Here is a 40,588-nt window from a genome sequence, read left to right as displayed (position 1 = left end):
TAGGCTTTCAACGAACCCGGTCGTCTGCCGGAGCGCCATGCCGAAAAGGACTTTCATCGTCAGGCATGCCTGGATCGCGGCGTCGCTATAGAGCGGCTGCCGGCCTCGCTTGCCGGTCGGCGGTGGCACCCAGACCATGTCCGGGTCGAACCAGATCGTCAGGGAGCCGCGCTGCTTCAGCGCTTCGTTGTAGGCCGGCCAGTTCTTGGTCTTGTAGCTCGGCGGGATCGGTCTGCTCATGCAGGACAGCTACCACGCTGGATTCACGAGATGAATCCCTCAACCAGCCTTTGCGCAACAAAGCCTCCTGGAAGCGAGGATACTAACTTTGACGACACCGATGACCTGTACCGCAGAAGCGAAGAACCCGCCGTACAGGACATCTGGGGTCTCGACCTTTTCATACTGCATGCCCCAAAAGACGGAATCTCGGATCAGTTCAACAGTCTGGGGGACTGGACATCGTCAGTGACGGTTTTTGGACGGATGCAGGATGCCTTTAGAATTGCTGCGCGCGCAGATGTCGAGAATTCCGCATTTATCGTTAACATCGATGTTTTCGGTCCGCTGGAGAACGCCGTTGAAGAGCTGTTGGCCCTGCGGCAGACAAATTCGGGTCTGACAGTTGTTATCCTCTCCGCCGACTTCAAGAGGGACGAAGCCTCAATTGAGCGGGCGGCGATCGCCGACGCATCTATTCGACTGCCATGCAACCGGGAAAGACTAGAACGAGGTTTGGCAGCCGCGACCGAAAATGCCAAACAAAGGCGCCGTAGCGCATCGGAGTGAAGCCTGATAGCGGCGTTGATTTGCGTTCCGCAGAGACCCAGATTGGTGCGGCGTCGTTGAATTTCGTAAGATTCCGGCCTGGTTTTTTAGGTGGGCGGAGGCGTTTTTTCTTTTTTGTTTTCAGTGTCGTGAGTTGAGCCGTCAACAGAGTTCCTGTTGCGTGCTGCCTGAAAAATAGGCATGAGTTAACAAAACGTTAAATTTGTCGATTGTTTGGGGGGTGCTATGCGACGTTTCATTCTTTTGTTTGTTTTGTTGTTGACGGGAAGTGGGTTGGCAGACACAGCGACCCTAGAGATCCCTAAAACGTCGACGGAGAGGTTAGAACACTTCCGTATGGCGCAAGCATTCGATTGCCGGAATGTCAGCTGCAAACGTCTGAGATCCTGCGAAGAGGCCTGCTTCAAGCTGGTTCAGTGCGGCCAACGGGTAAGGGATCGCGACAACGACGGGATTCCTTGCGAAAACCTCTGTTCGCGTCGCTGCTAAGCAATAGGCCCGACCGTCTGGCCGGGCCTTTGTCATGGGGGCTTAGGCCCGCCGACGTCGTCCGCCGGTACGGCCCGCGCGGCCGCGGCCCTCATGCCCGGCCTTGGGCGGCTGGCGGTTGAACTCGATCCAGGCGGCACCGCCGTCGTCCTGGTTCATCAGAAAGTTGGCGGCGCGGATCGCCTCCATTTCCTTGCCCGGACGGGCGTTGGTGCTGCCCAACCCGAAGAGCGTCACAAAGGTCTCATCGTCGAGATCGTCGGGAAGGATAATCCCTGCGGCGGCGATTTCGGCCTTTTTCTCGGCAATCTTGGCGGCGTTGATCGGCAGGGCGACCGGATTCATGATGGCCGATGTCATGCCTGCGCCCATCGCCATCGGCAAAAAGGCGTTGTTGATGCCGTGCCGGTTGGGCAGGCCAAAGCTGATGTTCGACGCGCCGCAAGTGGTGTTTACACCCAGCTCATCCCGCAGCCGGCGTACAAGGGTAAACACCTGATGACCGGCTGTTGCCATGGCCCCGATGGGCATGACCAGCGGATCAACCACGATGTCATGGGCGGGAATGCCGAAATCGGCCGCCCGCTCGACGATCTTTTTCGCCACGGCAAAGCGGACATCGGGATCTTCAGAAATGCCGGTGTCATCGTTCGAGATGGCCACAACCGGAACATTGTACTTTTTGACCAGCGGCAGCACCAGTTCAAGACGTTCTTCTTCGCCGGTGACAGAGTTCAACAGCGGGCGGCCCTCGGCGGCGGCCAGACCGTTTTCCAGCGCACCAGGCACCGAACTGTCGATGCACAGCGGCGTGTCCACGACCCTTTGCACCACTTCGATCAGCTGTTTCATCAGCGTCGGCTCGACAAAGTTGTTGTCGGCGTAGCGCGGATCTTCGGCCATCTTGTTCGAGAACACGGCACCCGAGTTGATGTCCAGAATGCTGGCGCCGGCGGCGGCCTGTGCGATGGCGTCCGCCTCGACGCGGCTGAAATCGCCTGCTTCCAGCTCGACGTTCAGGATCTTGCGGCCGGTGGGGTTGATCCGCTCACCGATCACGCAGAACGGTTCGTCAAAGCCGATCACGGCGGTTTTGGTTTTCGATTCGACGATGGTGCGGGTCATGTCACGTCTTCTCCTGTCAGGCGGTCAAGCGCGTGCTCAAGCGCGGGGTCGTTGAAATCTGCTAGCGTCAACTGCGCGCCATGCTGGCGCAAATCTGCGTCCGAAAGGCCCGACCGCAAACCAACGGCATACGCCCCCGAAGCTGCGGCGGCCCGCATCCCCGAGGGGCTGTCTTCAAACGCGATGGCCCGATGCGCCGGTACGTTCAAGGTGCGCAACGCGGCCAGATAGGGTTCCGGGTCCGGTTTGCCACGCACGCATTCCTCACCGATTATCATGGTGTCGAACGCGTCGCGCATCCCGATGGCCCGCAACATGGCCTCGGCATTGTTGCGGTTTGCGTTGGTGACAATGGCCACCGCCCAACCGGCGTCCTTCGCGCGCGCCACCAGCTGTTCGACACCCGGCATGGCGGGGTAGGGGGTTGGCAGTCGTTCCCGAAACAGCGCCTCTTTGTGATCGGACAGCCCTTGTGGATCCTCCAGGTCGGGCAGGAACTCTGCAAAGAAGTCCACGTTCAGCCTTCCGTGGACATGCTGCATGTAGAACTCTTCAGTGATCTCGATGCCGTAAGGCGCCATGAGATCGACGTAGACCTCACGGTGAAGGTCATCGGTCATCAACATGGTGCCGTCCAGGTCGAACAGCAAAGCGGGCCTGGTCATGCGTCAGCCGTGCGCCGCTGCGGGGCGGGCCGCGTTGCCACCGTTGGCGATGGCCCATTCCGCGTTGGACTTGATCCCGCCCAACGGGAAGAAATGCACCTGCTCGATGTTGAAATCCGGGTTGGCGGCTTTGTGTGCCGCAAGCTGTTCCAGCACCTCGGTCGGCTCATAGGGCAGCAGCAGTTTCGTCACGTCCATGGCGCGCTTTTGCAGAACCTTCAGCGACGGGCCCACACCGCAGGCGATGGCGAACTTGATCAGCGTTTGCAGCTTGGCGGGACCGGCGATGCCGATGTGGATGGGCAGGTGGATGCCCTCGGCTGTCAGGCGATTCGCCCATTTGATGATCGGACCGGCGTCAAAGGCGAACTGGGTGGCCAGCGCCATTTGCGCGTCGGTCCGGTCAGAGAACGCCTGTTTCCAGCGCAGCGCCTGCATCACCATCGCATCCCCGCCATCGGCGTCGATGTCGCGGTTGCCTTCGGGATGGCCGGCGACGTGCAGGCGTGCAAAGCCAGCCTTGTCGAACAACCCGGTTTCCATCAACTGCATGGAACTGTCGAAGTCGCCGTGCGGGTTGGTCACACCACCGGCCAGCAGCAGCGCCTGATCGACACCGGCCTCACCCTGATACATGGCGATCCAGTTTTCCAGCGTGGCGGCATCCTTGATGATGCGGGCGGGAAAATGCGGCATGACCTTGTAGCCATCTGCGGAGAGACGCTTGGCGGTGCTGACCATCTCCTCGATCGGGGTGCCCTCGATATGGGCGATGTAGACGCGGGTGCCGGTCGGCAGCAGGGCGCGGAAATCCTCGACCTTGGACGCGGTGCGCGGCATCACCTCGATCGAGTATCCGTCCATGAATGCCTCAAGATCGGGGTTCCCGGTGCGCGGGGCCGCGTCGCGTTTGCGGAAATTCAACAGCGCCATCAGCGTCTCCTTCAGGGTCATTGCGGTGGCGGGCCTCAGGCCCAACCGTCGTTGGCGATCAGCGCCTTGATGCGCTCATGGTCGAATTCGGCGTCCAGCCGGGCGGCGGCGGCATTGGCGGCCTCCTGCATGTCGCCCTCAACGGTGCCCGAGGCCACCTTGTGCCACTCGGCAAGATAGGCGTCGGTCTCTGCGGCCCCCGTCTTCATGGCGGCGCGGTCGATGGCCTGCTCGAACCGTTCGGGCAACTGGACCTTCGCGCCGCGACGGCCCTTGCCCACAATGACCTGGGCGGGAATGTCGCGCCAGTAGACGATGGTCAGCTCTGCCATGGGTCCGATTCCCTTGTTTCTTTGCAACTCTTTACGCGCGGCACGACGCGGCGACGGGTCGGTTTTCGACGTGTCCCGCGTCATGCGCGACAGCTTATGCGTTCGGACGGCGGGTTCCAACCGTCCACAGCTTCAGAAGTTCTCACGAAAGATATGAGGAAGATTAACGTATCCTTTGAACGGCGGCCCATCCGGCGCCGCATCCCCCCCCACCAGACCCGGATTCATGGTGCTTGCGCGTTGCCGGAACGGCGCGTATCGTTGTGGGTAACTTAATCTCGGAAAAGGCGCAAAACCATGGCGCCCAAGCGTCCCAAGGCTGCGGGCGCTTTCCCGAAACCGGTCGAGAGCCCCGCGCCGTCACGACCCGATCCCAACGCGCTGTATGCCGCGCTGGATCTGGGAACAAACAGTTGCCGCATGCTGATTGCCCAGCCAAAGGGCAGCCAGTTTCATGTGGTCGACAGCTTCTCCAAGTCAGTCCAACTCGGGCATGGCCTTGAGAAATCTGGCCGCCTGAGCCGGTCGTCCATGGGGCGGACCGTGTCGGCGCTGCATGTCTGTCGCCAAAAGATCGAGCGCCACAAGGTGACACGCATGCGTCTGGTGGCGACAGAGGCGTGCCGTCGCGCCCGCAACGCGCGGGATTTCATCCACCACGTCAGCCGTGAAACCGGCCTCAAGCTGGAGATCATCCAGCCGGAGGAAGAGGCGCGCCTGGCGGTGATTTCCTGCGCGCCGCTGGTCTCGACCAAGACGGAACAGTTGCTGGTGGTGGATATCGGCGGCGGGTCGACCGAACTTGTCTGGATTGACCTGTCCAAGGTCGCGCCGCGTGAAAGACCGCGCGCCATCATGCGCCTGCACGCCGGATTTCACCCCCCTGACAGCCCGTTTCCGTCGGCCAAGGTTGTGGACTGGATCAGCGTCCCGCTGGGGGTCGCAACCCTGCGCGATCAGTTTTCCGATGTGCATGACGATGCGGCGCGCTATGCGCTGATGAGCTGGTACTTTGAGGAAAACCTTGCCGAGTTCGCCCCTTATCAGGACGAACAGGCGCGCGAGGGGTTTCAGATTGTCGGCACCTCCGGCACCGTCACAACCGTGGCCGCGTCCCATCTGGGTCTGCGCCGCTATGACCGGACCAAAGTGGACGGGCTGCGCATGTCGTCGGACCAGATCGATACCGTGGTCAACCGTTATCTGGAATTGGGCCCCGCCGGGCGGCGGCGCGATCCGCGCATCGGGCCGGACCGGCATGCCCTGATCATGTCAGGCTCTGCGATCTTGCAGGCGCTGTTGCGGTTGTGGCCGACGGACCGGCTGTCGGTTGCGGACCGGGGCCTGCGTGAAGGGCTGCTGTACGCCCAGATGTCGGCGGACGGGGTATTGGAGGACGGGCCGCTCTGACGGCCCGCCCCGCTTGCGATCAGGCGGTTGTATGCTTCAAAAGGGTAAAGCCGCCAAAGACCATGCGTTTACCGTCAAAGGGCATCTCGAACGGGCTGTCGTCCGACATCATCTTGGCCCAGCCCGCATCGCGCGCCTCTTTCGACGGCCAGAGGACATAACCTGAGGCCACGCTTTCACCGTCTTCCAGCTTGACCGCCATCGGCAGCGAGGTCACCTCGCCATCGGGCACGTCTTCGGCCCAGAGATCGACAGCCTCGATCGCGCCAAGGTCGAGAAACATCTTGTGCATGGGGACGAGAAACGCCTCATACTCGGCGCGTCTGGTGTCCTTCACGGGCGCAAGAAACAGGTCATAATACGGCATCGGTCCCTCCTGGATAAATCTGTGTCCAAAGGTGCGCGGGGCGGGGGCAATATGCAACGGCAATGTCGTGCCACCTTATCCGGGTTCCGGCGGGTTCGAGTTTGGCGTATGGCGGTAGGATCAAGAAAAGGCACCTGTGGCATGGCAAAGAAACCCACAAAGACGCCCTCCGGCAAGAACACGTCGGGGCGCGGACAACGCGACCTCAAGGTCAAGGTTAAGACGGCGCGCGGGCGCAAGCTGTCCTCGACCCTGTGGCTGCAGCGGCAGTTGAACGATCCTTATGTCAAACGCGCCAAGGAAGAGGGCTATCGCGGGCGCGCCGCCTTCAAGATCCTTGAGACCGATGACAAATACCGCTTTCTCGTGCCCGGCGCCCGGGTGGTGGATCTGGGCTGTGCCCCGGGTGGGTGGTGTCAGGTGGCTGTGCCGCGCGTGAACGCGCTTGGCGAAAAGCAGGGCAAGGCGCAGGGCTTTGTCCTTGGGATCGATCTGCAGGTGGTGGACCAGATCCCCGGCGCGGAACTGCATGTGTTGGATTTCATGGAGGACGGTGCAGACGACAAGGTCAAGGCATGGCTGGGCGGCAAGGCCGATGTGGTCATGTCGGACATGGCGGCGGCCTCTTCGGGGCACAAGCAGACCGACCACATTCGCATCATCGCGCTGTGCGAGGCGGCGGCCCATCTGGCGTTTGACGTCCTCGAAGAGGGCGGCACCTTTGTGGCCAAAGTCTTGCAGGGCGGGGCCGAAGGTACGCTTCAGGCGGAACTGAAACGGCGCTTTGAAAAAGTGTCGAATTTCAAACCGGGTGCGAGCCGCGCCGATTCAAGCGAAAAATTCGTTGTCGCCACGGGGTTCCGCGGCTGAGAGAGGTGATGGCCACGCCTTGCAGGCGGGCGGCCTCTCCCTCTGTCAGCGGGACATCGGTTGGGTTCGGTCTGTGCGGATCTTCGGACGGCATGGCCTCTTGCCGGTACAGATCGAACAACCGCGCGCGCCGCGACGTGCGCAATTGCGCAGGGGTCTGGTCAGTGTCTTGCATGGTGGCCTTTCGCCTGGCAGCGGCCCTGACCGGGCAGACACCCCGATCAACATAATAGTTGTTGCAGCGTTTGGTGCGCAAAAACAAGGGGAACGACGGCATTTGAGGGATTGACCCGCGCCGCCGTTGCCGTCTGGATAGGCGTGAAACGGGGAGGGCAAGATGACGGTGATCCTGTGTTACGGCGACAGCAATACCCACGGGACTTGTCCCTTGCCTGCGCCCGGCGTCGATCTGCGGCACCCGCCGGGGGATCGCTGGCCCGATGTGATGGCAGCCGCGCTGGGTCCGGACCATCGCGTCATTGATGAGGGCCTTCCGGGGCGCACTACGGTGCATGACGATATGGTCGAGGGCGGTATGCGCAATGGGGCGACGGTGCTGCCGGCGGTGCTGCACAGCCACAAACCGATCGACCTGATGATCCTGATGCTGGGTACAAATGACCTCAAGACGCGGTTTTCCGTTTCTGCGTGGGAGATTGCGCGGTCGGTCGAACGGCTGGCGCTGATGGCGCGCGCCGAGGGCGTGGTGCGCGACATTCTGTTGGTCGCACCCGCGCCTGTACGTGAGACGGGCAGTCTGGCCGAGGTTTTTGCCGGGGCAGAGGCACGCCAGTGCGGGCTGGACGGGTTCCTTTCGGCGGCTGCCGAAAAACAGGGGTTCGGTTTTATGCGCGCCGGGGATCACGTTACGGTGTCCGACATGGACGGGGTGCACTGGGCGCCAGAGGATCATCACCGGTTTGGCTCGGAAATGGCAAGGTACGTGGCGGAGCGGTTGGCGTGATGCGCCTGATCGCTGTTCTGCTGCTGGCGGGGTGCGCAGCTGCGCCCGACACGACCAAACTGCCCTTGCGCAACCCCACTGCGCCTGTCGCCTCGCAGACCGATGCCGCGCTGGGACGGCTGGCCGGGGACTGGCGTGTTGTGCAGGCAGCGGGGATTGCGCCGGGGGCGCAGCTGCGTTTTGGCGCGGATCAGGCGGTTCTGGCGGGGCAGGCGGTGGCGCTGTCGGATCAGGGGCGCGGGCGGCTGCTGCTGGGGGACAGGCCCGTCTGGATCTACTGGATTGACGCCGACAACCGCACTGTCGCCATGGGCGACCCGGACGGGCAGCGCGTCTGGATCATGGACCGGACAGGCCGCCCGGGTGAGCGTCTGCGCATCGCGCGTGAAATCCTGCAATGGTATGGCTATGATCTGACCCGACTGGAGGCGACATGACCCGTGTACTGATCACCGCCGGGGCCGCCGGTCTGGGGCGCGCCATGGCCGAAGGCTTTCTGGATCGCGGTGACCGGGTGGCGGTCTGCGATATCGACGCGCAGGCGGTGGCCGAGTTTGCCAAGGCGAACCCGGATGCCATCGCGCAGGTTGTCGATGTCACGGACGAGGTCGGCATGGCGCGTTTTCTGGCGCATGTAGAACAGATATTTGGCGGAATCGACGTTGTCTGCGCCAATGCGGGTACGGGTGGTCCCGCGGGACGGATCGAAACGCTGGATCTGGATGCCTGGCGCGCCTGCATCGACGTGAACCTGACCGGGGCCTTTCTGACCTGTCGCTGGGCGGCGCGCCTGATGCGGGCACAGAAAAGCGGCGCGATTGTGCTGACCAGCTCAACCGCCGGTTTGTTCGGCTATCCGCTGCGTGCGCCTTATGCCGCCGCGAAATGGGCCATCGTCGGGCTGACAAAGACACTGGCCATGGAGCTGGGGCCAGAGGGCGTGCGGGTCAACGCCATCTGCCCCGGCGCGGTCGAGGGCGACCGGATGGACCGGGTTGTGGCCATGGAAAGCGCGGCCTCGGGCCTGTCAGCGGACGCAGTGCGGGCGCAATACGTCAAGGGCGTTTCCCTGCGCAGTTGGTTCACGGCAGAGGAGGTGACAGAAACCGTCCTGTGGCTGACCTCATCCGCGGCGCGCAAGATTTCCGGGCAGATCATCTCTATCGACGGGCATACCGAAACACTGGTGCCGTGACGGGTTCTGCATGGTCATTCGCGCTTTCTGCCGGGTGTGCAGGCGCGTAGCCTGCAATCTGGGCGCACAGTCATCGCGATAAGGGAGAGGCAAGTGGCAAGACGGGCAGCGATCATTGGTGGCGGCGTCATCGGCGGCGGCTGGGTGGCACGCTTTGCGCTCATGGGCTGGGAGGTGCGGGTGTTTGACCCGGACCCAGAGGCAGAGCGCAAGATTGGTGAGGTCATGGCAGGCGCCGCGCGGGCATTGCCGATGCTCTATGAGACGCCGATGCCGCCGCTGGGGCCGATCAGCTTTCACGCCACCATGGCTGAGGCGGTTGCAGGTGCGGAGTACATTCAGGAAAGCGTGCCAGAGCGGCTGGACCTGAAACACAAGGTCTACGCAGAGATCCAGAAAACCGCCTCTGACAGCGCGGTTTTGGCCTCTTCCACCAGCGGGTTCAAACCCTCGGAGCTGCAAGAGGGGGCCGCGCGGCCCGGTCAGATCGTAGTCGCGCATCCGTTCAACCCGGTCTATTTGCTGCCGCTTGTTGAACTGGTGCCGGGGCCGCAGGGCGCGCCGGACATCGTCGCCGCTGCGCGCGACATCCTGACAGAGATCGGGATGTACCCCCTGCATGTCCGGGCCGAGATCGACGCCCATATTGCCGACCGGTTCCTGGAGGCGGTCTGGCGGGAGGCGCTGTGGCTGGTCAAGGACGGCATCGCCACGACTGAGGAAATCGATAATGCGATCCGCTATGGCTTTGGTCTTCGCTGGGCGCAGATGGGCCTGTTCGAGACCTACCGCGTGGCGGGCGGCGAGGCGGGGATGCGGCATTTCATGGCGCAGTTCGGCCCGGCGCTGGAATGGCCTTGGACCAAGCTGATGGATGTGCCTGAATTCACCGACGAACTGGTGGACCTGATCGCAGGGCAGTCCGACGCACAATCCGGCCACTTGTCGATCCGCTCGCTGGAACGGTTGCGCGATGACAACCTTGTGGCGATTTTGCGTGCGCTCAAGGGACAAGAGGCGGGCGCCGGCAAGCTGATCCGCGATCACGACGACGCAATGCGCGTCCCGCTGGAAGAGACTGTCCCGATGGTCACGGTGCGCCGTATCGTGCCGGTGGACTGGACCGACGTGAACGGCCACATGAACGAAGGCCGCTACGGACAGGTGTTTTCCGACGCCAGTGAGGAGTTGATGACATTTGTGGGTGCGGATCGCGCCTATATTGATGCAGGCAACAGTTATTTTACCGCTGAAACCAACGTGAAGTACATCTCGGAAACCCTTGCAGGTGAAGCGATTATTGTCGAAACGAAGGTGGTACAGGGCGAGGGCAAGAAACTGCGCCTCTGGCATGAGATGAAGCGCGCTCAGGATGGTGAAATGCTGGCCACTTGCGATCAGTTCCTGTTACACGTCTCGTTGGAAACACGCCGCAGTTGCCCGCCGTTGGACACCGTCCGTGCCCGGGTCGAGCGGCTTGCAAAGGCGCATGCGGACGCGTGAGGCGAAAGGCGCTGACGTGCCCAGATCTGATAGGCAAAAACGTGGCAAGGGAACTCATGGAACCGCGCAGATTTCTGACCGACTTGTTCGAAGTGGCCGTCGCCGCAGCTGATCCGTTGAAGGCGCTTGAGGGCATTCTGCCCGACAAACCCAAGGGGCGGACCATTGTCGTGGCTCTGGGCAAAGGGGCAGCGCACTTGGCGGCGGCATTTGAAACGCTCTGGGACGCGCCGGTCGAGGGCGTGGTCGTGACGCGCTATGGCTACAGCGCGCCCTGTCGGCACCTGCCGGTGCTGGAGGCGGCGCATCCGGTGCCGGATGAGGCCGGTGTGGATGCTGCTTCAGCGGTGATGCGGGCGGTCAGTGGTCTGACGGCGGATGATCTGGTCGTCGCGCTGGTGTGCGGCGGCGGGTCGGCGTTGTTGCCCGCGCCTCCGCAGGGCCTGACGCTGGAAGACGAACAGGCGCTCAACCGCGCGCTGTTGGCTTCTGGCGCGCCTATCGGCGTGATGAACGCCATTCGCAAACATGTGAGCACGATCAAGGGCGGACGTCTGGCGGCGGCCGCCCACCCGGCGCGGGTGGTTTCGCTGGTTGTGTCGGATGTGCCGGGGGACGATCCGGCGCAGGTGGCCTCTGGTCCGACGGTGCCTGACCGGGTGACACGCAGCGATGCCCTTGCGATGATTGAGGCGCGAAATATCAAGCTACCTGAAAGGATTATGGCGCATCTTTCAAGTGAAGGTTGCGCCGCCCCCAGCCCCACGGATCGGGTATTTTCCCGCAATGAGGTCCGGGTCATCGCTTCGGCTCGTCTGTCGCTGGAGGCGGCGGCGGCACGGGCCGAAGCGCAGGGGATCAGCGCGGCGATCCTGTCAGACGCCATCGAGGGCGAGGCCTATGACGTGGGCCGTGTCCACGCGGCTCTGGCACGCGAGGTTGCGCTGCGCGGGCGTCCTTTCACCGCCCCTGTGGTGATCCTGTCAGGAGGCGAGACGACGGTCACTCTGGGCGCGTCCCCCGGGCGTGGCGGGCGCAACACGGCTTTTCTGATGGGATTGGCCGAAGGGGTCGAGGGCGTATGCGGCCTCACCGCTCTGGCCGCCGACACCGATGGGATCGACGGCACCGAAGACAACGCAGGTGCCTTTGTCGACGGCAGCAGTTTTGACCGGCTGCGCGGTCTTGGGCATGATCCGAGGGGGTTTGTGCAACGACAAGACCCCTATAGCGCCTTTGAGGCCTTGGGGGACATTTACGCGCCCGGTCCAACCGGTACAAACGTAAATGATTTCAGGGCGATATTGATCAATTCTCAGCCATAGTCGTAGCCAAGACGGGCCTCTGTCTCCAGGTCCAGGGTTTCTCGCAGAAGGGCCATATCGGGATCTGACAGCGCCTTGGGCGTGTCGGGCCGCGTCTCTATCGCCGGCTGAAACTTGGACCCAAGCCGCTTGTGGACAGGGCGCAAGGCACCGTCACGGGGCGGCAGGTCCAGCCCCGCGTGGACCGAATCCAGAAACGCCTCAGGCGCGGCCTGTACCGTTTCCAGACGGCACAGGACAACGGTACATCCCCGGCGATGGTAGGATAGCAACCCCTGCAATTTCGCGCGCCGCAGGGTGAAAAGATTGCGAAAGACCTGCCCGGTGATCGGGTGGCGGTCGTGTTGCAGTGGTTGGCCCAGTCCACCATGTTCAGCGACCTGCGGAAAATACCGTTTTCGGTCCGCCACGGTGCGCCACGGCGCTCGGATGAAGTCCGCAAATTCCATGGCTTGCATCGCTGGTGGACAGTGCCAAGGTTTGGCATGCATCGACAGTGCCCAACTGCGGGCGTCGCGCAGGGTGCATATGATCGCTGAATCCTGGGGGATCGCGGTCATCAAGGGAAACCCATGTTTCCAGCCGAAATCCTCAACCGGCTTCAGAGGCGTGTTGCGACCCAGCAGGCGTTTGATGAAGTTGGTCCCCGAAGACCGCTCTCCAAAAACTTGAAAGCGAGTTGGCGGGCCATGGGGGCGAGTGATTTGCCAGCCGATGTCGCGAAATTCGGGATCGATCATGGGTTTGACTGCCTGTTTTTCCACAAGGTAGCGACAAGACTTTCAGAATGCGATTCCCCAGATGCACGGGCTGGGCTAGTCTGGCGTCAAAACAACAGGCGAAGAGGCCAGAGCAGATGCAATCGGTTGCGGCGGCGCTGACCATGGTGCGCGGAGATGCGTTCTTTTTGAAGGCATGGCTGCGTCACTACGGCGAAACCCTGGGGCGCGAGAATTGCTATATCGTCAACCACGGCCATGGCGAGGATGTATGTGATCTGGCAAAGGGGTGTAATATCATTGGGATACCCGGTGATCCTCATCCAAATTTTGATATGAAACGGTGGCGTATGCTGAACAACCTCGTTCAGGGACTGCGTTGTTACTATACCCATGTGGTTGTCGGCGACGTGGATGAACTGGTGGTGGTGGACCCAGCGCATGGCGGCTCATTGCTGGAGTACCTGGGGAACACCCGCCCCAAACGTGTTCTGACACCTCTGGGTCTGGAGGTGATCCACCGCACCGACATCGAAGACGCCCCGATCGGTGGTCAGATCCTGGGGCCGCGTCGGCACGTCCGGCTGGCACCGCATTACTCCAAACCCTGCGTGATCAGCCATGGGGCCAAAATTGCGCGTGGCGGTCATTTTACCCAGTATGAACACCTGATTGCCCCGGAGGAACTGTATCTATTCCACCTGAAATTCTGTGATTTCACCAACTACGCGACCACCATGAACGCACGCAACAAGGTGACAGCAGAGGTGGGCACCGGCATTCAGGACACGGCCATCGGGCGGCATTGGTTCGCCGAGGCGCGCGGCGAGGACCGCGAGGTGTTTGATGCCTTCGCGCGGTTGCCGATGCAGGACGGGTTTGACCTGTCGTGGGTTCGAAAACGCATGAAACGCAGTTGGGCACCGCGCGGCGAAACCGGCTTTTATGCCTTCAAGCGACCGGATTACGACGGACAATACCTGTTGCCCGATCGTTTTGTCGGGGTGATCTGAGCAGCGTTATCCGCGTGACGACGTGAACCGGATCTGGTCGATGTCGAGGCCGGGAAACACATCGCCGACTAGGTCGCCCGCTTTTGCCAGAAAACCTTGTGAATGGCCGTCCAGCAGATCGTAGCCCAGCAGGTAGATCGCGTCGGGTGTGTAGAACATGGCAAAGGCCAGCGCCGCGCCCAAGACATAGGCGCGCCCGTTCTTGCGGCCGACGCCTGCGGTCAGGGCGGTGCGAATGACCTGAAGCGTCAACATGACCAGTGTCGCGGCCAGAGCGGCGGTCAGGGCAGACAGGACCAGCTGTTGGGTGTCTGAGGTCAGCCCCTGTTGGCGCAGGGTTGCTTCGATCGTGGCGCGATTGGTGCCGATTGCTGCAGCCGTATAGGCGGCGCCGAACCCCAGCAGGGCCGCAGTCACGACCTTGGGTTGGGTCCGGTTCCGGCCGCGCGGGCCACCGACCTGTCCCATTGGATCGATCTGCTTGACCCTGCGGCTGAAATCACCGTGGTCTTGCTTGCGAAAGGCGGAGGGGCGATAGGGCATTGTCATGCCCCATTGGGTAACGCGCGATTGCGGCGGGATTTCCGGCGAAATGTGGCGGAAAGCCGTTTTTTGTCCTCAAGTCATGCGGGTTTTTCATCAAACCCGTGACTAACTCCGCCACGTCGGGCACTGGCAGAGCGTTCCAGGCGGGAATGGCACGGGACCCAAAAGCCCCGCGCACACCGCGTTAGCGGATCGCGTCAAGGATACGCGCCCAGCTGCGGATGCCCTTGTGAAAACTCTCGACGTCGTATTTCTCATTCGGGGAGTGGATCTGGTCATCGTCCTTGCCCCAACCCACCAGCATCGAATCCATGCCGAGGATCTTTTTGAAATAGCCCGCCACCGGGATCGACCCGCCGCAGCCGGTAAAGGCGGCCTCATGTCCCCATTCCGCGCCCAGCACGCTGCGCGCCGACTCAAACGCCGGGTGCGTCGTCTGCATCTGACTGGCAGGAGAGGCGCCGTGGCCGTGAAAATCGACCGTCACGTCCTCGGGCAGCTGCGCGCGGACCCAGTCGCGGAAATGCTCCCGCAGCTTGTGCGGATCCTGCTGGCCGACAAGGCGAAAGCTGACCTTGGCCGAGGCCTTGGAGGGCAGCACCGTCTTGAACCCGTCGCCGGTGTAGCCGCCGATGATGCCGTTGACCTCGGCGGTGGGGCGCGACCAGATCATTTCCAGCGCCGAACGGTCCTGTTCCCCGGCGGGCTTCGCAAGACCCACGTCACCAAGGAACGTGGCGTGGTCGAAATTCAACGCGTCCCACTGCGCCTTGATCTCATCCGACAGTTCGGGGACGTCATCGTAGAAATGCGGCACTTGAATGCGTCCGGTGACGTCATGCAGATTGCCAAGAATGCGGCAAAGGTGGGTGATCGGGTTGGCCGCCGCACCACCGTACATGCCCGAATGCAAATCCTTGGCGGGGCCGGTCAGAGTGATTTCCTCACCCAGCAGCCCGCGCAATTGGGTGATGATCGACGGCACGCGACTTTCAAACAGGCCGGTGTCGCAGATCAGGGCCAGATCGGCTTTCAGTTCATCCTTGTTGGCCTCTAGGAAGGGGATCAGGGACGGAGAGCCGCTTTCCTCTTCGCCCTCGAAGAAAAAGGTGATGCGGCAGGGCATGGTGCCGTGGACGGATTTCCACGCCCGGCACGCCTCGACAAAGCTCATCAGCTGGCCCTTGTCGTCAGACGCGCCGCGCCCGCGGATCACCTTGCCCTTGGGCGTGTCCTCGATCTGCGGGTCAAACGGATCGCGGTCCCACAGGTTCAGCGGGTCGACCGGCTGCACATCGTAGTGTCCGTAGAACAGCACATGCGGGCCGTCGCCCTCGACGTGGCCAACAACCATCGGATGGCCGGGCGTCTCGCGCGTCTCTGCCGCGATGCCAAGACCCTTCAGGTCGGCGACCAGCCAGTCGGCGGCCTGCTGGCATTTGTCGGCGTAGGCCGGATCGGTCGAGATCGACGGGATGCGCAGCAGCGCCATCAGCCGGTCAAGCGCTGCGGGCAGGTCGGAATCGATCTGGGAAAGGGTGGCGTCAAGGGACATGAGACTCTCCTGCTGGTTTTGACGCGGACCCTAGCAGAGGGCAGGGCACTGTCCAGCAGGTCGGCTCAGAGGGCTATCAGCGCCGCCGCTGCCAGAACCTCACCCGTGGGGGCCCCGGTGGGCGAGCCGCCCGGCGGCTCATCCGACACGGCCAGCGCCGCGCCGGTCAATTGCGCGACAAGATCCGGCGACAGGGCGATCCGGGCACTGTCCGTCTCGGGCAAAACCCCCAGCGACACCGGGGCGGGTGCGCCATCGGCGATCAGCCACAGTTCCAGAGCACGGCCCGGACGCGGACCGCCTTCGAGCCGGGCAAGCACCAGTTCGTCGCCTGTGACCGTCGCATCGAACCGCAATGTCCCGTCCGTCGAGGCGATCTGTGCCCCGAACTCTGGACCCTGCAGCAGCGATGGAATGGGCGAGATGACCACAAGAGCCGCCAGCGTCGCCAGTCCCAGCCCGGTTCCCAGCCACCAGCGCCGGGTCGTTGACGCGGGCGCGCCGCCCAGCGTGGTCAGCAAGGCGCGCCGGGTTTGGGCGGCGGGCGGAATGTCTTCCAGCTCATCGGCCATCGGCGCCAACCGCGCCTCCCAGTCGCGGACGCGGGCGGCAAAAACCGGGTCGTCAATGACGCGGCGGTCCATGGCGCGCTCGATATCCGGCGACAGCAGGCGCAGCACATATTCGCCGGCCATCAGGTCGTCGTCGTCATCGGGCATCTCTGGCAGGTCGGCGCTCATCGGGACATGCACTCCCTGAGACTTTGCAGGCTGCGGCGCAGCCAAGTGCGCATGGTATTCAACGGCACATCGAACCGCGCGGCAAGGTCTGAATAGCTTTTTCCTTCAAGGTAGGCGCCGCGCACCGCATTGGCCCGGTCACCGGGCAGTTCGCGCAGACAGGCCACGATCCGGCGGCTTTCCGAGGCGGCGATCGTCGCGGCCTCGGGTCCGGGGCGGGTGTCGGGCAGGACATCGGTTTCAGACCCGACCTTGCCGGTTTGCGCCTTTTGACGGGCCCGCAAGCGGTCTATGGCAATGTTGCGCGCCACGGTAATCAGCCAAGTCATCGGGCTGTGGCCCGTGACCGCATAGCGGTCGGCCTTGTTCCAGACCCGCAGGAACACCTCTTGCAAGGTGTCCTCGGCCTCTTGCCGGTCTTTCAGGACGGAGTGACAGACGGCCAGCAGTTTGCCGCTGGTTGCATCGTAAAGCGCGGCAAACGCGGTCCGGTCACGCAAGGCGGTGCGCGCGATCAGTGTCTCAATGTCGCCACGGGTTGTCATGCGCGCTCCGGTCTGCAAGGACAAAGATATTAGTGCCACCGGATGCCGAGGCAATGCAATCATGTTTCCGATATGCGTCATTTCGTTTCGCCAAGGGGTGGGTTGCGGGTTATCTTTTGATTCAGATCAAGGATGCGACGCTTGGTCCGGACCTAAACGGTAGACAGAATTGTCCGTGGGCTTTAGGTATTCATGAACTTGAATAAGCTGTGCCTGCAGTACCGGCCCGAAAAGGGGCCGTAAGTAGAAGGAGGATCCCGGTGGACTACACCGCGAAACTGGATGACGCCCTGAATCGTCTTCATGAGGAAGGCCGTTACCGCACCTTCATCGACATCGAACGCAAGAATGGTCAGTTCCCGCACGCCACCTGGCGCAGGCCCGACGGCAGCGAGGCGCCGATCACCGTCTGGTGCGGCAATGACTATCTGGGCATGGGGCAACACCCGGCTGTCCTGGCGGCCATGCATGAGGCGATTGACGCCACGGGCGCGGGCTCGGGCGGGACGCGCAATATTTCGGGCACCACGGTCTATCACAAACAGCTGGAGGCAGAACTGGCCGATCTGCATGGCAAGGAAGCCGCGCTGCTGTTCACCTCTGCCTATATCGCCAACGACGCGACGCTGAGCACGCTGCCCAAGCTGTTTCCGGGGCTGATCATCTATTCGGATGAGCTGAACCACGCCTCGATGATCGAGGGCATCCGCCGCAATGGTGGGGCCAAGCGTATCTTCAAGCACAACGATCTGGACGATCTGCGCGCCAAGCTGGAGGCGGATGATCCTGCCGCGCCCAAGCTGATTGCCTTTGAATCGATCTATTCGATGGACGGCGATTTTGGCCCGATCAAGGAACTGTGCGATCTGGCGGATGAATTTGGCGCGCTGACCTATATCGATGAGGTCCACGCCGTCGGCATGTACGGGCCGCGCGGGGCAGGGGTGGCGGAACGTGACCGCCTGATGCACCGCATCGACATCATCAACGGCACGCTGGCCAAGGCCTATGGCGTGATGGGCGGCTATATCGCGGCCTCGGAAAAGATGTGTGACGCTGTACGCTCTTACGCGCCCGGTTTCATCTTTTCGACATCTCTGGCCCCGACGCTGGCCGCTGGGGCAACTGCCTCTGTCGCGCATCTCAAGCGCGACCAGTCGCTGCGCGAGCAGCACCAGACACAGGCAAAAATCCTCAAGACCCGGCTCAAGGGTCTGGGGATGCCGATCATTGATCACGGGACTCATATCGTGCCGGTGATCGTCGGTGATCCGGTCCACACCAAGCAATTGTCCGACATGTTGCTTGAGGGCTATGGCATCTATGTTCAGCCGATCAACTTTCCCACTGTCCCGCGTGGGACAGAGCGGCTGCGGTTTACGCCCTCTCCGGTGCATGGTCCCAAGGAAATGGACCGGCTTGTTCACGCAATGGATGAATTGTGGAGCCACTGTGCGCTGAATCGCGCTGAAATGGCAGGCTAAACCCCGCGTATTCCTGTCAAACGCCTTGAGATGTGTTAGGCTTGCAGCAATAACCGGGTTGCGCGAATCGTGCAGCCTGGACCGGGCAGGCACATAATGATGGGTAAGATGGGGCAGTCTCGCTATGATTGGGCGAAAATCCCAGCACCGTGACGACAGTGGCGATGGGGCATCGCCACAAAGCTTTGACGACTTCAAGTTGAAGTTGGGCGATGTCATGCGGGGCGAACGAGCGACTATGGGCAAGTCGCTGCTTGACGTTCAGCGTGAGCTGAGGATCAAAGCCAGCTATATTGCGGCAATTGAAAACTGTGACCCGTCGGCATTCGACACGCCCGGCTTTATCGCAGGCTATGTCCGCTCTTATGCGCGTTATCTGGGTATGGACCCGGATGAGGCGTTTGCGCATTTCTGTGCCGAAAGCGGGTTCTCCGTGGCGCATGGCATGTCGCAAGAAGCATCGGTTGTCCGCAAACCGCGCAAGGATGAACCGCGTCCGCGCAGCCGCGATTCCATCGCCGAACCTCGGATGCCGTTTGCCCCGGCGGGCGACAGCCTGTTGTCCCGGATCGAACCGGGTGCGATCGGTTCTTCGCTGGTCTTGCTGGCCCTGATCGGTGGCATCGGCTACGGCGGTTACCGCGTCCTGCAAGAAGTGCAGCGCGTTCAGGTGACGCCGGTCGATCAGACCCCGATTGTTCTCAGCGAACTTGACCCGCTGCAGGCGGCCATCGCCCCCAGCGCGCGAACACAGACGGATGACCTGCAACAACAGGCTGGCGTCTTTACCCCACCCACGACAGAGGCGTTTGACCGGCTCTATCGCCCGCAGGCGCTGGATGTGCCGGTTCTGGTCGCGCGCGATGCGCCGATCTCGACTCTGGACCCAGAGCGTGTTGGCGTTTTTGCGGGCAGTGGCCGTCGCGGTCTGCCAGCAGTGCAGGACAGTTCCTTGGCCGCGGCCGCGCTGGCGCAACGCCTTGTGGCAGAGGGCGTTATCCCCGATTCCGCACCCGCCGCCACACCGCTCTCTGCGCCTCAGGGCGTCACCGTCGTTGCCGTGCGTCCCGCCTGGGTCGAGGTGCGCGACGAGGCAAGTGGCGTGCTGATCTCACGCGTGTTGAACGCTGGCGATACCTTTGCGGTGCCGCGCGGCGCGGTGAACCCGCGTATTCGTGTCGGCGAATCCGGGGCGGTCTATTTCTCGGTCAACGGGCAGGCCTTTGGGCCGGCTGGCACGCCAGGGCGTGTGACCAGCAAGATTTCACTAGCCGCCGCTGATGTTGTGGACCGCTACAGTGTGGCGAACACCGCCAAGGACGGCGATCTCATGGCGGTGTTGACGAAATTGAACATGGCCGCGCCGCAGGTGGCTCCGTCGCAACTTGCCAGTGCCGCGCCCGCCAGTGTCGAGCCTGTCAATGTAGAGCCGGTCCAGCGCGCGGCGCAGACGCCGATCCTGACAGAACTGGCCCGCAACATTCCTTCGGTGCCGCCGGTGGCCCGTCCAGACAGCATCGCCCTTGCGGCGGTTCTGGCGGCAGCACCTTCGCCGACACCGCCGCCCGCTCCCGTTGCACCCGCACCTGAGGCGCCGGTTGCGGCCACTGCTCCTGTTGACCCGGTCGTGACCCCAGACCCGGCGCCTGCGCCGCAAATAGCCCTGCCGCGCGTCACGGCGGAACCCACGCCTGGCATTACCGTGGTGGCCGTGGCCGAAACATGGGTTGAGGTCACCTCGCCCTCGGGCAAGAAACTGCTGGCCCGGTTGCTGAAACCCGGCGACAGCTATGAGGTGCCGCAGACCGAACAGGCCGCGACAATCTTTTCCGGCAATGCCGGTGGCGTGTTCTTTGCGGTCAATGGCCAGACGTATGGTCCCTACGGCCAGAGCGGGCAGTTCGGTCGCAACCTCGCGCTGTCGGCAGAAACGATCCAGCAGGAATTGCAAGTGGCTGACCTGACCCAGAACCAAACTCTTGCCAAGGTCGTGGCAGAGCTGAACCTTCAGGGGCAGTGATCGCGCGGATTGGGACGGGTTGGCGGGTGGTCTGACCGCGCGTGAATGACTATGTTCCCCACGAACCCAGACTAACACAGGACAGAGCGCATGAGCCTCAACCACGTCCGCCCGTGGCGCAACATCTATCGTCGCAAATCGCGTCAGATCATGGTCGGCAACGTGCCGGTCGGCGGCGATGCACCGATCACCGTGCAGACCATGACCAACACGGTCACCACGGACATTCCCGGCACCATCGCTCAGGTGCAAGCCGCAGCCGAGGCGGGGGCCGATATCGTCCGTATTTCTGTACCTGATCAGGACTCGTCCCGCGCGCTCAAGGAAATCGTGCGTGAAAGTCCGGTGCCGATCGTCGCAGACATCCATTTCCACTACAAACGCGGGATCGAGGCCGCCGAGGCCGGTGCTGCTTGTCTGCGGATCAATCCCGGCAACATCGGCAGCCAGGACCGCGTGCGTGAGGTCATCAAGGCCGCGCGCGACCACAACTGTTCCATCCGGATCGGGGTGAATGCCGGGTCGCTCGAAAAGCACCTGCTGGAAAAATACGCAGAGCCGTGCCCCGACGCCATGGTCGAGAGCGGTCTGGATCACATCAAGATCCTGCAAGATAACGATTTTCACGAATTCAAGATCAGCTGTAAGGCGTCCGACGTCTTTATGGCCGCCGCTGCCTATCAGCAATTGGCCGACCAGACCGATGCGCCCATCCATCTTGGCATCACTGAGGCGGGCGGGCTGATGTCCGGTACGATCAAATCCGCCATCGGGTTGGGCAACCTGCTGTGGATGGGGATTGGCGACACGATCCGCGTGTCGCTGTCAGCGGACCCTGTCGAAGAGGTCAAGGTTGGTTATGAGATCCTGAAAAGTCTCGGCCTGCGCCATCGCGGCGTCAATATTATCTCCTGCCCGTCCTGTGCGCGGCAGGGGTTTGACGTGATCAAGACCGTCGAGACGCTGGAAAAGCGGCTGGAACACATCAAGACGCCAATGAGCCTGTCGATCATCGGCTGTGTGGTGAACGGCCCCGGTGAGGCGCTGATGACGGATGTCGGGTTCACTGGTGGCGGCGCGGGCAGCGGTATGGTCTACTTGGCAGGCAAGGCCAGCCACAAGATGTCGAACGACCAGATGGTCGAGCACATCGTGGAAGAAGTGGAAAAACGCGCCGCAGTGATTGACGCCGAAGAGGCCGCAGCGTCTGAGGCCGCAGAGTAACGCCTAGCCGCCCGCGTCTGTCAGATAGCGGTGCAGTACAAAGGCGGGCATGTGCCCCCGGATCATCCTGTCATGCATGACGTAGGACGGCAGTATGTCCAGACCCAGCGCCGCCATCGTTGCGGCGTGGTCTGGATTGGCCGTATCCAGCACGGCGACTCTGATCCCCAGATCCTTAGAAATTTGCCACAGATCTGTTAGCGCGGTTGCGCAATCGGGGCAGTCCGGACCAATCAACAGCGCAATGGCCGGAGTCCCTTTGGGGCCGAAACCGGGGCTTTTGGGATCGAACAGGGACTCCTGACGGGCAATTCCGGTGAGATCGGCCTGTCTTTCATCGGTGTAGAGATCAATCGGCGCCGCCGGTGCTTCCAGCGCGCGGAGGCGCCCAAGGAACTCGGCCTGCAATCCGCCGTCACCTGCGGGCAAGGGACCATCGTCCGCGCCCAGCGGTCCGGAAAAACAGGAAAACGCGGCGACCAGGAGCAGCCGCCGCGCGTGGTAAGGGTTCATTGGCTGTCGCGGACCTCGTCGACGATCTGGCGCATGGTCGGCAGCGGCGCGTAGCCGCGCACCATCTGGTCGCCAAAGACAAAGCTGGGGGTGCCATTGATGTTCATGGCCAGCGCCAGTTCCCGGGTTTCGGTGATCCGGCGGGTGACTTCGTCGCTGTCCATCTCGGCCATGATTGCCTCGGCATCGAGGCCCAGTGTTTCAGCGATGCGGCGTAGCGGGCCGTTGCCGGGGTTGCCTTCCAGCGTGATCAGCGCATCATGCACGGACTTGTACGCCTCGTCGCCCGCGACGATCAGGGTGGCGATGGCAAAGCGCGACGACACCAGCGATGCCTCGCCCAGGATGGGGAATTCCTTGACGATGAACCGGATGTTGCCATCGGATTCGATCAGTTCGGACACTTCGGGGTGGGCGCGACGGCAGAAACCGCAGCGATAATCCGAAAACTCGATCACGGTCACGTCGCCGTCTGGATTGCCGCCAACCCAGGAAAACCCGTCATCCATCAGGCGGGCCATGTTGTCAGCGACAAGCGTGTCGTCCTGCGCGAGCTGCGCGGCCTTTTCGCGCTCTTCCAGAACGGCGACCGCCTCCATGATGACCTGCGGGTTTTCCAGCAGGTAGGCGCGCACTTCGGCGCCAAACACGTTCTTCTGTTCCGGTGTCATGTTGGCGAAATCGAACGCATCAGCATCCTGCGCCATGGCGACAGGCGCGGCCAGAAGACACAGAGCGGCCACAGAGGCGTGCAGGGCAGGTTTGGAAAGGAACATGGGAACTCCCGAAAAAGGTGATGTTTGGGTTACTTGGCTCGTTTCGCCGCATCTAGCACATCTTGCGCCCGTTGCCACGGGGCAGAGCCGCGCGGCAGCGTGGCAATGGCGCGTTCAGCATGCAGTTTGGCGTCTTTCATGCGGCCTTGCAGGGCATAGCGTTCGGCCGTCGAGATCGAGGCCATGCCATTCTGGCCGGTCTTGGCATAGGCCACGGCCAGATCACGCAACAACCGCGCGTCGGTGAAGTCGCGCCCGCGTGCGGCCTCCAGCGCCTTCAGGGCCTGTTTCGGCTGACCTGCTGCCAGCAACGCGCGGCCCAGACCGCCGAGGATCAGAGGCTCGCGCGGGGCGCGGTTGGCGGCGGCCTGATAGACCTGCACCGCAGCGCCAAACTGGCGCGATTCCAGCAGGATCTGGCCTTTGAGTTCCATCAGGTAGGGGTCCGTAGGGCGCAGAGCCAATGCACGGTCGATGGCACTCAGGGATTTCTTGAGGTTGGATTGGCGATGATAGGCCACCGCCTCACGCATATAAGCGATGTCCTGGCTTCCGCTGTCCTTGAGCCGCCGCAGCGTCCACGACGGCGCGCGCTTGAAAGCGGTCAGCTTGCCCTGCGCGCGTTTGAACCAGTATTGCGCCGTGGCGTTCCGTTCAACGCTTTTGGTGCCGGCCACAAGCCCTTCGAGGGCGCGCAGACGGTCGCGGGTCAGCGGGTGGGTGCGCATGTAGGGGTCTTGCCGTCCGACCGACAGCGCCTCTTGGCCGCGAAACAGTTTCTGCACCTCCAGCGCGCCGCGCGGATCGATCCCGGCGCGGGCCATGAAGCGGACAGAAGAGATGTCGGCGGCGGATTCCTCGGCCCGGGTGTGAGAAAAGAACAGCCGCATGGCAGAGCCTTGCGCGCCAAGGGCCACACCGGCAGCCGCCTGACTGTTGGCGCCCGCAGCGGCGGCAGCGGCGGCGAGCGCCATGCCGATCCCGGCGGCGGTGCGCGCGGCGCGCAGGTTGCCCAGACGGCGGGTGATGTGCCCGTTCGAGATATGCGCCGCCTCATGCGCAATGACCGCTTGCAGCGCCTCGGCACTGTCCAGTTTCATGATCAGGCCAGAGTGCAAAAAGATATGCTGCGTGTCGGTCACAAAGGCATTCAGCGATCCGTCGTCGATCACGATAATGTCCACCTGCTGCGGGCTGAGACCGGCGGCGCTGAGGATCGGCGCGCCCAGCTGACGCAGCGCATATTCGATATCGGCATCGCGCAGCAGCGTGGTCGCCGCCTGTACCGGAGCGGCGGCCATCAGGCTGAAGGCTGTCACCAGTGCGATCAACCGGGGCAGGATCGGTGTGCGGATCATTGACGGGCGGCTCCTTACACTCATAAGCGGTGTTGGCGACACAGTAGAGAGGCAGACATGCGGAGTTCAAGGCGCGGAGCGGTCGATCCCTTTATCGTGATGGACGTGATGGAGGCCGCAAGGCAGGCCGAAGAGGCCGGTCGGCGGATCATCCACATGGAAGTGGGACAGCCCAGCACACCGGCACCCGCCGCGGCACGGGCGGCCTTGGCACAGGCGATGGAGCGGGACTCGCTGGGGTATACCGTGGCGCTAGGCCTGCCTGCGCTGCGGGCGCGGATCGCGAAACTCTATGCCCAGTGGTACGGCATTGATCTGGACCCGGCGCGTGTGGTGGTCACGCCCGGCTCTTCGGGCGGGTTCATCCTCGCTTTCACGGCGCTGTTTGATGCGGGCGAACGGGTGGCGCTGGGGGCGCCGGGCTATCCGTCATATCGCCAGATCCTCAAGGCGCTGGATCTGGTGCCGGTCGAGGTGCAAACCTCGGCGGAAAATCGCCTGCAACCGACGCTCGAGGATCTGGCCGGGATCGACTATGAGGGCCTGATGGTCGCCAGCCCGGCGAATCCCACCGGGACGATGCTGGACAAACCGGCGCTGTCCGCGCTGATCGGGGCGGCGCAGGCGCGCGGCGCGGCGTTTCTGTCGGACGAGATCTATCACGGCATCGAATACGACAAGCGCGCGGTGACGGCGCTGGAAATCAGCGACGACGTCGTTGTGATCAACTCCTTTTCCAAGTTCTTTTCCATGACCGGCTGGCGCGTTGGCTGGCTGGTGGTGCCAGAGGGGATGGTGCGACAGGTGGAACGGCTGGCGCAGAACCTTTTCATTTGTCCGCCCCATGCGGCGCAGATCGCGGCCTTGGCGGCGCTGGATGCGCAGGACGAGTTGAAGGGCAATATGGCCGTCTACGCCCGCAACCGCGCGCTGATGATGGAGGGCCTGCCAAAGGCCGGCTTTGACCGCATCGCACCGCCGGATGGGGCGTTTTATGTCTACGCCGACGTCAGCCACCTGACTGACGACAGCCGCGCCTTTGCGCGTCAAATTCTGGATCAAGCCGGGGTGGCGGTGACGCCGGGGCTGGATTTTGACCCGGTGCGCGGCGGCGGCACGCTGCGATTTTCCTACGCGCGGGCAACGGCGGACATCGAAGAAGGACTTGAGCGGTTAAAGGCCTTTATGGCGGCGCGCGGGTAACTGGCGCGTGCGTCGCCAATCGGCGGCTGATAGACTGCGGGCAAACCACCGGAACCGGGGCTCATGAGCAGATTTTTTTCTTTCCTGTTGGCGTTGTGCTTGTGGAGCGGAGCGCTGACCGCACAGGACGCGGGCCTGGCCCGTCTGACCGGCGGCGTGATCGAGGATCGCCGCCAGGGCGCAACTGAGCTGGAACTGACCCTGTCTCAGGGCGTGCCATGGCGGTTGTTCACCCTGGCCGATCCTGACCGGCTGGTACTGGACTTTGCCGAGGTCGACTGGCAGGGAGCCGACCCGGAAGAGATGGACCAGAGCGACCGGATCACTGCCCTGCGCATGGGACTGTTCCGGCCCGGCTGGTCGCGGCTGGTGGCGGAACTGGCCAGTCCGATGGCGGTGGAGCGGGCCGAGATGCGTGTCGCCCCCGATGGTGCAGACGCGACACTGGCCTTGCGGCTGATTTCGACCGATGCGGACAGTTTTGCCGCCGCTGCAGGACAACCCGCCGATCCGACATGGGTGCAGACCCGGCCCAAGGCGCGCCGCGTGGTTGCCGATCCTGATCGCCCGCTGACCATTGTGCTGGACCCGGGTCATGGCGGTATTGATCCGGGCGCCCAGCGTGACGGCGTCACCGAGGCGGATTTGATGCTGCTTTTTGCGCAGGAACTGCGCGAGGTGTTGTTGCGCGCGGGCGACTACCGCGTCGTGCTGACCCGGCAAGAGGATCGGTTCGTCTCGCTGGAGGCGCGGGTCAAGCTGGCTCATGACGCGGGCGCGGACCTGTTCATCTCGCTGCATGCCGATGCCTTGTCCGAAGGTGTGGCGCACGGCGCGGCGGTCTACACGCTGGCCGAAGAGGCCTCGGATGCCGCCTCAGCGGCGCTGGCGGAACGGCATGACCGCGATGACCTGCTGGCCGGGCTGGACCTGTCGGGCACCGATGATCGCGTGGCGCAGATCCTGATGGACCTTGCACGACTGGACAATACGCCGCGCAGTCAGGCACTGGCAGGGTATATCATCGAGGGGATCGGAACCTCGCTGGGCCACGTCCACAAGGACCCGCTGCGGCAGGCCGCCTTTTCGGTGCTGAAATCCGCTGACATCCCCTCTGTCCTGCTGGAACTGGGGTTCCTGTCGACAGAGGCCGACCTGCGCAACCTGCAGGACCCGGCGTGGCGGGCGGGCATGGCGGCGGGCATCCGCGACGGGCTGGCTGCATGGGTTCTTGAGGACGCTGCGCTGTCGGGGTTGCGGCGTCAGTAAGCAAACCCTTGCTCCATCGGCCAAACCCCGCGCGGTTGTGTTTTGACGCGGCGCGCCTGGGCCTGTAGTGAAGGGTTTGATCCGGCAATGGGGGCCGCAGGTGCTGCGTTTCATCTTTTCTTTCTTCGGGGCGATTTTCGCCGTTGTGACCATGGGCACCATGATGGTGGCGCTGACCATCGGGGCGGTGTTCTGGATGTACGGACGCGATCTGCCCAGCCATGACCACTTGGCGCAATATACACCGCCGACCATCAGCCGCATCTATTCCACCGAAGGGGCGGTGATCGACGAATTCGCCCAGGAACGACGGTTGTTCACGCCCGCCGCCCAGATCCCAGATCTGGTCAAGGACGCGTTCATCTCTGCCGAGGACAAGAACTTTTACACCCATCAGGGCTATGACCTGCGCGGCATCGCCGCTGCCGGCGTGCAGGCGGTGCAGACCCGCGGGCGCGACGTGCGCGGCGCGTCCACAATCACTCAACAGGTGATGAAGAACTTTCTGCTGTCCGGCGATCGTCAGGCAGAACGCAAGATCAAGGAAATCATCCTTGCCAGCCGGGTCGAGAACGCGCTGTCCAAGGAGAAGATCCTTGAACTGTATCTCAACGAGATTTTTCTGGGCCAGAACGCTTATGGCGTGACCGCCGCCGCGCAGGTCTATTTCAACAAGAGCCTGTCGGAACTGGCCCCGCATGAGGCGGCGATGCTGGCCTCGCTGCCCAAGGCTCCGTCCGATTATCACCCGGTCCGCCGCAAGGAACGCTTGCAGTCGCGCCGTGATTTCGTGCTGAAAGAAATGCGCGAAAACGGCGTCATCGACGACGCCACCTATGAGATCGAGGTCGCGCAGCCGCTGCGGTCGGTCCAGAACGGCGATTTTGAACCCTACCAGCAGTCATTGCCGCCGCGTGACTACTTTACCGATGAGATCCGCCGCCAGTTGAGCCGCGATTTCGGTGAGGATCAGTTCTTTTCCGGCGGCTACGCCGTCCGCGCGACGCTGGACGCCGAGATGCAGGAAAAGGCCGCGGCCTCACTGCGCCGGGCGCTGGAACAGTTCGACCGCGGGCAGGGCAAATGGCGCGGCACCGGGAAAAAACTGGACACGGCCCTGCTGGCGGATGAACCCGCATGGCGTGAGGCGCTGTCGCAGGTCCGCGTGGCGCGCGACGTTGTTCTGGGCAACCCCTGGCATGTCGCAGTGGTGCGTGAGGTCCGCGACAACAGCCTGTTGCTGGGCATCGAGGATGTGGCGCTTGACGATCCGCGCGGGGCAGAGGTGCCGCGTTCGGATACGGACTGGTTCTCTGGCAGCCTGAAAGAGAATTTCGAGGTCGGTGACGTCGTGCATGTGCGCGCCATCACTCAGGACAGCGATGGCGCGTTCATGCGCTGGTCGCTGCGCCAGGTGCCAGAGGTGCAGGGCGGCTTTATGGCGATGGACGCCCATACCGGGCGGGTGATTGCCATGCAGGGCGGCTTTTCCTACCAGCATTCGGTGTTCAACCGCGCGACGCAGGCCATGCGGCAGCCCGGCTCCAGCTTCAAACCGTTTGTCTATGCCTCGGCGCTGGATTCTGGCTATTCACCGGCCACCATCGTCGTGGACGCCCCGATCGAGATCAACACCGGCGGTAGCATCTGGCGGCCGCAGAACGCCTCTCACAAGTTCTACGGGCCGACACCGCTGCGCACCGGAATCGAACAGTCGCGCAACCTGATGACCATTCGCCTTGCGCAAGAGGTGGGCATGGACATCGTGGCCAGCTATGCCGAGAAATTCGGCGTCTATGACCGCATGGGTCAGGTGCTGGCCAATGCGCTGGGGGCGGATGAGACAACGCTGTTCAAGATGGTTGCGGCCTACGCGATGTTCGCAAATGGCGGGCAACGGGTCGAGCCGACCTTGGTGGACCGGGTGCAGGACCGCCATGGCACGACCGTGTATTCCCACGAACAGGCCTTGGGCAACAAACGGGTTTGCGTCGATTGCGACAACCCGGAACTGGCCCCCGGTCAGGCACCACGGATCGCTGATGAACGTGAACGGGTGATGAACGCGGTCACCGCGTATCAGCTGACCTCGATGATGCGCGGCGTGGTCGAACGCGGCACCGCCAGCCGCACGGTCAACCTCAGCGTGCCGACAGCGGGCAAGACAGGGACGACAAATGACGCCAAGGACGTGTGGTTTGTCGGCTTTACCTCCAACATCGTGGCGGGCTGTTATATCGGTTACGATACGCCGCGCTCGATGGGCCGGGGCGCGTCGGGCGGCGGCATGTGCGGGCCGGTCTTTACCGAGTTCATGCGTGAGGCGGTCAAGAAATACGGCGGCGGGTCGTTCAAGGTGCCCGACGAATGCCAATTCATCAAGATCGACCGCTTTTCCGGCGCGCGCCTGCCGAATGAGGCCAGCGGACCGAACGTGGTATCCGAATGTTTCCGCCTTGGCGAAGAGCCGATCTTTGGCATCATGTTCGACGGTGGCTTTGCGATCTCCGGAAATTTCGACATGATTCAGCCGGACGGCTCGACCGTGGCGCAGGAGGTCACGACCTCGACCGGGGACAAGGCCATCGTCGGTCCCAAGGCGGGCTTTGGCACGCTGTCGTCGGGCGGTCTGTACTGAGGACGGCGTTGTCGTGGCCGACCCCCGGGGGTCGGCCACGGATGTTTCGGGTGCCGCACGGTTTCCCCCGCTTGCGAGCCTTCATGCCCCTTGGTATCACGCAGCATTCGTAAGGACCGGGACAGGACCAGATAAGATGCGCGCAGAAATCCAGAACCATGTCGACAAGATCGAAAAATCGCTCGACCTGCTGGCGCAGCGCCTTGATTGGAACACCGCCCAGCACCGGTTGGAGGAATTCAACGCGCGGGTGGAGGACCCCAACCTGTGGGATGATCCGGCCGCAGCGCAAAAGCTGATGCGCGAGCGTCAGCAACTGGTCGACGCGATGGAAACCTATTCCGCGATGAAACAGGATCTGGCCGATCAGATGGAACTGATCGAACTGGGTGAGATGGAGGACGACGCCGAGGTTATCGCCGAGGCCGAACAAGCCATTGCCGCGATGGTCGCCAAGGCCGCCAAGAAGGAACTTGAGGCGCTGCTGAACGGCGAGACCGACGGCAACGACGCCTTTCTGGAAATCAAGGCAGGTGCTGGCGGCACCGAGGCCTGCGACTGGGCCAACATGCTGGCGCGGATGTATGTCCGCTGGGCTGAAAAGCGCGGCTTTGAGGTGGACCTGCAAGAGGAACAATCCGGCGGTGAGGCGGGCATCAAATCCGCCACCTACCAGATCAAGGGGCCAAACGCCTATGGCTGGTTAAAGTCGGAAAGCGGCACGCATCGCCTTGTGCGGATTTCACCCTTTGGCAAAGGGACGCGGGAGACATCCTTTGCCGCTGTCGGGGCCTATCCGGTGATCGACGACAATATCGAGATCGAGGTGAACCCGGCCGACATCCGCATCGACACCTACCGCTCGTCCGGGGCGGGGGGGCAGCACGTCAACACCACCGACTCGGCTGTGCGGATCACCCACGCGCCGACAGGGATCGTTGTGACCTCGTCCGAGAAATCGCAGCACCAGAACCGCGACATTGCCATGAAGGCGCTGAAATCGCGGCTGTATCAGATGGAACTGGACAAGCGGAATGCAGAGGTGAACGCCCTGCATGAGGCCAAGGGCGATGCCGGTTGGGGCAACCAGATCCGATCGTATGTCCTGCAGCCTTACCAGATGGTCAAGGATCTGCGCACCAACTATGAGACCGCCGATACCTCGGGTGTGCTGGACGGGGATCTTGATCCGTTCATGGCGGCTACACTGGCGATGAACGTCTCCGGCAAGAGCCGCGCAGACGCGCAGTCAGAGGACTGACACCGCGCGAGGCTGGCCACTAGTAAGAGCGCAGCACCCCGCGAAAGGCAAAACTCTCACGGGTCTTGCGTTCTGAAAACTTGGCGTTGCCGTCCAGAAACTGCACCGTCAGCGGGCGTCCGGCGGTCTCAGTCGCTTGGCTCAGGCCCGGCAGATGCGTCACGCCTGAGGCAAAGGCCAGCACACGCGCGGGCGTGTCCCGAGCGGCCCAGACCTGCACCGCGTCGGGGTCATCGGGGTCGATCCGTTCTGCGATGACGCCGCCGGTGCCGGTGATCGGATCGGTGGGCAGCACCATCTCGAACAAGTCGAACGCGCCGGTTGCGGTCGGGTCCGGGTTGAAGGCCATGATGATGCCGGACTGCGGATCGGTGGCGCCCAGCGGCAGACGTGCCGGGGCCGCCGCCAGTTGGCGGGCTGCCGCGTCATAGTCGACCCGCAGCAACTCTCCGCGCCGCAGGATCCAGTTTTCCAGCCGCGGAAAGGGTGCGGCCAGAGAGGCGGGCTGGATCGCGGCGGTTTCTGGCTCTTGCGTCTTGTATTGAAACCGGGTGGTGCCGGTGACCGTTGCCGCAGCGGTGGTCACGAGGATCACAAGGATCATGGCAAACAGCGACACCACAGCGTCCAGTTGATAACTGTCGTCCGGCTCATCGGGGCGGCGACGATGGGTCTTGCGCGGGCTCATGGCTCCGGCGCCACTGGCGGGTCGATCATGACGACGGTGACCAGCAGGATGGCGCGCTCTTGTGCGGTATCGCGGCTGGTGACATCGTCTGTCGCGTCGTTCATCTGGCCAACCACCTGCTGAAAACGTGTGACACAGCGAAACGCCCGCTGGTCAGCCTCCAACCGGACGCGGGTCATCAGCCTGTCGGGGCGCGGATGCGCGGCCAGCCATGCGGCGGCATCGGAGGGCGGCAAGGGTTGGGTGGCAGGCAGCCAATCGGGCTTCAAGGTGGTGGCGACCTGTCCCTCGGCGCAACGCACCACCACATCGGCCTGCGGCTGACTGCCGGGCTGATTCTGCCGGTTGCTGGACAGGATGATCAGGATCAATAGGATCGCGGTGCCGCCGACAAAGGCGTCCACCATGGCCAGCACCGGCGGCCGGATCAGGTTGCGGCGCAGCGGCCCGATCATTCCAGACCGGCGCGGCGCGACAGGCGGTCCCAGGCCTGATCGATTGTCTTGGCCCCGATCAGGCAGATCAGCGCGCCGATCAACCCCAACAATGTGGTGTCAAAGGCGACATGCAGTTCCGACAGCACGGGTTGCAGCGCGTCGGGGTTGCCGATGGCCCCCGGCAGCGATTCAATCGCGCCAGAAAGGCCCACAACCGTGCCCAAAAAGCCCAGCATCGGAAAGGCGGTCAGACCCAGCCGCAGGGGATCGGCGATGATGTCGCCCTCGGTGGCCAGATCAAAGGCGTCCAGCCGCCGCCGTTCAGGGTGACCAAGGCGCAACCTGCGGGCCGCAAAGAGCCGCGTTAATTGTGCCAAGGGCGTCAACAGGCCGGCGCGCGCCTCGTGTCGGGCGACAAGGCGGGTGTCGATGGCAAGGCAGATCAGCTGAACGGCGATGAACAACATCGTGGCGAGGCATCCTGCGGCAAAGACCAGCCTGACCGGATCACCAAGAAGACGCGCCAAAAGAGGATATCCGGCGTCGTCAGGGGCCGTGTAGGATGCGGCGTCGGGCTGCGGCGCTGGATCGCTCGGGCCAGCCACAGGGGTTTTTGTTTCGGGGATTGCATCGGGGGCTGCATCGGGGGCAACTTCGGGTGCGGCGTCTGGCGGGGCGTCTGGCGTGCCATCCGGTGCGGCATCAGGCTGTGTGTCACCAAGACCGGCCATCCAAGACGTCGCGGTCCGGCCCAGATCGCGCGCGGCGTCGGCGATGCTGCGCGGGTCCGTCAACCCCAGATCGCGGAAAAGCGCCACCGTCAGCGCGACCAAAGCGGCGCAGATCAGCAGGCTGCGCCAGGGGCGGACCGGCAATGTGCCAAGATCCTGATCCTCAGCCCGGGGCAGCGGGGTCATATCAGTCGGTCCCGCGCAGAGTGGCCAACAGGGCGCGGACCTGCGCCTGCTTTGCGGCCAACTCTGAACGATGGGCAATCAGTCCGTCGATCTGCGCCAAAGTTTCGGCTGAGGCCCCGAACCCGGCGTTTTCCTCCTGCAAGGCGATCTCTGCATCCAATTCGGTCAGAATATCCGAAAGCTGGCTGTTCAGAGTCGTGGCGACCTGGATCAGGTCCGCGCTCTCAGCCGCAGGATCGGGGGCCGTGGCATGGGTTTCGGCGCGCAGGGGCAGGACCGACAGCCCTAGAGCCGCCGACCCAAGGGCCGCCAACCCAAGGGAAAAGCCAAACGCCAGACCGCAGGCCCCCAGACGGGGGGCCTGCGCAATCCGGGCTTTCACGGTCATCTCAGTTCTCGACGAGGTTGGGATCACGCTTGCGCAGCGCGTCTTCGACCTGCGCGACCCGGTCGGCCCCTTGCTGGATGATGCCAGTGGCATCGGCAAACAGCTGCTGGATCTGGTCATAGCGGCGCAGCTTGATCAGGAACACGATGCGCTTGCGCTCTGCCTCGACGGCGCGGATGCGGCGTTCCAGCGCCTCGAACTCGGACACAAGAGTGCCGCGCTGATCGGAAAACACCTGTGCGTCCTCAAGAAAGGCCTCTTCGAAATCAAGGAACCCTTCAACCTTGGCGGCCTGCGCGTCCACCTTGGCGGACTCTTCCAGCGCTTGCAGGCGGGTGACATAGCTGCCATCGGGATCGCCCACGGCGGCATGGGCGCGCAGGGTGGCGATCATCTCATCAAAGGCGGCGTCTGCCTCATTCAATTCGACCGTGGCAAGGTCGATCTCTGCCGACAAGGTGTCGATCCGGTCGATGGTCGCCTGTCGTGAGGCGGCGATATCCTCGATCACCTTGGCAAGCGAAACCACTTCCGGCTCGGCGTCCTGCGCTTGTGCCATGCCGGACACCGACAGGGCCAGCCCAAGGGCAAGGGTGGTGGCAATCCGTTTGAGAGAATGAAACATCTGGATACTCCTGGCTAAATAACAACCAAGGCGCGCGGGATCTCCGCACGGCCTAGTTGCAAATGGACGGATCGACAAAGCCGAGACTGGTCAAAGAGGACAGATCCCTTTCCAGGCTGTCGACCACAACACTGATCTGCTTGTTCTGCTCTTCGGCACCGACCAGCGATTGTTGCAGTTGGGTCTGAAAGACCTCGACCACGGCCTCGCAGTTGTCAAAAGTCCGGTTGGTGCAGAATTCCTCACCGCGTGAGGCGAACCATTTCGAATATTCCAGCCGGCAAGAGGTGACTTGCCCCAACTTGTCGCTCAACTCATCGGCGCGGCCGCTCAGCGAGGATGCGCCGATATCGATCTGGATCAGCATGTCTTCGCCAATGCTGCAGGCCAGTTTGACCAGTTCATCGCCGTTCAGAGGCCGGTCGCTGAGCCCCAGCGACGGCATGGCATCGTATTCACGCTGAACCACGCCGGTCTCTCCGCTGAGGCAGCCAAACATCGCCTCCAGCGCAAGGCTGGAGATTGCGCAGGCGGGGCGATCCGAAAAGAAGGCGTCGAAGATGGCCAGCCGTTCCTTGTTGCGGGCAATGACACGGCTGGGTTCACGTGGGATCTGGCGTTTCTCGTCGATACAGGCCTGTAGGGTGACAAGCCCGGTTTCCGACGGCACCGGGCAGCTTGCCTCATCCGCGTCCGGCAGGGCGGTCATCGCGGTATCGCAAGCCTCCGTATTGTCGAGCAGGAACTTGGTCGAGGTGCAGGCCACCTGACAATAGTTCGGGCAGGTGGACAGCATATCGCCGGTTGAACACTGTTCGACGGCAAAACTCACCGGATCGGGAGTATCCTGCGCACGCGCAGGTCCGGCGCCCGCCACAACCCCGCTTGCGACCAGAAAAGGCACCAGAGAGGAACGGGAAATCAGGGAATGGAAGACGGAAAACGGCATAAGGGACGATCCAAAAATTGCTTTTCTCAGGGAGGCCTGAGACCTTGTCAAACGCGTGTCACCGTCCGAAGATACCCGTGGTCCCAAGGATAGCAAATGTTTTTTGATTTTGAGATTGAACCGAAACGGGCGGGGCTGCGCCGCCATGCCATCAGACGCATCCTGACATCAATGGTCTTGGTTTTCATGACATTGCAGGTAGCGCAGGCACAGGACGAGAGCCTTGATCCAGACCCCGTGCCGGGGCAGGTTGCGGACCCTGTCCCAACGCCCGAGCCTGACACTTTGCCGGATGCTGCGCCAGTCCCGGTGGTACCAGACCAGGAAGTTGTGCCGGGGCCGGTGTCCGCCGCGCCGCCTGCGCTGTGCGCCGAGGCGGGACTGTCGTCTGAGGACTGTCAGGACTTGCTCGGACAGTTCTCACTTCACCTGTATTGCGATATCAGCGCGGTTGAGGATGCGGACTGCCCGGCGTTCATTTCCGCCTACAGGATGCCGCCCGACTGCCGCGCCGCCAATCTGACCGTGCTTGGCTGCGTCGATTTTCTGTCGCGCCGCACGCTCTATTTCCGCGAACAGGTCAAGGGGCTGATTGCCCAGTGTTCCTTTGAGACGGATCAGGTTTGCGCCCCGGTCGAGGCGGATCTGCAAGCCAGGATTGCGGCGCTGGAAGCGGAGCTGGCAGAGGTGAGCGCGGACAACGTGGTTCTTGCGGCGGAGATCGACACGTTGACTGACGTCCGGGCGGATCTGGATGCACAGGTTGCCCGGCTGACGCAGGATGCGCAGGCGCGGATCGCTGAATTGGCCACGGCACAGGCGGCGCTGGACGAAGAACAGCTATCGGTGGGGGATGTGTGTCGGGCGGCAGCGGTGCGCCTCAATGCCCGCGCGCAAGAGGTGCTGTCCACCGCCGCGCCGACGCTGGACCAAACCGCTTGTGTGGCAAATCCGATTGCCGAGATCACGCGCTTTCTGACAGTGCTTTCGGCGGGCGGGGACCCTGCGGCCCCTCCGGCGGTCCCGGCCGAGACCCCGCCGACGCCACCTCTGGACCCCGATCCGGATGCCGCCCCGGACACTGATACAGACCGGTCGTGCGTGGCGGTGCCCGGCGCAGAGGATCTGATCGCTTTCGTGACCTCCGAGCCTGGGGTCTTTGGCGGGTTGGCGCCGGTGCGCTTTAACCGGCTGATCCGGGAATTGGCGGAGGGCAAACAGGCGCAGGAGACCGTCAATGCGGTCTGGCCCGACCCGATCGACGACATTGATGCCGCGTTGCCTTTTCTGGCGACCGACCTGCTGTGCAAGCAGTTCCCGGCCACCTGTCTGGCGGACAGTGGATTGGACCTGTGTCCGTGATCCGTGGCGCTGCGCTGGTGGCCTTGCTGCTTGGCGCGGCCCCGGCGGAGGCCCAACAATGCCCGGTGTTTCGCGTCGCCCCCTGCATCCCGATCCCGCCGGTCCAACCACAAGACCCATCCTGTTCCGGCCTGTGTGAGGATCTCAGCGAACAGATGCAGCGCGGGTGTTCAGCTGGCCCGGACCAACCCTATGCCGATACGGTCTATCTGCGGCGGTCTGGTCTGTTGGTCGGCACAGAGGCGGATCGGCGTGTCCTTGCGCTGGCGGCCCTTGCCGAAACGCTGGACGGGGTCGCGCCGCTGACCGCGCCGTTGATGGACAGCGACGATCCGGGCGTGCGCTATGCGGCGGGCTTGCAGGTGGCGCTGACGGCCCTGCGTGCCGGGCAGATCGCCGATCCCCGTTTTGCCGAGGCGCTGGAGATCATGGCAGCGGTCGAGGATCCCGGCGTGCCCCGCAGCGACCTGTTGTTCCTGCAAGCCACACTGGCCGAGGCTGAGGGCCGGGACAAGGACGCCCTTGCTCTGGCGCGCGCGGCTGCTGTGGCTGAGCCACGGTTCTTCAACGCGCTGGCGCTGCATGTGCGGCTGACGCTGGAGCAGGGGGAGCATCTGCGCGGCAGCGCCAGCCGGTTCGCCGGGGCCGAGGCGTGCAGCGCAGAGTTCACGCACCTGCTGACGGCGCTGGCGCGGATTGCGGATCTGGAGCCCTGTCCACGCGTGGCGGCGCATCTGGAATTGTACCTGTCCCGCGCGTTGCGTGCACCGGACAGCGCGCCCGGAATGCAGGCGGTGCAGGTCTACCTGGCGGTGCTATCGCGGCGCGCGTCTCTGGCGCAGGGCGCATTGGATGCGTTTTTGAACCCGCCTGTGCCGGTCTGCGCGGGCAGCGTCGCAGGTGAACTTGATGACCTGTTGCGGCTGCTGGATGAGGGGCAGCCGTGACGCGCCTACGGTCGCGTGCGCGGATGTTGGGCTGGATCGCATTGGTCGCCCTGACGCTGTTGGCGGTCTGGCAGGGCATCGGACCGGCGGCATTGCGGCCGGGCGGCTGGTTCGGGACACTGGCGGCGGGACTGGTGCTGGCGGTGGGGCTGTGGCCGGGCCGGAGTGCGCGCGCGCTGCCAGCGGCTGCGCTGGCAACCTTTCTTGGCGGGGTGCTGTTTTCCGTTTTACCGCAGATGCAGGGGCAGGGGGCGGCAGTGGTCCTGATGCTGGGCGCGGGCGGGGCGGCGTGCCTTTCTGCCTTTTTGTTCTTCGAGGGGCGGGGGGCTGTCGGTGTGGCGGTGTTGGGCGGCGCGCTGCATGTCGGTCTGATCGAGGTGCTGACCACCCCGCCCATGGCCTCTCCCTTTGCGCTCTGGCCGTGGTCCGCGCCGGGTCTGCTGGCCGTCTGGTTGGTGGTCGGGATCGGGATCAGTCTGATAGCGCCGCGTAGTGCCGCAGCGCCTCGGCGCGCAGCCAAAGATAATCCCCGGTCAGCCGGGTCCAGGTAAGCCGCAGGATCGGGTCAGGCGCGGCAAAGCGGCGGACCTCCAGCACCAGACCCGCCGCAACCCGGCTTTCACGGGTCCATTCCAGCCGGGGATCAAACACATTGGCGGGGCGGGGCGGGCAATCGGTACAGTCAAACGCCGTATCGGCCATCGCAAGGCGCATCAGGTCGGCGCATTGCCGGTCAGAGATCATCGGATGGCCGACGAGGCACAGTTCATACTCCGTCAACCGCTCACGAACCCGGCACAAGGATGAGACCAGCCGCCAGTCGTCTTCCAGCGTATCGCCGCCGCCGACCCGGCAGTTCTGAGCCGGGGTCGCCACGATCCAGTCCGCGCCGTCCTCCGGTGCCAGAGGCGCGAGCGCGGCAAGCATCCGGCTGGAGGCGCTGCGGGCGCGGGCCAGATCGGCGTGCAGGGGGGTGGCATAGGGCTGTGCCGGATCGCTCTTGCGGCAATTGTCCGGCGCTGTGCCCAGACAGGCCGACGCAAACCCCGGCAAGGACAGGGATAGTCCCGACAGGGCAGAAACGAAGGCGGGCAGCGGGCGATGCAGGTCGGCGGCCATGGCGCGCCGCTCGACCGTGGTTTGCAGCAACCGCCCGCCGCCCCAGCAGGCCGCGACAAGCAGCGCCAGCAGGATCAGACCACGCAACGCCCGCCGCAGCGGGTGCCGTCGCCGGGGCTGTGGTGGTGGTGGTGGGGACAGATCGGCCGGTTCGGGTGGCGGTAGCGGTGGCGCTGCGACAGTCTCCGACGCTGACCCCCCTGCCGCGCCGGATGTCCGCGTTGCCGCCAAGGCCGCCTCAAAGCTCTCGGCAGGGGGCCAGTGCTGTTCGGCCAATTGCAAACAGACCCGCAGATACGCCAATGCCGCGCCCAGCGTTTCCGGCTGTGCCTCCTCGGGGCGATGCTCCAGCGCCATCAACAACGGGCTATCCGCAGGCACCCCGGCGGAGAACACCGCCAGATCGAACGGCTCATCCGTATCCGTCTGCCGAAAGGTCAGATACCAGCCCAGCAGGTCGGCCCGCGCGCGGGAATACCGCGCCTGACTGCGGAACCTGTAGTAGGGCGGCGTGCCGACCGGGGCCGTCATTGGGTGCGGACCTCATCATAGGGGCGCGGCATGTAGTCCAGCGGCAGATAGATGGTCTGGACATTGCCGATCCCGATACGCGGCCAGATGTATTTGCGGCTAGTCAGATCGTCATAGTCCTGTTCGACCTGATCCCAGACCAGATCACCGGGCCGCCCGTCCGGCCCAATTTCGAACGGGCGTTCCACCCGCAGGTTGGAATCGATCAGCTTGAGCAGTTTGCGGGTGCGGCACGCCTCGCGCCGATAGGCCTCGACCCGGGTGCGGGTGGCTCTGGACAGGCTGCCAAGGTCCTGTCCCAGTTCAAATACGCCGTCCCCGAGAATGGTCCGGTTGACCAGCGGGATGTCGTCGCGGTTGTCGAAATAGGCAAAGTAAAGCGCGTTGTCGCGTGACAGCACATCGCCGGTCAGGATTTCGATCACCTCGCGCAGGGCGTTGGACAGCAGGCCCTCTGCGCCGGTGTCGTGCATCGACTTGCACAGGATGTCGAATTGTTCCGACAACAGCTTGACGTCGTTCGGGCTGATGGCGGCGAAGTAGTCCCAATCGTCCGACGTGCCGTCGGGCGGCACCGCGACATAGCCCTTGGCGGCCAATGTCCGCGCCTCGGCAGAGCCTTGGACGTCATCCAGATCAATGCCGTAGATCTTGCGCGCCGCCGCCACCAGCTGCGCGTAGCCGGGCGGATAGCGGTTCGATTCCGCCACGGTGCTTTCCTCACCGCTGAGCAGGATGCTGGCGATCTGGGTGCTGATCACGTCCTGCAATTCCGTCGCGCCGCGCAGTGATTGGCGGATGCGCAGGCGCGCCTCATCGTCGGATTGGCCGCCGCGCGCCGGGTCGTAGGTCAGTTGGGTGTCGATGCCCATTGGCACGCCGTCGATCCGGGTCCGGTTCAGCAGATCGCGGGTCTGGCTGACAAGATCGCCGTTCACCCCGGCGATGAATTCGCCCAGCACCGCGATCGGGACATACAACACGTTCTGCGCCGACATCAGCTCGACCAGCGCATCGGGCGCCGAACCCCGGTCGCCGTGATCGGCGATATGCACAACAATGCGCACGCCGTCAGAACGCCAATCGGCTGATGAAATCGCCTGATACAGCGCGGCAAAGGCGGCCTCTGGCTTGCCGCCCACCGGGTCGGCGATGAACAGATCGGCGGTTTGCAGCGGGTCAAACTCATCCCCGCCATAGATCTCTGTCAGTGGCACGGCGGTCTTGATCTGCATCGGCGCGCCGTGGTCCATCGCCCGGCTCGACAGGAAATCGCCATACATCACCGCGCCAAAGCGGTTGGTGGTCGAGGCGCGCGCAAGGGCGATGTCGGCCACCTCTTCGGCGACCATGGGAAAGTAGTCCGCCATCGACGCGGTCGCATCCATGACAAACAAGACGTCGACGGAATCCAGCAGGCTGATCTTGTCGACCACGCGATCGCCTCCGGTGTCGGAACACAGTTGGTTTTCACCACAGCGCGCGCCGATAAAGGCGATCTCCAGATGCGGTTCCTGCCGGGTTCCCAGCGTCGCCTCGGGCGCGCGGTTGTCCACCAGCACCGGGTATTTGTCGAAATCCTCACCGCCTGACAGCATCTCGTCCAGATTGGGTGGCACCACGGCCAGCGGTTCGGCGGCGGCGGTGCCGGGGGCTTCGGTCAGGATCGGGGCTGTCGCGCCCCGTTCGAAGAACGTGGTCAGGCGCGAGAACCAGACCGTTCCGGCGGTTTCCAGCACCCAGCCCTCGACCGTCTTCTGGTCCGGGCCGATCAGGACAAACAGCTCTTCGCCA

General features: G+C 63.5%; 41 protein-coding genes (1 of these 41 running past the window's edge). 19 read left to right on the top strand and 22 right to left on the bottom strand.

Annotated elements, in window-relative coordinates; all coding sequences use genetic code 11:
- On the bottom strand, nucleotides 1-240 hold a 240-nt coding region (locus CHB90_RS09740; protein ID WP_170941021.1), incomplete at its 3' end, for a transposase.
- Between the two features lie 30 nt (nucleotides 241-270).
- Here CHB90_RS09740 and CHB90_RS09735 point away from each other — a divergent pair.
- Nucleotides 271-789 carry a hypothetical protein gene (locus tag CHB90_RS09735; RefSeq protein ID WP_089277675.1) on the top strand — a complete coding sequence of 173 codons (519 nt, stop codon included), beginning with the start codon at nucleotides 271-273 and terminating at the stop codon, nucleotides 787-789.
- Nucleotides 790-1,320: 531 nt separating this feature from the next.
- On the opposite strand, the gene CHB90_RS09725 is transcribed toward CHB90_RS09735, so the two are convergent.
- Genes CHB90_RS09725 through CHB90_RS09710 form a run of 4 tightly spaced genes read right to left on the bottom strand, consistent with a single transcriptional unit; the run spans nucleotide 1,321 to nucleotide 4,333 of the window.
- The gene (locus CHB90_RS09725) at nucleotides 1,321-2,403 is read right to left on the bottom strand and encodes a dihydropteroate synthase (protein ID WP_089277674.1); all 1,083 of its coding nucleotides are present in this window, start codon (nucleotides 2,401-2,403) and stop codon (nucleotides 1,321-1,323) included.
- A complete protein-coding gene (locus CHB90_RS09720) occupies nucleotides 2,400-3,068 on the bottom strand; it encodes an HAD family hydrolase (RefSeq protein WP_089277673.1) in 669 nt (222 codons plus the stop codon). The genes CHB90_RS09725 and CHB90_RS09720 overlap by 4 nt, the downstream gene beginning before the upstream one ends.
- A gap of 3 nt (nucleotides 3,069-3,071) precedes the next feature.
- Nucleotides 3,072-4,001 carry a methylenetetrahydrofolate reductase gene (locus CHB90_RS09715; RefSeq protein WP_089277681.1) on the bottom strand — a complete coding sequence of 310 codons (930 nt, stop codon included), beginning with the start codon at nucleotides 3,999-4,001 and terminating at the stop codon, nucleotides 3,072-3,074.
- Nucleotides 4,002-4,036: 35 nt separating this feature from the next.
- The gene (locus tag CHB90_RS09710) at nucleotides 4,037-4,333 is read right to left on the bottom strand and encodes a virulence factor (RefSeq protein ID WP_089277672.1); all 297 of its coding nucleotides are present in this window, start codon (nucleotides 4,331-4,333) and stop codon (nucleotides 4,037-4,039) included.
- Nucleotides 4,334-4,630: 297 nt separating this feature from the next.
- On the opposite strand from CHB90_RS09710, the gene CHB90_RS09705 reads away from it, so the two are divergent.
- Complete coding sequence (locus tag CHB90_RS09705) at nucleotides 4,631-5,743, top strand: Ppx/GppA phosphatase family protein (RefSeq protein ID WP_089277671.1); 1,113 nt, start codon at nucleotides 4,631-4,633, stop codon at nucleotides 5,741-5,743.
- A 19-nt stretch (nucleotides 5,744-5,762) separates the two neighbouring features.
- On the opposite strand, the gene CHB90_RS09700 is transcribed toward CHB90_RS09705, so the two are convergent.
- Nucleotides 5,763-6,110, bottom strand: a complete 348-nt coding sequence (locus tag CHB90_RS09700) for a DUF1428 domain-containing protein (protein ID WP_089277670.1) — start codon at nucleotides 6,108-6,110, stop codon at nucleotides 5,763-5,765.
- Nucleotides 6,111-6,251: 141 nt separating this feature from the next.
- Here CHB90_RS09700 and CHB90_RS09695 point away from each other — a divergent pair, with 141 nt between their 5' ends.
- From CHB90_RS09695 to CHB90_RS09670, 6 genes are all read left to right on the top strand, one after another.
- Entirely contained in the window at nucleotides 6,252-6,980 is a 729-nt protein-coding gene (locus CHB90_RS09695) for an RlmE family RNA methyltransferase (RefSeq protein WP_089277669.1), read from the top strand.
- Nucleotides 6,981-7,317: 337 nt separating this feature from the next.
- A complete protein-coding gene (locus tag CHB90_RS09690) occupies nucleotides 7,318-7,944 on the top strand; it encodes an SGNH/GDSL hydrolase family protein (protein ID WP_089277668.1) in 627 nt (208 codons plus the stop codon).
- Nucleotides 7,944-8,381, top strand: a complete 438-nt coding sequence (locus CHB90_RS09685; protein ID WP_089277667.1) for a lipocalin/fatty acid-binding family protein — start codon at nucleotides 7,944-7,946, stop codon at nucleotides 8,379-8,381. Before CHB90_RS09690 ends, CHB90_RS09685 begins: the two co-directional genes overlap by 1 nt.
- Nucleotides 8,378-9,139, top strand: coding sequence for an SDR family oxidoreductase (locus tag CHB90_RS09680; RefSeq protein ID WP_089277666.1), 762 nt, complete (start codon nucleotides 8,378-8,380; stop codon nucleotides 9,137-9,139). The genes CHB90_RS09685 and CHB90_RS09680 overlap by 4 nt, the downstream gene beginning before the upstream one ends.
- Nucleotides 9,140-9,232: 93 nt before the next feature.
- On the top strand, nucleotides 9,233-10,642 hold the full coding sequence (locus tag CHB90_RS09675) for a carnitine 3-dehydrogenase (protein WP_089277665.1): 1,410 nt from the start codon (nucleotides 9,233-9,235) through the stop codon (nucleotides 10,640-10,642).
- Between the two features lie 56 nt (nucleotides 10,643-10,698).
- On the top strand, nucleotides 10,699-11,967 hold the full coding sequence (locus CHB90_RS09670; protein WP_089277664.1) for a glycerate kinase type-2 family protein: 1,269 nt from the start codon (nucleotides 10,699-10,701) through the stop codon (nucleotides 11,965-11,967).
- Here CHB90_RS09670 and CHB90_RS09665 read toward each other — a convergent pair.
- Nucleotides 11,958-12,707, bottom strand: coding sequence for a hypothetical protein (locus tag CHB90_RS09665; RefSeq protein ID WP_089277663.1), 750 nt, complete (start codon nucleotides 12,705-12,707; stop codon nucleotides 11,958-11,960). The two genes, CHB90_RS09670 and CHB90_RS09665, sit on opposite strands and share 10 nt — an antisense overlap.
- 116 nt (nucleotides 12,708-12,823) lie before the next feature.
- Here CHB90_RS09665 and CHB90_RS26950 point away from each other — a divergent pair, with 116 nt between their 5' ends.
- Nucleotides 12,824-13,699 (top strand): glycosyltransferase family 2 protein, encoded by an 876-nt coding sequence (locus tag CHB90_RS26950; RefSeq protein ID WP_089277662.1) that lies wholly within the window; start codon nucleotides 12,824-12,826, stop codon nucleotides 13,697-13,699.
- A 6-nt stretch (nucleotides 13,700-13,705) separates the two neighbouring features.
- Here the strand turns inward: CHB90_RS26950 and CHB90_RS09655 are convergent, their stop codons facing one another.
- The 4 genes from CHB90_RS09655 to CHB90_RS09640 all read right to left on the bottom strand — a co-directional run bounded on the left by CHB90_RS09655 (nucleotide 13,706) and on the right by CHB90_RS09640 (nucleotide 17,085).
- The gene (locus tag CHB90_RS09655; RefSeq protein ID WP_089277661.1) at nucleotides 13,706-14,242 is read right to left on the bottom strand and encodes a hypothetical protein; all 537 of its coding nucleotides are present in this window, start codon (nucleotides 14,240-14,242) and stop codon (nucleotides 13,706-13,708) included.
- A gap of 187 nt (nucleotides 14,243-14,429) precedes the next feature.
- The gene (locus tag CHB90_RS09650; protein WP_089277660.1) at nucleotides 14,430-15,800 is read right to left on the bottom strand and encodes a M20/M25/M40 family metallo-hydrolase; all 1,371 of its coding nucleotides are present in this window, start codon (nucleotides 15,798-15,800) and stop codon (nucleotides 14,430-14,432) included.
- Nucleotides 15,801-15,865: 65 nt separating this feature from the next.
- Complete coding sequence (locus tag CHB90_RS09645) at nucleotides 15,866-16,540, bottom strand: anti-sigma factor (protein WP_089277659.1); 675 nt, start codon at nucleotides 16,538-16,540, stop codon at nucleotides 15,866-15,868.
- Entirely contained in the window at nucleotides 16,537-17,085 is a 549-nt protein-coding gene (locus CHB90_RS09640) for a sigma-70 family RNA polymerase sigma factor (RefSeq protein ID WP_089277658.1), read from the bottom strand. Before CHB90_RS09640 ends, CHB90_RS09645 begins: the two co-directional genes overlap by 4 nt.
- A 260-nt stretch (nucleotides 17,086-17,345) precedes the next feature.
- Between CHB90_RS09640 and hemA the strand changes: the two genes are divergently transcribed.
- From hemA to ispG, 3 genes are all read left to right on the top strand, one after another.
- Entirely contained in the window at nucleotides 17,346-18,569 is a 1,224-nt protein-coding gene (hemA, locus tag CHB90_RS09635) for a 5-aminolevulinate synthase (RefSeq protein ID WP_089277657.1), read from the top strand.
- A gap of 124 nt (nucleotides 18,570-18,693) precedes the next feature.
- Nucleotides 18,694-20,589: a helix-turn-helix domain-containing protein gene (locus CHB90_RS09630; protein WP_089277656.1), complete on the top strand. Its 1,896-nt coding sequence runs from the start codon at nucleotides 18,694-18,696 to the stop codon at nucleotides 20,587-20,589.
- 90 nt (nucleotides 20,590-20,679) lie between these two features.
- A complete protein-coding gene (gene ispG / locus CHB90_RS09625; protein WP_089277655.1) occupies nucleotides 20,680-21,813 on the top strand; it encodes a flavodoxin-dependent (E)-4-hydroxy-3-methylbut-2-enyl-diphosphate synthase in 1,134 nt (377 codons plus the stop codon).
- Nucleotides 21,814-21,816: 3 nt separating this feature from the next.
- Here the strand turns inward: ispG and CHB90_RS09620 are convergent, their stop codons facing one another.
- Genes CHB90_RS09620 through CHB90_RS09610 form a run of 3 tightly spaced genes read right to left on the bottom strand, consistent with a single transcriptional unit; the run spans nucleotide 21,817 to nucleotide 24,460 of the window.
- Complete coding sequence (locus CHB90_RS09620) at nucleotides 21,817-22,326, bottom strand: hypothetical protein (RefSeq protein WP_089277654.1); 510 nt, start codon at nucleotides 22,324-22,326, stop codon at nucleotides 21,817-21,819.
- Nucleotides 22,323-23,102, bottom strand: coding sequence for a DsbA family protein (locus CHB90_RS09615; RefSeq protein WP_089277653.1), 780 nt, complete (start codon nucleotides 23,100-23,102; stop codon nucleotides 22,323-22,325). Before CHB90_RS09615 ends, CHB90_RS09620 begins: the two co-directional genes overlap by 4 nt.
- A gap of 29 nt (nucleotides 23,103-23,131) precedes the next feature.
- On the bottom strand, nucleotides 23,132-24,460 hold the full coding sequence (locus CHB90_RS09610; protein WP_089277652.1) for a M48 family metalloprotease: 1,329 nt from the start codon (nucleotides 24,458-24,460) through the stop codon (nucleotides 23,132-23,134).
- Between the two features lie 57 nt (nucleotides 24,461-24,517).
- Here CHB90_RS09610 and CHB90_RS09605 point away from each other — a divergent pair, with 57 nt between their 5' ends.
- From CHB90_RS09605 to prfB, 4 genes are all read left to right on the top strand, one after another.
- Nucleotides 24,518-25,663, top strand: a complete 1,146-nt coding sequence (locus tag CHB90_RS09605; RefSeq protein ID WP_089277651.1) for a pyridoxal phosphate-dependent aminotransferase — start codon at nucleotides 24,518-24,520, stop codon at nucleotides 25,661-25,663.
- 63 nt (nucleotides 25,664-25,726) lie between these two features.
- Complete coding sequence (locus CHB90_RS09600; protein WP_089277650.1) at nucleotides 25,727-26,932, top strand: N-acetylmuramoyl-L-alanine amidase; 1,206 nt, start codon at nucleotides 25,727-25,729, stop codon at nucleotides 26,930-26,932.
- Between the two features lie 100 nt (nucleotides 26,933-27,032).
- On the top strand, nucleotides 27,033-29,570 hold the full coding sequence (locus tag CHB90_RS09595) for a penicillin-binding protein 1A (protein ID WP_089277680.1): 2,538 nt from the start codon (nucleotides 27,033-27,035) through the stop codon (nucleotides 29,568-29,570).
- Nucleotides 29,571-29,706: 136 nt separating this feature from the next.
- Entirely contained in the window at nucleotides 29,707-30,831 is a 1,125-nt protein-coding gene (prfB, locus tag CHB90_RS09590) for a peptide chain release factor 2 (RefSeq protein WP_089277649.1), read from the top strand.
- A 19-nt stretch (nucleotides 30,832-30,850) separates the two neighbouring features.
- On the opposite strand, the gene CHB90_RS09585 is transcribed toward prfB, so the two are convergent.
- Genes CHB90_RS09585 through CHB90_RS09560 form a run of 6 tightly spaced genes read right to left on the bottom strand, consistent with a single transcriptional unit; the run spans nucleotide 30,851 to nucleotide 34,835 of the window.
- On the bottom strand, nucleotides 30,851-31,519 hold the full coding sequence (locus CHB90_RS09585) for a hypothetical protein (protein WP_089277648.1): 669 nt from the start codon (nucleotides 31,517-31,519) through the stop codon (nucleotides 30,851-30,853).
- A complete protein-coding gene (locus tag CHB90_RS09580; RefSeq protein WP_089277647.1) occupies nucleotides 31,516-31,974 on the bottom strand; it encodes a hypothetical protein in 459 nt (152 codons plus the stop codon). Before CHB90_RS09580 ends, CHB90_RS09585 begins: the two co-directional genes overlap by 4 nt.
- A complete protein-coding gene (locus tag CHB90_RS09575; RefSeq protein ID WP_089277646.1) occupies nucleotides 31,971-32,873 on the bottom strand; it encodes a MotA/TolQ/ExbB proton channel family protein in 903 nt (300 codons plus the stop codon). Before CHB90_RS09575 ends, CHB90_RS09580 begins: the two co-directional genes overlap by 4 nt.
- A gap of 1 nt (nucleotide 32,874) precedes the next feature.
- Nucleotides 32,875-33,261 carry a hypothetical protein gene (locus CHB90_RS09570; RefSeq protein ID WP_089277645.1) on the bottom strand — a complete coding sequence of 129 codons (387 nt, stop codon included), beginning with the start codon at nucleotides 33,259-33,261 and terminating at the stop codon, nucleotides 32,875-32,877.
- Nucleotide 33,262: 1 nt separating this feature from the next.
- Nucleotides 33,263-33,886 (bottom strand): hypothetical protein, encoded by a 624-nt coding sequence (locus CHB90_RS09565; protein ID WP_089277644.1) that lies wholly within the window; start codon nucleotides 33,884-33,886, stop codon nucleotides 33,263-33,265.
- 52 nt (nucleotides 33,887-33,938) lie between these two features.
- Complete coding sequence (locus tag CHB90_RS09560; protein WP_089277643.1) at nucleotides 33,939-34,835, bottom strand: hypothetical protein; 897 nt, start codon at nucleotides 34,833-34,835, stop codon at nucleotides 33,939-33,941.
- Nucleotides 34,836-34,931: 96 nt separating this feature from the next.
- Here CHB90_RS09560 and CHB90_RS09555 point away from each other — a divergent pair, with 96 nt between their 5' ends.
- Genes CHB90_RS09555 through CHB90_RS09545 form a run of 3 tightly spaced genes read left to right on the top strand, consistent with a single transcriptional unit; the run spans nucleotide 34,932 to nucleotide 37,695 of the window.
- The gene (locus CHB90_RS09555; protein WP_089277642.1) at nucleotides 34,932-36,197 is read left to right on the top strand and encodes a hypothetical protein; all 1,266 of its coding nucleotides are present in this window, start codon (nucleotides 34,932-34,934) and stop codon (nucleotides 36,195-36,197) included.
- The gene (locus CHB90_RS09550) at nucleotides 36,194-37,144 is read left to right on the top strand and encodes a hypothetical protein (RefSeq protein WP_141135839.1); all 951 of its coding nucleotides are present in this window, start codon (nucleotides 36,194-36,196) and stop codon (nucleotides 37,142-37,144) included. Before CHB90_RS09555 ends, CHB90_RS09550 begins: the two co-directional genes overlap by 4 nt.
- Nucleotides 37,141-37,695 (top strand): hypothetical protein, encoded by a 555-nt coding sequence (locus CHB90_RS09545; RefSeq protein WP_141135838.1) that lies wholly within the window; start codon nucleotides 37,141-37,143, stop codon nucleotides 37,693-37,695. Before CHB90_RS09550 ends, CHB90_RS09545 begins: the two co-directional genes overlap by 4 nt.
- Here the strand turns inward: CHB90_RS09545 and CHB90_RS09540 are convergent.
- Nucleotides 37,616-38,794 (bottom strand): hypothetical protein, encoded by a 1,179-nt coding sequence (locus CHB90_RS09540; protein WP_089277639.1) that lies wholly within the window; start codon nucleotides 38,792-38,794, stop codon nucleotides 37,616-37,618. The two genes, CHB90_RS09545 and CHB90_RS09540, sit on opposite strands and share 80 nt — an antisense overlap.
- Nucleotides 38,791-40,588, bottom strand: partial view of a vWA domain-containing protein gene (locus CHB90_RS09535; protein ID WP_089277638.1) — the 3' portion only. Its footprint extends 668 nt past the window's final position; 1,798 of the gene's 2,466 nt are visible here — the last part of the coding sequence; the start codon falls outside the window, past its right edge; its stop codon occupies nucleotides 38,791-38,793. The genes CHB90_RS09540 and CHB90_RS09535 overlap by 4 nt, the downstream gene beginning before the upstream one ends.

The organism is Antarctobacter heliothermus, from assembly GCF_900188425.1.
GTDB classification, from domain to species: Bacteria; Pseudomonadota; Alphaproteobacteria; order Rhodobacterales; family Rhodobacteraceae; genus Antarctobacter; species Antarctobacter heliothermus.
This window is presented reverse-complemented; position numbering and strand designations above follow the sequence as displayed.

Bases quoted from the DNA above. Each gene is read 5' to 3' on its own strand.
- CHB90_RS09735 (WP_089277675.1), top strand. From the start codon at position 271: ATGAATCCCTCAACCAGCCTTTGCGCAACAAAGCCTCCTGGAAGCGAG.
- CHB90_RS09725 (WP_089277674.1), bottom strand. From the start codon at position 2,403: ATGACCCGCACCATCGTCGAATCGAAAACCAAAACCGCCGTGATCGGC.
- CHB90_RS09720 (WP_089277673.1), bottom strand. From the start codon at position 3,068: ATGACCAGGCCCGCTTTGCTGTTCGACCTGGACGGCACCATGTTGATG.
- CHB90_RS09715 (WP_089277681.1), bottom strand. From the start codon at position 4,001: ATGGCGCTGTTGAATTTCCGCAAACGCGACGCGGCCCCGCGCACCGGG.
- CHB90_RS09710 (WP_089277672.1), bottom strand. From the start codon at position 4,333: ATGGCAGAGCTGACCATCGTCTACTGGCGCGACATTCCCGCCCAGGTC.
- CHB90_RS09705 (WP_089277671.1), top strand. From the start codon at position 4,631: ATGGCGCCCAAGCGTCCCAAGGCTGCGGGCGCTTTCCCGAAACCGGTC.
- CHB90_RS09700 (WP_089277670.1), bottom strand. From the start codon at position 6,110: ATGCCGTATTATGACCTGTTTCTTGCGCCCGTGAAGGACACCAGACGC.
- CHB90_RS09695 (WP_089277669.1), top strand. From the start codon at position 6,252: ATGGCAAAGAAACCCACAAAGACGCCCTCCGGCAAGAACACGTCGGGG.
- CHB90_RS09690 (WP_089277668.1), top strand. From the start codon at position 7,318: ATGACGGTGATCCTGTGTTACGGCGACAGCAATACCCACGGGACTTGT.
- CHB90_RS09685 (WP_089277667.1), top strand. From the start codon at position 7,944: ATGCGCCTGATCGCTGTTCTGCTGCTGGCGGGGTGCGCAGCTGCGCCC.
- CHB90_RS09680 (WP_089277666.1), top strand. From the start codon at position 8,378: ATGACCCGTGTACTGATCACCGCCGGGGCCGCCGGTCTGGGGCGCGCC.
- CHB90_RS09670 (WP_089277664.1), top strand. From the start codon at position 10,699: ATGGAACCGCGCAGATTTCTGACCGACTTGTTCGAAGTGGCCGTCGCC.
- CHB90_RS09665 (WP_089277663.1), bottom strand. From the start codon at position 12,707: ATGATCGATCCCGAATTTCGCGACATCGGCTGGCAAATCACTCGCCCC.
- CHB90_RS26950 (WP_089277662.1), top strand. From the start codon at position 12,824: ATGCAATCGGTTGCGGCGGCGCTGACCATGGTGCGCGGAGATGCGTTC.
- CHB90_RS09655 (WP_089277661.1), bottom strand. From the start codon at position 14,242: ATGCCCTATCGCCCCTCCGCCTTTCGCAAGCAAGACCACGGTGATTTC.
- CHB90_RS09650 (WP_089277660.1), bottom strand. From the start codon at position 15,800: ATGTCCCTTGACGCCACCCTTTCCCAGATCGATTCCGACCTGCCCGCA.
- CHB90_RS09645 (WP_089277659.1), bottom strand. From the start codon at position 16,540: ATGAGCGCCGACCTGCCAGAGATGCCCGATGACGACGACGACCTGATG.
- CHB90_RS09640 (WP_089277658.1), bottom strand. From the start codon at position 17,085: ATGACAACCCGTGGCGACATTGAGACACTGATCGCGCGCACCGCCTTG.
- CHB90_RS09630 (WP_089277656.1), top strand. From the start codon at position 18,694: ATGATTGGGCGAAAATCCCAGCACCGTGACGACAGTGGCGATGGGGCA.
- ispG (WP_089277655.1), top strand. From the start codon at position 20,680: ATGAGCCTCAACCACGTCCGCCCGTGGCGCAACATCTATCGTCGCAAA.
- CHB90_RS09620 (WP_089277654.1), bottom strand. From the start codon at position 22,326: ATGAACCCTTACCACGCGCGGCGGCTGCTCCTGGTCGCCGCGTTTTCC.
- CHB90_RS09615 (WP_089277653.1), bottom strand. From the start codon at position 23,102: ATGTTCCTTTCCAAACCTGCCCTGCACGCCTCTGTGGCCGCTCTGTGT.
- CHB90_RS09610 (WP_089277652.1), bottom strand. From the start codon at position 24,460: ATGATCCGCACACCGATCCTGCCCCGGTTGATCGCACTGGTGACAGCC.
- CHB90_RS09605 (WP_089277651.1), top strand. From the start codon at position 24,518: ATGCGGAGTTCAAGGCGCGGAGCGGTCGATCCCTTTATCGTGATGGAC.
- CHB90_RS09600 (WP_089277650.1), top strand. From the start codon at position 25,727: ATGAGCAGATTTTTTTCTTTCCTGTTGGCGTTGTGCTTGTGGAGCGGA.
- prfB (WP_089277649.1), top strand. From the start codon at position 29,707: ATGCGCGCAGAAATCCAGAACCATGTCGACAAGATCGAAAAATCGCTC.
- CHB90_RS09585 (WP_089277648.1), bottom strand. From the start codon at position 31,519: ATGAGCCCGCGCAAGACCCATCGTCGCCGCCCCGATGAGCCGGACGAC.
- CHB90_RS09580 (WP_089277647.1), bottom strand. From the start codon at position 31,974: ATGATCGGGCCGCTGCGCCGCAACCTGATCCGGCCGCCGGTGCTGGCC.
- CHB90_RS09575 (WP_089277646.1), bottom strand. From the start codon at position 32,873: ATGACCCCGCTGCCCCGGGCTGAGGATCAGGATCTTGGCACATTGCCG.
- CHB90_RS09570 (WP_089277645.1), bottom strand. From the start codon at position 33,261: ATGACCGTGAAAGCCCGGATTGCGCAGGCCCCCCGTCTGGGGGCCTGC.
- CHB90_RS09565 (WP_089277644.1), bottom strand. From the start codon at position 33,886: ATGTTTCATTCTCTCAAACGGATTGCCACCACCCTTGCCCTTGGGCTG.
- CHB90_RS09560 (WP_089277643.1), bottom strand. From the start codon at position 34,835: ATGCCGTTTTCCGTCTTCCATTCCCTGATTTCCCGTTCCTCTCTGGTG.
- CHB90_RS09555 (WP_089277642.1), top strand. From the start codon at position 34,932: ATGTTTTTTGATTTTGAGATTGAACCGAAACGGGCGGGGCTGCGCCGC.
- CHB90_RS09540 (WP_089277639.1), bottom strand. From the start codon at position 38,794: ATGACGGCCCCGGTCGGCACGCCGCCCTACTACAGGTTCCGCAGTCAG.